This window comes from Streptomyces sp. XM83C (assembly GCF_023072675.1).
Taxonomy (GTDB): Bacteria; Actinomycetota; Actinomycetes; order Streptomycetales; family Streptomycetaceae; genus Streptomyces; species Streptomyces thermocoprophilus.
The window spans coordinates 1-54,769 of record NZ_JALLGL010000005.1 but is presented as its reverse complement, the minus strand read 5'-3'; the positions used below and the strand labels follow the sequence as shown (position 1 = coordinate 54,769).

Annotated in this window: 50 protein-coding genes and 1 riboswitch; of the genes, 37 read left to right on the top strand and 13 right to left on the bottom strand. The window is 71.5% G+C overall.

Going from position 1 to position 54,769, the window contains the following annotated elements:
• The first annotated feature begins 233 nt into the window (after positions 1-233).
• Positions 234-836: a glycoside hydrolase family 16 protein gene (locus MTQ10_RS01645; RefSeq protein ID WP_247461408.1), complete on the top strand. Its 603-nt coding sequence runs from the start codon at positions 234-236 to the stop codon at positions 834-836.
• 7 nt (positions 837-843) lie between these two features.
• Here MTQ10_RS01645 and MTQ10_RS01640 read toward each other — a convergent pair whose 3' ends face one another.
• The gene (locus MTQ10_RS01640; RefSeq protein ID WP_247461407.1) at positions 844-1,374 is read right to left on the bottom strand and encodes a winged helix-turn-helix transcriptional regulator; all 531 of its coding nucleotides are present in this window, start codon (positions 1,372-1,374) and stop codon (positions 844-846) included.
• Between the two features lie 69 nt (positions 1,375-1,443).
• Positions 1,444-1,779, bottom strand: coding sequence for a PLD nuclease N-terminal domain-containing protein (locus MTQ10_RS01635; protein ID WP_247461405.1), 336 nt, complete (start codon positions 1,777-1,779; stop codon positions 1,444-1,446).
• 92 nt (positions 1,780-1,871) lie between these two features.
• Between MTQ10_RS01635 and MTQ10_RS01630 the strand changes: the two genes are divergently transcribed.
• The 8 genes from MTQ10_RS01630 to MTQ10_RS01595 all read left to right on the top strand — a co-directional run bounded on the left by MTQ10_RS01630 (position 1,872) and on the right by MTQ10_RS01595 (position 8,532).
• A complete protein-coding gene (locus MTQ10_RS01630; RefSeq protein WP_247461403.1) occupies positions 1,872-3,323 on the top strand; it encodes a menaquinone biosynthesis decarboxylase in 1,452 nt (483 codons plus the stop codon).
• Positions 3,320-4,222, top strand: a complete 903-nt coding sequence (gene mqnP, locus MTQ10_RS01625) for a menaquinone biosynthesis prenyltransferase MqnP (RefSeq protein ID WP_247461400.1) — start codon at positions 3,320-3,322, stop codon at positions 4,220-4,222. The genes MTQ10_RS01630 and mqnP overlap by 4 nt, the downstream gene beginning before the upstream one ends.
• Positions 4,223-4,441: 219 nt before the next feature.
• Positions 4,442-5,113, top strand: a complete 672-nt coding sequence (locus MTQ10_RS01620; protein WP_247461398.1) for a UbiX family flavin prenyltransferase — start codon at positions 4,442-4,444, stop codon at positions 5,111-5,113.
• 91 nt (positions 5,114-5,204) lie between these two features.
• Positions 5,205-5,660 carry an Lrp/AsnC family transcriptional regulator gene (locus MTQ10_RS01615; protein WP_247461395.1) on the top strand — a complete coding sequence of 152 codons (456 nt, stop codon included), beginning with the start codon at positions 5,205-5,207 and terminating at the stop codon, positions 5,658-5,660.
• Positions 5,661-5,698: 38 nt separating this feature from the next.
• Entirely contained in the window at positions 5,699-6,862 is a 1,164-nt protein-coding gene (gene mqnE / locus MTQ10_RS01610; protein ID WP_247461393.1) for an aminofutalosine synthase MqnE, read from the top strand.
• Between the two features lie 75 nt (positions 6,863-6,937).
• Positions 6,938-7,462, top strand: coding sequence for a GNAT family N-acetyltransferase (locus tag MTQ10_RS01605; protein WP_247461391.1), 525 nt, complete (start codon positions 6,938-6,940; stop codon positions 7,460-7,462).
• A gap of 99 nt (positions 7,463-7,561) precedes the next feature.
• Positions 7,562-7,858 carry a DUF4229 domain-containing protein gene (locus MTQ10_RS01600; RefSeq protein ID WP_247461389.1) on the top strand — a complete coding sequence of 99 codons (297 nt, stop codon included), beginning with the start codon at positions 7,562-7,564 and terminating at the stop codon, positions 7,856-7,858.
• 29 nt (positions 7,859-7,887) lie between these two features.
• Positions 7,888-8,532: a TetR/AcrR family transcriptional regulator gene (locus MTQ10_RS01595; protein WP_247461387.1), complete on the top strand. Its 645-nt coding sequence runs from the start codon at positions 7,888-7,890 to the stop codon at positions 8,530-8,532.
• A gap of 48 nt (positions 8,533-8,580) precedes the next feature.
• On the opposite strand, the gene MTQ10_RS01590 is transcribed toward MTQ10_RS01595, so the two are convergent.
• Together MTQ10_RS01590 and MTQ10_RS01585 are read right to left on the bottom strand one after the other, a co-directional pair.
• Positions 8,581-9,492 (bottom strand): MaoC family dehydratase, encoded by a 912-nt coding sequence (locus MTQ10_RS01590; RefSeq protein ID WP_247461385.1) that lies wholly within the window; start codon positions 9,490-9,492, stop codon positions 8,581-8,583.
• On the bottom strand, positions 9,492-10,859 hold the full coding sequence (locus MTQ10_RS01585; RefSeq protein WP_247461383.1) for a 3-oxoacyl-ACP reductase: 1,368 nt from the start codon (positions 10,857-10,859) through the stop codon (positions 9,492-9,494). The genes MTQ10_RS01590 and MTQ10_RS01585 overlap by 1 nt, the downstream gene beginning before the upstream one ends.
• Positions 10,860-11,221: 362 nt before the next feature.
• Between MTQ10_RS01585 and MTQ10_RS01580 the strand changes: the two genes are divergently transcribed.
• The gene (locus MTQ10_RS01580; protein ID WP_247461381.1) at positions 11,222-13,162 is read left to right on the top strand and encodes an AMP-dependent synthetase/ligase; all 1,941 of its coding nucleotides are present in this window, start codon (positions 11,222-11,224) and stop codon (positions 13,160-13,162) included.
• Positions 13,163-13,184: 22 nt separating this feature from the next.
• Here the strand turns inward: MTQ10_RS01580 and MTQ10_RS01575 are convergent, their stop codons facing one another.
• The 3 genes from MTQ10_RS01575 to MTQ10_RS01565 form a co-directional block, all read right to left on the bottom strand.
• Positions 13,185-14,078 (bottom strand): LysR family transcriptional regulator, encoded by an 894-nt coding sequence (locus tag MTQ10_RS01575; RefSeq protein WP_247461380.1) that lies wholly within the window; start codon positions 14,076-14,078, stop codon positions 13,185-13,187.
• A gap of 208 nt (positions 14,079-14,286) precedes the next feature.
• Entirely contained in the window at positions 14,287-14,997 is a 711-nt protein-coding gene (locus tag MTQ10_RS01570) for a class I SAM-dependent methyltransferase (protein ID WP_247461379.1), read from the bottom strand.
• Positions 14,998-15,425: 428 nt separating this feature from the next.
• Positions 15,426-15,629: a cold-shock protein gene (locus MTQ10_RS01565; RefSeq protein ID WP_004984723.1), complete on the bottom strand. Its 204-nt coding sequence runs from the start codon at positions 15,627-15,629 to the stop codon at positions 15,426-15,428.
• A 285-nt stretch (positions 15,630-15,914) separates the two neighbouring features.
• Here MTQ10_RS01565 and MTQ10_RS01560 point away from each other — a divergent pair, with 285 nt between their 5' ends.
• The 7 genes from MTQ10_RS01560 to MTQ10_RS01535 all read left to right on the top strand — a co-directional run bounded on the left by MTQ10_RS01560 (position 15,915) and on the right by MTQ10_RS01535 (position 22,791).
• Complete coding sequence (locus tag MTQ10_RS01560) at positions 15,915-16,763, top strand: menaquinone biosynthetic enzyme MqnA/MqnD family protein (protein WP_247461378.1); 849 nt, start codon at positions 15,915-15,917, stop codon at positions 16,761-16,763.
• A 195-nt stretch (positions 16,764-16,958) separates the two neighbouring features.
• Positions 16,959-18,977 (top strand): serine/threonine-protein kinase, encoded by a 2,019-nt coding sequence (locus MTQ10_RS01555; protein WP_247461377.1) that lies wholly within the window; start codon positions 16,959-16,961, stop codon positions 18,975-18,977.
• Positions 18,974-19,762 (top strand): prepilin peptidase, encoded by a 789-nt coding sequence (locus MTQ10_RS01550; protein WP_247461376.1) that lies wholly within the window; start codon positions 18,974-18,976, stop codon positions 19,760-19,762. The genes MTQ10_RS01555 and MTQ10_RS01550 overlap by 4 nt, the downstream gene beginning before the upstream one ends.
• 302 nt (positions 19,763-20,064) lie before the next feature.
• Positions 20,065-21,261, top strand: a complete 1,197-nt coding sequence (mqnC, locus tag MTQ10_RS01545) for a cyclic dehypoxanthinyl futalosine synthase (RefSeq protein ID WP_247461374.1) — start codon at positions 20,065-20,067, stop codon at positions 21,259-21,261.
• Between the two features lie 15 nt (positions 21,262-21,276).
• Positions 21,277-21,729: an imidazolonepropionase-like domain-containing protein gene (locus tag MTQ10_RS01540; protein WP_247461372.1), complete on the top strand. Its 453-nt coding sequence runs from the start codon at positions 21,277-21,279 to the stop codon at positions 21,727-21,729.
• Positions 21,730-21,738: 9 nt separating this feature from the next.
• On the top strand, positions 21,739-21,861 hold the full coding sequence (locus MTQ10_RS31215) for a hypothetical protein (RefSeq protein ID WP_282611647.1): 123 nt from the start codon (positions 21,739-21,741) through the stop codon (positions 21,859-21,861).
• 237 nt (positions 21,862-22,098) lie between these two features.
• On the top strand, positions 22,099-22,791 hold the full coding sequence (locus MTQ10_RS01535) for a demethylmenaquinone methyltransferase (protein WP_247461370.1): 693 nt from the start codon (positions 22,099-22,101) through the stop codon (positions 22,789-22,791).
• 108 nt (positions 22,792-22,899) lie between these two features.
• On the opposite strand, the gene MTQ10_RS01530 is transcribed toward MTQ10_RS01535, so the two are convergent.
• Positions 22,900-23,406, bottom strand: coding sequence for a GNAT family N-acetyltransferase (locus tag MTQ10_RS01530; RefSeq protein ID WP_247461369.1), 507 nt, complete (start codon positions 23,404-23,406; stop codon positions 22,900-22,902).
• Positions 23,407-23,503: 97 nt separating this feature from the next.
• Here MTQ10_RS01530 and MTQ10_RS01525 point away from each other — a divergent pair, with 97 nt between their 5' ends.
• Positions 23,504-24,796: a geranylgeranyl reductase family protein gene (locus tag MTQ10_RS01525; RefSeq protein WP_247461367.1), complete on the top strand. Its 1,293-nt coding sequence runs from the start codon at positions 23,504-23,506 to the stop codon at positions 24,794-24,796.
• A 373-nt stretch (positions 24,797-25,169) separates the two neighbouring features.
• On the opposite strand, the gene MTQ10_RS01520 is transcribed toward MTQ10_RS01525, so the two are convergent.
• Positions 25,170-25,988, bottom strand: a complete 819-nt coding sequence (locus MTQ10_RS01520; protein WP_247461365.1) for a C40 family peptidase — start codon at positions 25,986-25,988, stop codon at positions 25,170-25,172.
• A 766-nt stretch (positions 25,989-26,754) separates the two neighbouring features.
• On the opposite strand from MTQ10_RS01520, the gene MTQ10_RS01515 reads away from it, so the two are divergent.
• Genes MTQ10_RS01515 through nuoN form a run of 14 tightly spaced genes read left to right on the top strand, consistent with a single transcriptional unit; the run spans position 26,755 to position 42,808 of the window.
• Positions 26,755-27,114: an NADH-quinone oxidoreductase subunit A gene (locus MTQ10_RS01515; RefSeq protein ID WP_007383963.1), complete on the top strand. Its 360-nt coding sequence runs from the start codon at positions 26,755-26,757 to the stop codon at positions 27,112-27,114.
• Positions 27,115-27,127: 13 nt separating this feature from the next.
• The gene (locus MTQ10_RS01510; RefSeq protein ID WP_030610600.1) at positions 27,128-27,682 is read left to right on the top strand and encodes a NuoB/complex I 20 kDa subunit family protein; all 555 of its coding nucleotides are present in this window, start codon (positions 27,128-27,130) and stop codon (positions 27,680-27,682) included.
• The gene (locus MTQ10_RS01505) at positions 27,679-28,425 is read left to right on the top strand and encodes an NADH-quinone oxidoreductase subunit C (protein WP_247461363.1); all 747 of its coding nucleotides are present in this window, start codon (positions 27,679-27,681) and stop codon (positions 28,423-28,425) included. The genes MTQ10_RS01510 and MTQ10_RS01505 overlap by 4 nt, the downstream gene beginning before the upstream one ends.
• Positions 28,422-29,768, top strand: a complete 1,347-nt coding sequence (locus tag MTQ10_RS01500) for an NADH-quinone oxidoreductase subunit D (RefSeq protein ID WP_247461361.1) — start codon at positions 28,422-28,424, stop codon at positions 29,766-29,768. Before MTQ10_RS01505 ends, MTQ10_RS01500 begins: the two co-directional genes overlap by 4 nt.
• Positions 29,765-30,637, top strand: a complete 873-nt coding sequence (gene nuoE, locus MTQ10_RS01495) for an NADH-quinone oxidoreductase subunit NuoE (protein ID WP_247461359.1) — start codon at positions 29,765-29,767, stop codon at positions 30,635-30,637. Before MTQ10_RS01500 ends, nuoE begins: the two co-directional genes overlap by 4 nt.
• Positions 30,637-31,986 carry an NADH-quinone oxidoreductase subunit NuoF gene (gene nuoF / locus MTQ10_RS01490; protein WP_247461357.1) on the top strand — a complete coding sequence of 450 codons (1,350 nt, stop codon included), beginning with the start codon at positions 30,637-30,639 and terminating at the stop codon, positions 31,984-31,986. Before nuoE ends, nuoF begins: the two co-directional genes overlap by 1 nt.
• Positions 31,983-34,487, top strand: a complete 2,505-nt coding sequence (locus MTQ10_RS01485) for an NADH-quinone oxidoreductase subunit G (protein ID WP_247461355.1) — start codon at positions 31,983-31,985, stop codon at positions 34,485-34,487. Before nuoF ends, MTQ10_RS01485 begins: the two co-directional genes overlap by 4 nt.
• On the top strand, positions 34,484-35,848 hold the full coding sequence (nuoH, locus tag MTQ10_RS01480; RefSeq protein ID WP_247461353.1) for an NADH-quinone oxidoreductase subunit NuoH: 1,365 nt from the start codon (positions 34,484-34,486) through the stop codon (positions 35,846-35,848). Before MTQ10_RS01485 ends, nuoH begins: the two co-directional genes overlap by 4 nt.
• Complete coding sequence (gene nuoI, locus MTQ10_RS01475; protein WP_247461351.1) at positions 35,841-36,482, top strand: NADH-quinone oxidoreductase subunit NuoI; 642 nt, start codon at positions 35,841-35,843, stop codon at positions 36,480-36,482. The genes nuoH and nuoI overlap by 8 nt, the downstream gene beginning before the upstream one ends.
• Positions 36,479-37,345, top strand: a complete 867-nt coding sequence (locus MTQ10_RS01470) for an NADH-quinone oxidoreductase subunit J (protein ID WP_247461349.1) — start codon at positions 36,479-36,481, stop codon at positions 37,343-37,345. The genes nuoI and MTQ10_RS01470 overlap by 4 nt, the downstream gene beginning before the upstream one ends.
• Positions 37,342-37,641, top strand: a complete 300-nt coding sequence (nuoK, locus tag MTQ10_RS01465) for an NADH-quinone oxidoreductase subunit NuoK (protein WP_247461348.1) — start codon at positions 37,342-37,344, stop codon at positions 37,639-37,641. Before MTQ10_RS01470 ends, nuoK begins: the two co-directional genes overlap by 4 nt.
• 15 nt (positions 37,642-37,656) lie before the next feature.
• Positions 37,657-39,585, top strand: coding sequence for an NADH-quinone oxidoreductase subunit L (gene nuoL, locus MTQ10_RS01460; RefSeq protein WP_247461346.1), 1,929 nt, complete (start codon positions 37,657-37,659; stop codon positions 39,583-39,585).
• 5 nt (positions 39,586-39,590) lie between these two features.
• On the top strand, positions 39,591-41,162 hold the full coding sequence (locus MTQ10_RS01455) for an NADH-quinone oxidoreductase subunit M (protein WP_247461344.1): 1,572 nt from the start codon (positions 39,591-39,593) through the stop codon (positions 41,160-41,162).
• On the top strand, positions 41,159-42,808 hold the full coding sequence (gene nuoN / locus MTQ10_RS01450) for an NADH-quinone oxidoreductase subunit NuoN (RefSeq protein WP_247461342.1): 1,650 nt from the start codon (positions 41,159-41,161) through the stop codon (positions 42,806-42,808). Before MTQ10_RS01455 ends, nuoN begins: the two co-directional genes overlap by 4 nt.
• A 135-nt stretch (positions 42,809-42,943) precedes the next feature.
• Here the strand turns inward: nuoN and MTQ10_RS01445 are convergent, their stop codons facing one another.
• A complete protein-coding gene (locus MTQ10_RS01445; RefSeq protein ID WP_247461341.1) occupies positions 42,944-43,783 on the bottom strand; it encodes a hypothetical protein in 840 nt (279 codons plus the stop codon).
• 234 nt (positions 43,784-44,017) lie between these two features.
• On the opposite strand from MTQ10_RS01445, the gene recQ reads away from it, so the two are divergent.
• The gene (recQ, locus tag MTQ10_RS01440; protein WP_374117551.1) at positions 44,018-46,063 is read left to right on the top strand and encodes a DNA helicase RecQ; all 2,046 of its coding nucleotides are present in this window, start codon (positions 44,018-44,020) and stop codon (positions 46,061-46,063) included.
• Positions 46,064-46,254: 191 nt separating this feature from the next.
• Here recQ and MTQ10_RS01435 read toward each other — a convergent pair whose 3' ends face one another.
• Together MTQ10_RS01435 and fahA are read right to left on the bottom strand one after the other, a co-directional pair.
• Positions 46,255-47,193: a M56 family metallopeptidase gene (locus MTQ10_RS01435; RefSeq protein ID WP_247461337.1), complete on the bottom strand. Its 939-nt coding sequence runs from the start codon at positions 47,191-47,193 to the stop codon at positions 46,255-46,257.
• Positions 47,194-47,354: 161 nt separating this feature from the next.
• Positions 47,355-48,569 carry a fumarylacetoacetase gene (gene fahA, locus MTQ10_RS01430; RefSeq protein WP_247461336.1) on the bottom strand — a complete coding sequence of 405 codons (1,215 nt, stop codon included), beginning with the start codon at positions 48,567-48,569 and terminating at the stop codon, positions 47,355-47,357.
• A gap of 247 nt (positions 48,570-48,816) precedes the next feature.
• Between fahA and MTQ10_RS01425 the strand changes: the two genes are divergently transcribed.
• From MTQ10_RS01425 to MTQ10_RS01415, 3 genes are all read left to right on the top strand, one after another.
• Positions 48,817-50,064: a carboxylate--amine ligase gene (locus tag MTQ10_RS01425; protein ID WP_247461334.1), complete on the top strand. Its 1,248-nt coding sequence runs from the start codon at positions 48,817-48,819 to the stop codon at positions 50,062-50,064.
• 78 nt (positions 50,065-50,142) lie between these two features.
• On the top strand, positions 50,143-51,351 hold the full coding sequence (locus MTQ10_RS01420) for an FAD-dependent oxidoreductase (RefSeq protein ID WP_247461333.1): 1,209 nt from the start codon (positions 50,143-50,145) through the stop codon (positions 51,349-51,351).
• Between the two features lie 83 nt (positions 51,352-51,434).
• Positions 51,435-52,241, top strand: coding sequence for an HAD family hydrolase (locus MTQ10_RS01415; RefSeq protein WP_247461331.1), 807 nt, complete (start codon positions 51,435-51,437; stop codon positions 52,239-52,241).
• A gap of 108 nt (positions 52,242-52,349) precedes the next feature.
• Here the strand turns inward: MTQ10_RS01415 and MTQ10_RS01410 are convergent, their stop codons facing one another.
• Positions 52,350-52,865, bottom strand: coding sequence for a transglycosylase SLT domain-containing protein (locus MTQ10_RS01410; protein ID WP_374117550.1), 516 nt, complete (start codon positions 52,863-52,865; stop codon positions 52,350-52,352).
• A gap of 3 nt (positions 52,866-52,868) precedes the next feature.
• Positions 52,869-53,014, bottom strand: a riboswitch (cyclic di-AMP (ydaO/yuaA leader).
• 563 nt (positions 53,015-53,577) lie between these two features.
• Between MTQ10_RS01410 and MTQ10_RS01405 the strand changes: the two genes are divergently transcribed.
• The gene (locus tag MTQ10_RS01405; RefSeq protein ID WP_247461329.1) at positions 53,578-54,588 is read left to right on the top strand and encodes a polyprenyl synthetase family protein; all 1,011 of its coding nucleotides are present in this window, start codon (positions 53,578-53,580) and stop codon (positions 54,586-54,588) included.
• The last annotated feature ends 181 nt before the right edge of the window (positions 54,589-54,769 follow it).

Genomic DNA, 54,769 nt, shown 5'->3' with positions numbered 1-54,769 from the left:
CCAAGGCCCGACTCCACCCGATCGAGTCAGAAACCGACGGCACCACCCTGCCCACCGAACTCACCGCATAGCCTCAAAGACGAGATCACCGAGTGGCCGTCGATACACCACTCCAGCGGACGTGACCCCGCGAAGCGGCGGCTGCGCGGTACGCGATCGGCGGCGGCCTGCTGAGCCTGCGGATCGAGGAGGGACAGCCGCCCTGGTGCCCGGAGTACGACGGGCAGGTCCGGGTGTCGTCGCTACAGACCGGCGCGTTCTCGGGTCCCGCCGGCAGCCCCGTCGGACAGCACCGCTTCGACAGGCGTGCCGTGGTCTGCGAGGCCCAGCCCGATGTCCGGCTCTACACACCCCAGTACGGGCTGTTCGAGATGCGGGCCCGAGCGGTCGCCGACCCGGACGCCATGGTGGCGCTGTGGATGATCGGGTACGAGGACGAGCCCGACCGCTCGGCCGAGATCTGCGTCTTCGAGATCTTCGGACGGGACGTCGAACCCGGCCGGGCCAAGATCGGCATGGGCGTGCACCCGTTCGGGGACCCGCGGATCACCGATGACTTCGAGGCCGTCGAACTCCCCGTCGACGTATGCGACTTCCATGTGTACGCGGCCGAGTGGACGCCGGATCGTGTCCTGTTCTACGTGGACGGCCGGCTGGTCAGGACCGTCGAACAGTCGCCGTGCTATCCCATGCAGTTCATGCTCGGGATCTACGAGTTCCCCGACGCGCGCAGGGCCGGGGCGCCGACGGGGACGTACCCCAAGGAGTTCGCGGTCGACTGGTTCAGGGCCTACCGGCCCGTCCTGTCCGGGGCGCTGATGGACGGACTCATGTGAAGGGCGCTCATGCCGTGCCGCTTGCCGCCGCGGAGTGCCGGCGCAGGGCCCCAGGTCCGGGCCGGCCGGTGACCTCACGCGCCTCGTGGATCTCATGGCCGTCGGCGCACCGCACGGTCAGGGTGACCGGGGCGCCGCAGTCGCGGTGGACGTGCTCCAGGGGCGGTCCCTCCGGGTCGGCCACATAGCGGTCTCCCCACTCGCGCAGCGCGATGAGGATGCGGTAGGTGTCCAGACCCTTCTCGGTGAGCCGGTACTCGGGCCTGGGGCGTGAGCCCGGCTCCTGGTAGGTGTCCCGCCGGAGAATGCCCTCGTCGACGAGGACGGACAGCCGGTTGGTGAGGACCTGCCGGGGAACGCCGGAGTGTTCGACGAGGTCGTTGAACCGGCGGATGCCGCCGAAGACGTCCCGCAGGACGACCAGCGTCCACTTCTCCCCGAGGATGCCGAGAGTCCGGGCGATCGAACAGTTCTCCGGCGACCAGTCCATCAGGTCGGTCCGCCGGCGCTTCGCCGTGACTCCTCGCTGGTTGTCCATGGCAACCAGGCTAGGTTCTCTTCGCAGACTCAACAAGGGTGCGCCCGGAACCGTCAACGGCGGTCCGGTTCACTCGCTCCTGGGGTCCGTGCCCGGGTCCGTGTCCCGCTCGCGCGGTTTGTCCACGTCGAGGGAGTTCAAGAACTCCGGGTTGTCGTCCGGGGCCACCCACCGGGTGCCGCGCCCGGAGCGGTCGCGCAGCCCGGACCAGCCGTCGGCGGCGGGGGCGCGCTTCTTGCCCGCGATCAGCCACGAGATCGAACCGACCAGCGGGAACAGCAGCACGAGCACCGCCCACAGCGGCTTCGGCATATGGCGTACGTCCTCGTCCTTGGTGCTGATGCAGTCGATGAACGCGTACACGCTCAGCGCCAGCGGCACGAGGAACATGAGCACCCGGAGCATGGGCCCTCTCCAAGGAAACGGTCGGCGGGCGGGTCCAGGGGCGCGACCCCCGAGTCACAGCTCAGGGTAGCGGCTCGGGGATACTGGACCCCATGGCTTACGACGATCTTCGTTCCCTGCTCAGGGCACTGGAACGCGAAGGCGACCTCAAGCGCGTCAAGGCGGAGGTCGATCCGTACCTGGAGGTCGGGGAGATCGTCGACCGGGTGCAGAAGTCCGGCGGCCCGGCGCTGCTCTTCGAGAACGTCCGCGGGTCGGCGATGCCGCTCGCGATGAACGTCTTCGGCACCGACCGACGCCTGCTGAAGGCGCTCGGCCTGAAATCGTACGCGGAGATCTCCGACAAGATCGGCGGACTGCTCAAGCCGGAGCTGCCGCACGGCTTCGTCGGCGTGCGGGAGGCGTTCGGCAAGCTCGGCGCGATGGCGCACGTACCGCCGAAGAAGGTCAAGGACGCGCCGGTGCAGGAGGTCGTCCTCACCGGTGACGACGTCGACCTGGAGCAGTTGCCCGCGCTGTTCACATGGCCGAAGGACGGCGGCTCCTTCTTCAATCTGGGCCTCACCCACACCAAGGACCCCGAGAGCGGCATCCGCAATCTGGGCCTGTACCGGTTGCAGCGCCACGACAAGCGCACCATCGGCATGCACTGGCAGATCCACAAGGACAGCCGCAACCACTACCAGGTCGCCGCCCGGCGCGGCGAGCGGCTGCCCGTCGCCATCGCCTTCGGCTGCCCGCCCGCCGTGACGTACGCGTCCACGGCGCCGCTGCCCGGCGACATCGACGAGTACCTGTTCGCCGGGTTCATCGCGGGCAAGCGGATCGAGATGGTCGACTGCAAGACCGTGCCGCTCCAGGTGCCCGCCAACGCCGAGGTCGTGCTGGAGGGCTGGCTGGAGCCCGGCGAGATGCTGCCCGAGGGGCCCTTCGGCGACCACACCGGCTTCTACACACCGCAGGAACCGTTCCCCGCGCTGACCATCGACTGCGTGACGATGCGGAAGCGTCCGCTGCTCCAGTCGATCGTCGTCGGCCGCCCCCCGACGGAGGACGGCCCGCTGGGCCGGGCCACGGAACGCTTCTTCCTGCCCCTGCTGAAGATCATCGTCCCGGACATCGTGGACTACCACCTGCCCGAGGCGGGCGGCTTCCACAACTGCGCGATCGTCTCGATCGACAAGAAGTATCCGAAGCACGCGCAGAAGGTCATGCACGCCATCTGGGGCGCGCACATGATGTCGTTGACCAAGCTGATCGTCGTCGTCGACTCCGACTGCGACGTGCACGATCTGCACGAGGTCGCCTGGCGGGCCCTCGGCAACACCGACTACTCCCGTGACCTCACCGTCGTCGAAGGCCCGGTCGACCACCTCGACCACGCCTCCTACCAGCAGTTCTGGGGCGGCAAGGCAGGCATCGACGCCACGAAGAAGTGGCCCGAGGAGGGGTACACGCGAGACGGAGGGTGGCCGGACATGGTGGAGTCAGACCCGAAGACGGCGGCCCTGGTCGACCGCCGGTGGAAGGAGTACGGGCTGTGAGCAGCGCTTCCGCGGCCATCCCCCAGCCGGGGCGCACGAAAGCCTTCCTGCGCCTGGTGATGATCGAGCACTCCGTGTTCGCGCTGCCCTTCGCGTACATCGCCTCCCTCACGGCGATGTACGAGTGGGACCGGAACATCCACTGGGGCCGGCTGCTCCTCGTCACGATCTGCATGGTGGGCCTGCGCACCTTCGCGATGGCCGTCAACCGGATCATCGACCGCGAGATCGACGCCCGTAACCCGCGCACCGCCCACCGCGAGCTGGTCACCGGCGCGATGTCGGTGAGGCACGCCTGGACGGGCGCGCTCATCGCCCTGGTCGTCTTCCTCGGCGCCGCGGCCCTGCTGAACCCGCTGTGCCTGGCGCTCGCGCCGGTCGCGGTGATCCCGATGGTGGTCTACCCGTACGGCAAGAGGTTCACGAACTTCCCGCAGGCCATCCTCGGCCTCGCCCAGGCCATGGGCCCCGTCGGCGGCTGGCTGGCGATCACCGGCGAGTGGTCGTGGACGGCGGTCGTCCTCGGGCTCGCCGTCGGCATCTGGATCGGCGGCTTCGACCTGATCTACGCCTGCCAGGACGTGGAGACCGACCGCGAGATCGGCGTGAAGTCCGTCCCGGCCCGCTTCGGCATCCCCGCCGCGATCTGGGGCGCCCGCGCCTGCCACACGTTCACGACGGCCCTGTTCGTCTGGTACGCCGTCCTCACCGGCGCCGGCGCCTTCTTCTGGCTGGGCCTTGTCATCGTCGCGGGCGCGTTCGTCTACGAGCACCGCATCGTCCGCCCCCACGACCTGACCCGCCTCAACAGGGCGTTCTTCAGCGTCAACGGCTTCATCGGCATCGCCCTGTTCGTATGCGCGCTGCTGGACCTGCTGGTGCGGGGGCTGACCGTCTGACGTCCTCTGCCACGTCAACGCCCTTCCCCGGCATCGCGCGCTCCGGGGGGTGCGCCGCCGGCTCCCGGAGTGTGGGGTCTGACCTCCGGCGTACGGTGCGGGAACTCCGCGTCGGGACGAAGCTCGGCGTCCGCACGATCGACACCGGCCGCCTCCCCGTCGGTCCCGAGGCGCCCTCCCGGTCCTGAAGCACGGCTTGTGCGCCGGTACGCTCAAGATGTGAACGCAGGGGAAACGCAGCGCACGCCTTGGATCGTGGGGGTGTCCGGAGCTTCCGGGACGCCCTACGCCGCCGCGGTGCTGCGGGCGCTGCTCGCCGCCGGTGAGAGCGTCGACCTGGTCGTCAGCCGGGCCTCGCGGCTCACCCTGCTCGACGAGACCGGCATCTCCTTCAGGGACGCCCACTGGGCGGACGACCTGCGAGAATGGCTGGCGCGCGGAGCCGACGGCAAGCCGGACACCTTCACGGTGGACGTCGGCGCGGTGCGGTACTGGAGCGCCGGGGACCTGGCGGCGGGGCCGTCCTCGGGGTCGTACCCCACCAAAGGCATGATCATCGTGCCCGCCTCGACCGCGTCCGTCGCCGGAGTCGCCCTCGGGCTGTCCAAGGACCTGCTCCAGCGGGCGGCGAGCGTCACGCTCAAGGAGCGCCGACGGCTGGTCGTCGCCGTACGGGAGACCCCCCTCGACGGGCGGACGCTGCGCCACCTGGTCACGCTGGACGACGCGGGCGTGACGGTGGTGCCGTGCTCCCCGGCGTTCTACGCGGGCGCCACGCACATCCAGGACCTGGTGGACTTCGTCGCCGGACGTGTCCTCGATGCCGCGGGCGTCCCCCACGGGCTGTACCGGCGGTGGAAGGGCGAGCTGGGCGGCGGCGCGGAACGGTAGACGGCAGCCGCCGGGCCGGCAGGGCGGGCGGGGTCGCGGAACCTCATCAACTTTTCGTTCGGGAAATCTTCAGCGGAAGGCTTCGAATCGCATGGACGCGGTGGACAGGCAGCTCATCCAGGCCCTGAGGGAGAACGGCCGGGCCTCCTACGCGGAGCTGGGCCGCCTCGTCGGTCTGTCGGGACCCAGCGTCACCGACCGCATCAACCGGCTGGAGGCGGCCGGTGTCATCACCGGCTACCGCGCCACCGTGGACGCGGCGTCGCTGGGCCTCGGCGTGACCGCGCTGATCGGCATCTCGCTCTCCGACGCCGCCGACCACGAGGACGTGGCGCGCCGGCTGAAGGACTTCACCGAGATCGAGGACTGCTGGTTCATCGCCGGCGACGACTCGTTCATGCTCAAGGTGCGGGCCACGGACGTGGACGGTCTGGAGCGGATCATCCGCCGGCTCAGCGGCACGAAGGGCGTCTCCCGGACCCGTACCACCATCGTGCTGTCCACGAAGTGGGAGAACCGGGTCGGAGAGCTGCCCGAGGAGGTCTAGGGATACGGTGGGCGGTGCTGTCGGAGAAAGGTGTTGGCATGGACGTCGGGCTCAAGCGCGAGCTGGAGGAGAAGGTCCGCTCCGGTGAGCGGCTGACCCGTGAGGACGGCATCGCGCTGTACGAGTCGGACGACCTGGCCTGGCTCGGCGGCCTCGCGCACGAGGTGCGGACGCGGAAGAACGGCGACGTCGTCCACTTCAACGTCAACCGTCACCTGAACATGACCAACGTGTGCACGGCGTCCTGCGCCTACTGCTCCTTCCAGCGCAAGCCGGGGGAGAAGGACGCGTACACGATGCGCATCGAGGAGGCCGTGAAGCTGGCCAAGGCGATGGAGTCGGAGAACCTCACCGAACTGCACATCGTCAACGGCCTCCACCCCAACCTGCCGTGGCGCTACTACCCGCGCTCGCTGCGCGAGCTGAAGGCCGCGCTGCCGGACGTGTCGCTGAAGGCGTTCACCGCGACGGAGATCCACCACTTCGAGAAGATCTCCGGCCTGTCCGCGTCCGAGATCCTCGACGAGCTGATCGACGCCGGTCTGGAGTCGCTGACCGGCGGCGGCGCCGAGATCTTCGACTGGGAGGTGCGGCAGCACATCGTGGACCACGACACCCACTGGGAGGACTGGTCCCGTATCCACCGGCTCGCGCACGAGAAGGGCCTCAAGACGCCGTGCACGATGCTGTACGGGCACATCGAGGAGCCCCGGCACCGGGTGGACCATGTGCTGCGGCTGCGTGAACTCCAGGACGAGACCGGCGGTTTCCAGGTCTTCATCCCGCTGCGCTACCAGCACGACTTCGTCGACATGAAGGACGGCAAGGTCCGCAACCGGCTCCAGGCGCGCACCAGGATGGCGTCCGGCGCGGAGGCGCTGAAGACGTTCGCGGTGTCGCGGCTGCTGTTCGACAACGTCCCGCACGTGAAGGTGTTCTGGGTGATGCACGGTGTGCAGACCGCCCAGCTCGCCCTTCAGCACGGCGCCGACGACATGGACGGCTCCGTCGTCGAGTACAAGATCACGCATGACGCGGACAACTTCGGCACCCCGAACAAGCTGACCCGCGAGGACCTGCTGGAGCTGATCCGCGACGCCGGCTTCCGGCCGGTGGAGCGGAACACCCGCTACGAGATCATCCGCGAGTACGACGGCCCCGACCCGCTGCGCCGGGAGTCGCCGCAGCCGATGCGGGTCTGAGCGAGGACGGCCGGTCGCGTCGTACGGACCGGAAATCCCTGGCATCCACCTGTGCGTAATACCTACGATGGGTGGATGCCCCTTACCTTCACTCTGGATCCGGCCGTCACACCCGAGCTGCGGGACGGCATCCTCCAGCTCTGGGCCGACGTCACCGACGCGGGCGGCGCCGTCGGCTTCGTACCGCCTGTGACGCCCGAGGACATCCGGCCCGAACTGGTAAGGCACCTCGTCGCCATGGCGGAGGGGCGAGCCCGGCTGCTCGTCGGGCACGACGAGGACGGCCGGGTCGCCGCGACCGCGTTCCTCGCCTTCAACACGCACCGGCTGATGACCCACTGGGTGTGGCTCTACACGGTGATGGTGCACCCCCGTCACCAGGGCAAGGGCTACGGCCGTGATCTCCTCGCCGCCGCCGAGCGCGCCGCCCGCGGCCTCGACGGCATCGAGGCGATCCGGCTGACCTGCCGCGGCGGGCTCGGCCTGGAGCGGTTCTACGGCTCCTGCGGCTACAAGGAGGTCGGCCGCGTCCCCGGCGCCATCCGCGTCGCCCCCGGCGACGACCGCGACGACGTGATCATGCTGCTGCCGCTGCTCTGAGACCGCTCCCGCACCCCCGCGCAAGATCCGCCCACCGACGTGCTTCACTGGGTGCTGACCCTTTTGTGCCGCCTTAGATGATCGGAAGAGTGGATTGCGATGCTCCGCTACACACTGATGCGCCTCGGGATCTTCGTGGGCTGCTTCGTGGTCGTCTGGGGCCTCGTCTACTCCGGCGTCGTCCCGCGCGGCCTGGGCGACTCCAACGGCATGTGGGTGCTGCTGCTGTCCCTCGTGATCTCCGCGCCGATCAGCTTCGTCGTGCTGCGCAAGGAGCGTGACCGCGCCTCCGAGCAGATCGTGCAGAAGGTGGACCGGGTCAAGGCCAACCTGGACGCCAACCGCAGCCAGGAGGACGTCGCCGACGACGCCGCCCGCACCCAGGGCGCCTCGTAACCGCCCCTGGCGTAACTACGCTTGCACCCATGGGTGCCGTGAAGACCAGACGGATGCCGCGTGCCGTCCGTGAACAGCAGATGCTGGACGCCGCCGTACGGATCTTCGGGCAGCGCGGCTACACCGCCGCGTCGATGGACGACATCGCCGAACTCGCCGGTGTCTCCAAGCCGTTGGTGTATCTGTACCTGAACTCCAAGGAAGACCTCTTCCTCGCCGTCATCCGCCGCGAGGCCGCCGCCCTCACCGAGGCCGTACGCGCCGGAGTACGGCCCGACCAGCCCGCCGACCGGCGGCTGTGGCACGGGCTGCTCGCGTTCTTCGAGCACACCGCACGCCACCCCGACGCCTGGTCCGTGCTGCACCTCCAGGCCCGCACCCACGGCGAGCCGTTCGCCGGCGAGGCCGCCGCGATGCGCGCGGCCATCGTCACGTTCGTCACACAGCTCATCGCCGTCGCCGCCCGCGACGCCCACCGCGACCCCGACCTGCCCGACCACGAGGTCGCCGGACTCGCCGAGGCCCTCGTCGGGGCCGCCGAGTCCCTCGCCGCCTGGGCCAACACCGCCGACGGCATCGGCGCCCGGCAGGCCGCGGGCACGCTGATGAACTTCGCGTGGGCCGGACTCGGCTCCCTCATGGCGGGGCGGCGCTGGTCGCCGCCGGGGGAGTGAGCGCGGGGCGGCAGCCGGGGGCGAGGCCCTGTGCGGCGCCGGGCCGCGTCACGCCGGGACCGTCACCGTGCCCGTCAGATGCGTACGGCCGTCCGGTGCGCGCAGCTCGAAGCGGCCGGAGGCGTCCGCCGCGTACACCACCGTCCCCGGCAGCAGCACCGGCGCCCTGAACTCCGCCCGCACGAGGGCCGCCTCGGGTGCGCCGTGCGCGGCCAGGCAGCGCGCCACCGTCCACATGCCGTGCGCGATGGCCCGGGGGAAGCCGAACAGGCGGGCGGTCAGCGGATGCAGATGGATCGGGTTGCGGTCACCGGAGACGGCACCGTAGCGGCGGCCCAGACCGGCGTCCGGCCGCCACTCGGCCACGGCGGGCAACGCCGACGGGGGCCGCGGGGCCGGGGGCTGCTCGCCAGGTGTCCCACAGCCGGCGCCGGGCGCGGCGCCGCCCGATGCACCGGAGCGGGCGCCCGGCGTCCGGTGCCGCGCCAGATACCTGCTCGTCGACTCCCACACCGGCCCCGACTCCGCCCCCGCCTCCCGCAGCTCGGTCACCACGACGGCCTCCGTGCCGCGCCGGTGCGGCACCAACCGGTCCACGTGGACGGAGAGTTCGTACGACCCCGTCGCGGGGAGGGTGCCGTGGCGGATGATCTCGATCGACGTGTGGACCAGCCCCAGCAGCGGCAGCGGAAAGTCCCGCCCGCTCATCAGCCGCATCGCCAGCGGGAAGCCCAGCACATGCGGATACGTCAGCGGCAGCGCGTCGTCCCCGGTGGGGAAGCCGCACACCCGCTCGTACGCCGCGAGCCGGGCGAGGTCCACCCGCAGCCCGGGCAGGACCATGCGCGTGGCGGGGAAGCCGGCGTCGGGGCGGGGCCGTTTGAACGGCGACAGCAGCGCCCCGCGCGCCAGCAGCGGCGCGAGCGCGGGTGGTGCGGTGAGGACGGTGCGGGTCGTCATCACGCCCCCAGCAGGCTCTGCCCGCACACCCGGACGACCTGCCCGTTGACCGCGCCGGACGCCGGGTGGGCCAGCCAGGCGGTGGTCTCGGCGACATCGGCCGGCAGCCCGCCCTGGGCGAGGGAGTTCATCCGGCGGCCGGCCTCGCGGATCAGGAACGGCACCGCCGCCGTCATCCTCGTCTCGATGAACCCCGGCGCGACCGCGTTCACCGTCACCCCGTGCCCGTCGAGCGCGTGCGGCGCGAGCGCGCGGACCAGCCCGGCGACGCCCGCCTTGCTCGCCGCGTAGTTGGTCTGCCCGGCATTGCCCGCGAGGCCCGCGATGGACGCGGTGGCGACGATCCGGCCGCCCTCCCGCAGCGTGCCCCGCGCGAGCAGCGCGTCCGTGGTCCGCAGCACGCTCGCCAGGTTCACCTCCAGCACCGAACTCCAGCGCTCGGCGGGCATGTTGACGAGCCGCCGGTCGCGGGTGACACCCGCGTTGTGCACCAGCACGTCGAGCCCGTCCGGCAGCGCGCCGGCGATCCGCTCGCCCGCGTCGGCCGCCGTGATGTCCAGCGCGAGCGCGCTGCCGCCCAGCCGTGCCGCGAGCCGCTCGGCGTCCTTGCGCGCGGACGGCACATCGAGTACGACGACCCGGGCGCCGTCCCTGGCCAGCGTCTCGGCGACGGCCGCGCCGATGCCCCGCGCCGCCCCCGTCACCAGCGCCGTACGGCCCGCGAGCGGGCGCGCCCAGTCGTCCGGTGCGATGACGGGGCCGTCGCCGACGTGGACGACCTGGCCGCTGACGTAGGCCGACTTGGAGGAGAGCAGGAAACGCAGGGTGGACTCGGCGGCGTCCGCGTCCGTCAGCCGGAGCAGGTTCACCGTCCTGCCGCGCCCGATCTCCTTGCCGAGGGAGCGGGTGAAACCCTCCAACGCCTGCTGGGCGGCGACCTGATGGTGGTCGGCGGGGTCCGGCGGGGCACCCAGCACGACCACCCGGCCGCTCGTCGCGACCGACCCGACGACCGGGTGCAGGGCGGCGTGCACCTCCGCCAGCGTCTCCACATCGCGTACGGCGGTGGCGTCGAGGACGACGGCGGAGGGCACCGCATCGGACGCGGCGGGCACCGCGCCGGACGCGGCGGGGTCCGCGCCGGAGACGGCGGCGCCCGAGTCGAGCACGGGCAGGCCGGTGCGGGCGAGGACCTCTTCCAGGCCCGGCAGCCCCTTGCCGCCCGCCGTCAGATGCAGCAACCCGCCCTCGAAGGACGGCCGTTCGGCCGACCAGCGGACCAGAGCGGCGGGCCGGGGCAGCCCGAGCCGGCGGGTCAGGAAACGCCCCGGCGCGGTCCCCGTGAACGTCAGATAGCGGTCGGCCATGCCGGGCGCCCTCCCTGGTCTGCCCCGGACGGTCACTGTGACGCGTCCCACGGCGCGCTCCACGAGGAGCGACCGTATGCTTACTCTGGAGTAAGGTTACCGCCGGTAATGCTACGTCACGGGGGAGGCGGACGGCCAATGTGAACGTCCCTCACGTCTCGTCCCGGACCCGTACGAGGCTGCACATCCCCGGCCCCGTACCCGACCGGAACCCGCACAGCGCCCTCACAGCGGAGCCGTACCATCCGGTACGCAACCGGCTGCAACCCCCTGTGCGGGCCGCCGCCGGTGAACGCCCCGCACCGCGAGGCCCGTACGTCATGCAGCAGGCAGACCCACGCTGCACGCCCCAGGAGCCGCCCGTGTCCACCCCCTACCCGACCTCCGCCTTCGAGGATCTCGACCGCCCCCGGGGACCCGTCCTCGTCGAACCCGAGACGAAGCGGCTGGACGGAGCGGTCAGGGAGGCGTACGTGCCGCCCCTCGCCCGGCCCGTGCGGCACGGCTCCCTCGCCGACCTGCCCTTCGACAACGCCGCAGCGGCCCCCGCCTCCGTCGTCCTGAGCCGGCGCCGCCCCGACGGCCGGTGGACGGACGTGACCGCCGAGCGGTTCGCCGAGGAGGTGCTCGCCGTCGCGAAGGGGCTGATCGCAGAGGGACTCGCGCCGGGCGACCGGATCGCCGTGATGGCCCGCACCACGTACGAGTGGACGCTGCTGGACTTCGCCGCCTGGGCCGCCGGGCTGGTCACCGTCCCGATCTACCCCACCTCGTCCGTCTACCAGGCCCGCTGGATCCTTCAGGACTCCGGCGCCGTCGCCCTCGTCACCGAGACCACCGCGCAGGCCGCCGCACTCCACCCCGAACGACCCCATCTGCACGACCTGCGGCATCTGTGGGTCATGGAGCAGGGGCACGTGGACCGCCTCGGCGAACTGGGCGCCGCCACGGTCCCCGATCAGGAGGTCGGCGTACGGCGCGGCATGCTCGGCCCGGACACCGTGGCGACGCTGATCTACACCTCCGGCACCACCGGCCGCCCCAAGGGCTGCGTCCTGTCCCACGGCAACTTCTTCGCCGAGGTCGACAACGCGATCGAGCTGCTCTACCCCGTCTTCCGCGCGGAGACCGACGAGGAGCCGTCCGTGCTGCTCTTCCTGCCGATGTCCCATGTGTTCGGCAGGATGGTCGCCGTCGCCTGCGTCCGTGCCCGCGTCCGCCTCGGTCACGCGCCCAGCCTCAAGGCCGAGGACCTGCTGCCCGACCTCGCCGCCTTCAAGCCGACCTGTCTGCTGGCCATCCCGTACATGCTGGAGAAGGTCTTCAACTCGGCCCGCGCCAAGGCCGAGGCGGGCGGCCGGGCCGCCGTCTTCGACCGCGCCGCCACCGTCGCCCGCCGCTACGGCACCGCCCTGGAGGCCCGGCAGGCGGGCACCGGCAACGGCCCGACCCGCGCCCTGAAGGCCTCCCGCGCCTTCTACGACCCGCTGGTCTACCGGCGGCTGCGCGCCGCGATGGGCGGCCACGTCAAGTACGCCATCTGCGGCGGCTCCCCCCTGGGCCGTGACCTCGCCGCCTTCTACGCGGGCGCCGGCATCCAGATCTTCGAGGGGTACGGCCTCACCGAGACCACCGGCGCCACCACCGTCACCCCGCCGCTCAAACCCCGCCTCGGCACGGTCGGCTGGCCGATGCCCGGCACCCGCGTCCGAATCGCCACCGACGGCGAGATCCTCGTCGCCGGTGACCATGTGCTGCGCGGCTACTGGGACCCGCAGGCAGGCGGTGTCGTCCCCGCCACCCGCGACGGCTGGTTCCCCACCGGGGACCTCGGCGAACTCGACGGCGAGGGCTATCTGACCATCACCGGCCGCAAGAAAGAGATCATGATCACGGCGGGCGGCAAGACCATCGCGCCCGCCCCGCTGGAGAACTGGCTGCGCCAGCACCCGCTGATCTCCCAGGTGATGCTCGTCGGCGACGGCCGCCCCTACGTCGCCGCGCTCATCACCCTCGACGTGGACGGCGTCTCCCACTGGCGCCGCATGATCGGCAAGCATCCCGTCCCGGCGGAACTCCTCATCGGCGACCCCGAACTGACGGCCGTCATGCAGCGGGCCGTGGACGAGGCCAACCGGCTTGTCTCCCGACCCGAGACCATCCGCCGCTTCACCGTCCTGCCCGTCGACTTCACGGAGACCGACGGCCACCTCACCCCGTCCATGAAGCTGCGCCGCGCCGCGATCCTGCGGGACTTCGCGGCGGAGGTGGAGGGGCTGTACGACACGCGGGGCGGGCGGTAGGCCGCGAAGCCGGCCGCCCCCGTCAGCGCGGTGCCCGGCGCTGCCGTATCACCGTGTCCGCGAACGCGCGTGCCGCCGGGCTGAGGGCGTCCCAGCGGCGGACGGCCCAGCCGACCGTCAGCGGGCGCAGGGCGGGCAGCGGCAGCAGCCGCAACGCCCCGTCGGCCGACCGCTCCAGCCCCGGGAACGCGGGCACCACGGCCCGGCCCACGCCCAGCTCGGCGAGGAGCAGCGCGGTGTCCCAGTCGGCGACGCTCGTGTCGTACGCGAACCGCACCCCCGCCTCCGCGCACGCGGCCTCCAGCTGGGCGGCGGACGCCGAGTTCGGCGGCAGACGTATCACCCGCAGCCCGGCCAGGTCGTCCGGCGCCACCCGGTCCCGCCCGGCGAGGGGATCGTCCCGGCGTACGGCGAGCATCCACGGCAGCTCCACCACCGCCCGCTGTTCGATGCCGCGCACCGGCGGGCCCAGCGTGATCCACGCCAGGTCGAGCGTGCCGTCGGCGAGCGCGTCGAAGCTGCCCCGGCCCGAACTGACCGTACGGAACTCCAGGCTGACCCTGGGATGGCGGCGGCGGAACTCCACCACCGCGTCCGACATGAAGTGCCGCACCGTGGTCGCGCCCGTCGCCACGCGGACGTGGCCCTCCTCGCCGCTGACCAGGTCCCGCAGCCGCCGCACCGCCAGGTCCAGGCCCGCGATGCCCTCGGCGGCGGCCTGCTCCAGCACCCGCCCCGCCTGGGTGGGGGAGACCCCGCGCGGCTGCCGCTCCAGCAGCGCGACCCCGGTCTCCCGCTCCAGCCGCTTCACATGCTGGCTCACCGCCGACTGGGTGCAGCCCAGCTCCCTGGCCACCGCGCTGAGACTGCCCGCCCGGCACACGGCCACGAACACCCGCAGATCGTCGAGGGTCATGACCCCCAAGCTACAACTTGGGTCAAGCGACAAATCCCAAGGATTGACTGGAATCCGGCGCGGTACGACGATCTCCGCAGGGCCCAAGGGCGGCAACCCGCTCCCCCGGAGAGGGCCCCCGGGGGAGCGGGTGCCGACCCGCCCGTCGTACCGGTGCGCCGTGAACCCGGCTTCCGGCTCCGCTGCGGCCGTGACCTCCTCGCCCTTTTCACCCGTCCGCGGAATCCTGCTCAGCGGGCCCGCATGGACGGGCTGCGTCTCGGTGCTCGCCGAGACCTGGCCGGGCGGGCCGGCGGGCGGCGACGAAGGCCTGGGGCGCGGTCTCGCCCCGGTCGGTGTCCTGGGCGCGCAGGGTCCGCCAGAGGAGGGCGAAGCCGGCCCGCTCCAGCAGGCGCGTCATGCGCTCCGGGGTGCGGCGGCGGAAATCCAGGGCCACCGGGTGGCCCCACGGCCGGTCGAGGCGCAGGGGTTCCTCGCCCGACTGGAAGCCGAGGAGGAGCGGGGCGCCGGGGGCGAGGACGCGGTACAGCTCCGCGAACAGGGCGGGCAGCTCCTCGTCCGGCGTGTGGATCGTGGAGTACCAGCACACCGCGCCCGCGAGGTCGCCGTCCGCCAGGTCCAGCCGGGTCATCGAGCCCTGCTCGAAGCGCAGCCCCGGATGCTCCCTGCGGGCGATCGCCAGCATCGACTCCGACAGGTCCAGCCCGTACACCGACAGCCCCAGCGAGGCCAGATACGCCGTGATCCGGCCCGGCCCGCAGCCGAGGTCGGCCACCGTGCCCTCACCGGTCAGCTCGGCGAACGCGGTGAGCTGCGCCCGGTCCAGGGGGCGTCCGGCGAGGGTGTCACCGAAGTGTGCCTCGTAGTCCTTAGCGATCGTGTCGTAGAAGCGGCGGGTGGCGGTGAGGGAGTCGGTCATGCCCGGGAGCGTAGGCGGGGGCAGCGACAGCGGGGGGTCCTACCGGTGACGGGACATCCGTCACATTCGCGAGGGACCGGACGTCGGGGGTGTCGATCGAAGACGCTGTGGCCGTCCGGTGATCGGCGGGAAAATGTGAAGATCCGGCCGCCGGGAGAAGACGCTCGACTGAATCCCGGGGGATTACGCGACCCGGTACGGAGATCATTCCGGTGGCGTGAACCGGATTGCCGTACGGGCGCCGTTTCGCGGCCGATCACGCGCGCTGTACAGGCCGTACAGACTCCTTACCGACCCCGTACCGGCTTCTGCAAGGAGTGTGCGCCTGCCGCGGTCCGCTGCCACGGAAAGCGGAAAGGGCAGGAGCCCCGTCGCCTGACGGCGCGGGGCTCCTTGGGTACTGCTACTCGATCCGGATCAGAATTGGATCAGACCGGGGTGACGTTCTCCGCCTGCGGGCCCTTCGGGCCCTGGGTGACGTCGAAGGACACCTGCTGGTTCTCCTCGAGCGACCGGAAACCGGTCGCGTTGATCGCGGAGTAGTGGACGAAGACGTCGGGGCCGCCGCCTTCCTGGGCGATGAAGCCAAAGCCCTTTTCGGCGTTGAACCACTTAACGGTTCCGGTAGCCATAAGCCCTCCTTGGGCTCAAAGGGTTGCCCTGCTCCAGAACCAGCAAGTGTGAAGACGAGTTCTGCACAACTGCATCCGCCTGAAAACGACGAGAGCCCGCGGTCACATGCTCCGCAGGCTCTGCACTGCAAGGGAAACCAAACTGCAACTTGTGGCGAGCCTAGCACGGTGCGACCCAAAAGCAATAGAGGTCAAGATCACGTCACTCGGATGTTTGAGTCCGCTCACCCGTTTGACCGCAGGGGTGCCCGGCGGGCCGCGACCCCGCGGGTCTAGTCTCGCGATGTGGACAATTCTCGCACCCGGCCGCGCGTCGGCCACATCCAGTTCCTGAACTGCCTGCCCCTGTACTGGGGGCTCGCGAGAACCGGCACGCTCCTCGACTTCGAGCTGACCAAGGACACCCCGGAGAAGCTCAGCGAGCAGCTCGTGCGCGGCGACCTCGACATCGGGCCGATCACCCTGGTCGAGTTCCTGAAGAACGCCGACGACCTCGTCGCCTTTCCCGACATCGCCGTCGGCTGCGACGGCCCCGTGATGTCCTGCGTGATCGTCTCGCAGGTCCCGCTGGACCGCCTCGACGGCGCCCGCGTCGCCCTCGGCTCGACCTCCCGCACCTCCGTCCGCCTCGCCCAGCTGCTGCTGGCGGAACGGTTCGGCGTGCGGCCCGACTACTACACCTGCCCGCCCGACCTGAGCCTGATGATGCGGGAGGCCGAGGCCGCCGTCCTCATCGGTGACGCGGCGCTGCGCGCCAACCTCCACGACGGCCCGCGCTACGGCCTCGCCGTGCACGACCTGGGTGCGCTGTGGAAGGAGTGGACCGGCCTGCCGTTCGTCTTCGCCGTGTGGGCCGCCCGCCGCGACTACCTGGAACGCGAGCCCGTCATCACCCGGCAGGTCCACGAGGCGTTCCTCGCCTCGCGCAACCTCTCCCTGGAGGAGGTGGGCAAGGTCGCCGAACAGGCCGCCCGCTGGGAGGCCTTCGACGAGGACACCCTCGCCCAGTACTTCACCACCCTCGACTTCAGCTTCGGCCCCGCACAGCTCGAAGCCGTCGCCGAGTTCGCCCGCCGCGTCGGCCCGACGACCGGCTTCCCGGCAAACGTGAAGGTGGAGCTGCTCGGGCTCTGACACGGCCGGTCGGACCGCCGCCTCCGGACGGGCCCTGTTCCGCACCCGTGAGTCCCCGGCCCGGCGGCACTACCCTGCTGGGGACGCCGCCGGGGCGGCCGACGGCCGGCCCCACGGGCGCGGGACCCGGCGTCCCGCGCCGGGCGTGGGGGTACGGCGGTGTGTGCCGCCGGTGTACGGGGGAGGGAAGACGCCATGCAGCCGCTCGCAGCCGACGAACCCACCACGGTCGGCCCCTACCGGCTGCTCGGCCGGCTGGGCTCCGGCGGGATGGGCCGGGTCTATCTGGGCCGCAGCGCCGGAGGGCGCACGGTCGCCGTGAAGGTCGTGCACCCGCATTTCGCGCTGGACGAGGAGTTCCGCGCCCGTTTCCGCCGCGAGGTCGAGGCGGCCCGCCGGGTCGGCGGCGCCTGGACCGCGCCCGTCCTCGACGCCGACCCCGACGCCCCCGTGCCGTGGGCCGCTACCGCGTACGCCGCCGGACCCTCCCTCGCCGCCGCCACCGCCGAGCACGGCCCGCTGCCCGTCGCCTCCGTACGGGCCCTCGCCGCGGGGCTCGCCGAGGCGCTCGCCGCCGTGCACGCGCTCGGCCTGGTCCACCGGGACGTGAAGCCCTCCAACGTGCTGCTCACCCTCGACGGGCCGCTGCTGATCGACTTCGGTATCGCCCGTGCCACCGACGGCACCGCCTCCCTCACCTCCACCGGCGTCTCCATCGGCTCGCCCGGCTACATGTCCCCAGAGCAGATCCTCGGCAAGGGCGTCACCGGCGCGGCCGACGTGTTCTCCCTCGGCGCGGTCCTGGCCTACGCCGCGAACGGCGAGCCGCCCTTCGCCGGGGACTCCTCGGCCGCGCTGCTCTACAAGGTCGTGCACGAGGAGCCCGACCTCGGCGGACTCGACGGGGAGCTGCGCGAGCTGGCGGCCCGCTGCCTCGCCAAGGACCCGGCGGCACGGCCCGCCCCGGACGAGGTGGCCCGCCGGCTCGCCCCGCAGGGCGCCGCCCGGCTCGTCGCCGGCGGCTGGCTCCCGGGCGCGCTGGTGGAACAGGTCAGCCGCAGCGCCGTACAGCTGCTGAACCTGGAGGCGGAGGGGGCCGGTCCGGTGCCCGCGCCGGGGGCCGGGGCGGACGCGGTGTCCGGGCCCGTGGGGTTCGGCGGGGTCGTGGCGGAGACGGGAGGGCAGCGGACCGCACCGCCGCCGACCTCGGCGCCGGCCTCGGCGACACCGACACCGACCGCGGCTCCGGCGACACCGACCGCGGCTCCGGCGGCATCGACCGCGGCTCCGGCGGCATCGACCGCGGCTCCGGCGGCGACGGCGCCCGGCGCGTCCTCCGCACCGGCCGCCGAAGGCACCCCGGGCGCGGGCGTGTTCGGGCCGCCGCCTGTCATGCCGCCGGTGCCGTCCGTGCCCCCGCAGGCGACGGCCGGGACCGCCGTTCCGCAGGACGCGCGGCCGGACACCCCCGTACCGCCGCACGACGCGTCGGGCAGCACCGTCGTGCCGCCGCAGGACGCGCCCGGCACCGGGCGGGCGCGGCCCGGGCGGCTCTCGGTCACCGTGGCCGCCGACGCCACGCCCACCGAGGGCGGCCGGGGGCGGCGGCTGAGCTGCACCGTCGCCCTGGCCGTCGCCGTGGCGCTCGCCGCCGTCACGCTCGGTTCGGCGTTCGTCCTCGACCTGCTGCCCGGGCAGGGCGGCGGCCAGGACACCACCAGCAGGCCCCCGGCCTCCCCGCCGGCGGTCTCCTCCCTCCCCTCGGGCGGCGCGTCGGACGCGCCGACCCCGACCCCGTCGGCGAGTTCACCGGACGCGGACGGCGAGCAGACCCCGTCCGGCGGCGCCACCCCGGCGACCGGGCCCGTCCCCGCCCGCTACCTCGGCACCTGGGAGGGGCAGGGCACCGCGCTGGGCGGCGCGCTCCCCATGGGCACCTTCCGGGTGACGGTCCGTCAGGCGGAGCCCGGACAGCAGGTCGGCGAGGTCCGCAACACCGACCAGCTCGGCGGGGTCTGCACCGACGTGCTGACGCTGAAACAAGTCACGAAGACCGAGCTGGTGGCGTCCTCGCAGGGGGCGGAGGACAACCACGCCGGGTGCGCCCAGGGCCGCCACACCGTACGGCTCGTGCCGGAGGGCGACGACCTCGTCTACCGGTCGGACAGCTCCGAGTCGGGCAACCCCGTCGCCCGGCTCTCCAAGACCGGATGACACCCGCCCCGCACCCGGCGGCCCTGGACCCGGCGCAGGTCACGGGCCCGTACCTCGACGTGCTGCTCGTCGCCGTCGCCGCGCTCTGGGGCGCGCTCGCCGGGAGCGCGCTGCCGCGTGCCGTCCACCGCTTCGCCGTACCCGCCGGCGAGCCCTGGCGGTCCGCATGCCCCGCCGGGCATCCGCTGCCGCGCCTGCTGGGCCGGGCCCGCTGCGGGGTCTGCCCGGCGGACAGCGCACGGTACGGCCCCGCCGCACCCGCGCTGTCCCTCGCCACCGCCCTGGCCTGTGCCGCGCTCGCCCTCGCCACGGGGACCCGGCCCGAACTGGCGGTGTGGCTGCTGCTCACGCCGGGCGCGGTGCTGCTCACCGTGGTGGACCTGCGGGTACGGCGGCTGCCGGACGTCCTGACCCTGCCGCTCGCCGCCGCCGCCCTCGCCCTGCTCGGCCTCGCCGCGCTCGCCCCGGAACACGCCGGACACTGGCCGACCGCCCTGTACGGCGCGCTCGCGCTCGGCGCCGGTTATCTGCTGCTGTTCATCGTCAACCCGGACGGCATGGGCTTCGGCGATGTGAAGCTCGCGCTCGGCGCGGGGGCCGTCCTCGGCTGGTACGGCTGGGGGACGCTGCTGCTCGGCACCTTCGCCGGGTTCGCGTGCGGCGCGCTGTACGGCGGCGCGCTGGTCGTCCTGGGCCGCGCGGGGCGGCGTACGGCGATCCCGTTCGGGCCGTTCATGCTGGCCGGGGTGCTGCTGGGCGTGCTGGCCGGGGCGTACAGCGCCTGAGGCCGGGCACACGGACCGCGCACGGAGCCCGCTGACCGTGCCCGGCGCCAGCTGACCGCGCACGGCGCCCGAAGCCCGCGCCCCGAGCCCGCGCCCGGCGCCCCGGCTCGTTCACGCTCGCCCGGAGTCCCGCCCGGAGCCCGCGCCCGCCCGCGCGCCCGCGTCCCGCCCGCCCGCCGTATCGCACCCGGCGGCACCCCCGCCGGGCCAGCGCCGATGGCGGGAAACGGCTGGCGTAGGCTGGTTCGGTCCGCGCGCACCCGCACGACTGCTTGACGAACCTTGACGAAAGGGACGCCCCGGTGACCGAGAAGGCCGACCTCCAGTCCGTCCTCGACCGTGCCGCTGCGGGCGGACGCATCACGCCCGAGGAGGCGCTCGACCTCTACCGCGACGCCCCGCTGCACGCGCTCGGCGCCGCCGCCGACGCGGTGCGCCGCCGCCGGTACGCGGGCACGGAGCACATCGCGACGTACATCATCGAGCGGAACATCAACTACACCAACGTGTGCGTCACGGCGTGCAAGTTCTGCGCCTTCTACGCCCCGCCGAAGAGCGACAAGGGCTGGACCCGCGACCTCGACGACATCCTGCGCCGGTGCGCGGAGACCGTCGAGCTGGGCGGCACGCAGATCATGTTCCAGGGCGGCCACCACCCGGACTACGGCGTCGAGTACTACGAGACGCACTTCCGGGCCATCAAGGAGGCGTTCCCGCAGCTCGTCATCCACAGCCTGGGGGCGAGCGAGGTCGAGCACATGGCCCGGATCTCCGGGGTCTCCGTCGAGGAGGCCATCACCCGCATCCACGCCGCCGGTCTCGACTCCTTCGCGGGCGCCGGAGCCGAGCTGCTGCCCGAGCGGCCCCGCAAGGCGATCGCCCCGCTGAAGGAGTCCGGCGAACGCTGGCTGGAGATCATGGAGACCGCGCACCGGCTGGGCGTGGAGTCCACCTCCACGATGCTCATGGGCACCGGCGAGACCAACGCCGAACGCATCGAACACCTGCGGATGATCCGTGACGTGCAGGACCGCACCGGCGGCTTCCGCGCCTTCATCCCGTACCTGTACCAGCCGCAGAACAACCACCTGAAGGGCCGCACCCAGGCCACCATCTTCGAGTACCTGCGGATGATCGCCATCGCCCGCCTGTTCCTCGACAACGTCGCCCACATCCAGGGCTCCTGGCTGACCACCGGCCAGGACGCCGGCCAGCTGACCCTGCACTACGGCGCCGACGACCTGGGCTCGGTGATGCTGGAGGAGAACGTCGTCTCGGCGGCCGGTGCCAAGCACCGCTCCAACCTCCAGGAGATGATCGACATGATCCGCGCCGCGGGCCGTGTCCCCGCGCAGCGCTCCACCACGTACGAGCACCTCGTGGTGCACGACGACCCGGCGAACGACCCGGTCGACCCGCGCGTCCAGTCGCACATCTCCTCCACCGCGCTGGAAGGCGGCACCGCGCACCCCGAGCTGAAGATCCTCGCCTCCAACTAGCCCGTACTCCCGCCCATGCTGACGATCCACGCCGCCGACGAGGTGCGTCACGTCCCGAACGCCGACGCGGAGGCGGTCAAGGACGGCGCCGTCGTCGTCGACGGCGGCCGGGTCGTCGCCGTAGGGCCGACCGCCGAGCTGGTCGAGCGGTATCCGGCGGCGCGCGTACGGCACTGGCCCGGCGTGCTCGGTCCCGCCCTCGTCCACCGGGGCCCGCTGCCTGACGCGCCGTCGCCGCGGGAACGCGTCCACGCCGTGCTGAAGTCGGGCGCCACCGCCGTACTGGAGGAGCACGCGGACACGCCCGAACTGCGGGCCGCCGCCGCCCGCAACGACGTCCTCGTCCTCGCCGCACCCCGCACCGCCGCCCTCGCCCCGGGCAGCCGCGCCGACCTCGCCGTGTTCGACGCCTCCGGCGCCTGCCTCGCCACGGTCTGCGCGGGGCGGCTGGTGCACCGGCGGCGCTAGCAGGAGCCGTTGTCGATCAGGATGCGCTCCACGGTGATACCGCAGGAGGCGCAGAACGCCTGCGCCCGGCTCCAGAAGGAGCACCCGGTGCACGGTGGAGGGCGCCGGACGGAGCAGATCCGCGATCCGTGAGGGACACGGCACGATGACCGCGGGGGACTGGCTCCGCGTCATCGTCCGGCTGCCGGTCCCCTGTGGCAGGTGGGCGGGGCCCACTGTCGGCAAAAGGTGATCGTGAGCGTGAACACGGCTGTGCGGCGGAGGAGCGCAGGTGCCGGACAGCCGCCCGGCCAGGGGAAGCGCCGGCACCGGCCGACGGCACCCCGCCCTGCGGCCGGGGCGTGGGCGTCGTACTGCAACAATGGCGGCGTGACCCGCGCATCCCTGGACAAGCAGCCGCACGAAGTCGCCTCGATGTTCGACGACGTGGCGGAACGGTACGACCTGACCAACGACGTGCTGTCCCTGGGCCAGACCCGGCTGTGGCGCAAGGAGGTGGCGAAGGCCGTCGACGCCCGCCCGGCGCAGAAGGTCCTCGACCTCGCCGCCGGTACGGCCACCTCCTCGCTGCCCTTCGCCCGCACCGGCGCGTACGTCGTCCCCTGCGACTTCTCGCTCGGCATGCTCCAGGTCGGCAAGAAGCGGCACGGGTGGCTGCCGTTCACCGCGGGCGACGCGACCCGGCTGCCGTTCAAGGACGACACCTTCGACGCGGTGTCGATCTCCTTCGGGCTGCGCAACGTGCAGGACTACGACGCCGCCCTGCGCGAGATGCACCGCGTGACCCGGCCCGGCGGGCGGCTCGTGATCTGCGAGTTCTCCCATCCGACGTGGGCGCCGTTCCGCACCGTGTACACCGAGTACCTGATGCGCGCCCTGCCGCCCATCGCCCGCGCCGTCTCCTCCAACCCGGACGCGTACGTCTATCTCGCCGAGTCCATCCGCGCCTGGCCCGACCAGGCCGCCCTCGCCGGGCATCTGCGGAAGGCGGGCTGGTCGAAGGTGGCCTGGCGGAACCTGACCGGCGGGATCGTCACCCTGCACCGGGGGTTCAAGGCGTAGAGGCCCTGGGGCCGGGCGCCGGCTCCCGGGGGCCGCGGGCGCGGAGCTTCGCTCGGGGCGCGGGCGCCCGCACCGGGGCGACGGGACCAGCGGCCTACGGGCGTGATGTCACAGCTCCAGGCGGTAGCAGTGCCCCTGCCGTTCGGAGCGCGGGGTCGTGTACGTCGTCTCGTGCCGCATCCCCAGCCGCTGCGTCACCGCGATCGAGCGCCGGTTGCGGGCGTCGACCATCGCCACCACACTGCGCACGCCCGCCGCGCGCACCCGCTCCAGCGTCATCCGCGCCGCCGCGGTGACGTACCCGCGGCCCCAGTGGTCGCGGCCGAGCCGCCAGCCGATCTCGATCTCCCCGGCCGGACCCCAGGCGTGCGGCCACGGCTGGGCGCCGGTGAAGCCGATGACCCGGTCCTCCTCGTCCAGCATCGTCCACAGGCAGAAGCCCAGCTCGGCGTCGTGCCGGCGCTGCCGCGCGGTCAGCTCCTCGTACACCGACAGCTCGGCGGACCTCCCGCCGTGGAACTCCATGACGTCCGGGTGGTCGAAGACCCGGTGCCAGGCGACGGCGTCCTCGTCGGTGGGGACACGCAGCCGTACCACGGGGAGAGTTCGGTTCACGGGGCAGCCCTTCAGCCGGTCGGTCGTTGCCGCTGAATAGACTGCCCATGTCCAGTGCCCGTCGGCACACAGATTTCTGACTTGGGGAGATCCCGCCGTGACCGTCGTGACCGAGCCCCTCTCCGAGAACACCGCCGATGTGATCGTCGTGGGCGCGGGGCCGGCCGGCTCCTCGACGGCGTACCACCTCGCCAAGGCCGGGCTCGATGTCCTGCTGCTGGAGAAGACGCAGTTCCCGCGCGAGAAGGTCTGCGGTGACGGGCTCACCCCGCGTGCCGTGAAGCAGCTCGTGGCGATGGGCATCGACATCTCCGAAGAGGCCGGCTGGCTGCGCAACAAGGGCCTGCGGATCATCGGCGGCGGTGTGCGCCTCCAGCTCGACTGGCCGGATCTCGCCTCCTTCCCCGACTACGGCCTCGTCCGCAAGCGCGACGACTTCGACGAGCAGCTCGCCCGTAACGCGCAGAAGGCCGGCGCCCGCCTCTACGAGCGCTGCAACGTCAGCGGGCCGATCGTCGACGACCGCACCGGCCGTATCACCGGCGTCACCGCCAAGCTCGGCGAGGACAAGCGGGAGGTCTCCTTCCACGCGCCGCTCGTCGTCGCCGCCGACGGCAACTCCACGCGGCTGTCCCTCGCGATGGGCCTGCACCGCCGCGAGGACCGGCCGATGGGCGTCGCCGTGCGCACCTACTTCACCTCGCCCCGCCACGACGACGACTACCTGGAGTCCTGGCTGGAGCTGTGGGACCGGCGCGGCCCCCAGGACCGGCTGCTGCCCGGCTACGGCTGGATCTTCGGCATGGGCGACGGCACCTCCAACGTCGGCCTCGGCGTCCTCAACACCTCCGACTCGTTCAAGGAGCTGGACTGGCGCGAGGTGCTGAAGGCCTGGTGCGCCTCCATGCCGGAGGACTGGGGGTACACCCCGGAGAACATGACCGGCCCCATCCGCGGCGCCGCCCTGCCCATGGCCTTCAACCGGCAGCCCCACTACACCAAGGGCCTGCTGCTCGTCGGCGACGCCGGCGGGCTCGTCAACCCGTTCAACGGTGAGGGCATCGCCTACGCCATGGAGTCCGGGCAGATCGCCGCCGACGTCATCGTGCAGGCCCACGCCCGCGCCACCCCCGGGCAGCGGGAACTCGCCCTGCGTCGCTACCCGCGCGTCCTGAAGGACACCTACGGCGGCTACTACACGCTGGGCCGCGCCTTCGTGAAGCTCATCGGCAACCCGAAGGTCATGCAGATCGCCACGCAGCGCGGGCTGACCCACCCGCTGCTGATGAAGTTCACGCTGAAGCTGCTCGCCAACCTCACCGACCCGACGGGCGGCGACGCCATGGACCGCATCATCAACGGCCTGAGCAAGGTGGCCCCGAAGGCCTGACGGCCGGCTGCGGGTCCGCAGGTCAGCTGTCCGCCGGGGTCTGTCCGGGCCTGCCTGACCTGCCGGTCCTGCCGTGTTTGCCTGATCCGACTGGTCCGACCGGTACGCAGGGTTCACCTGGTCCGCCGGGTCCGCCGGGTCTGCCGGGTTCACCTGGTCCGTCGGCCCCCGGTCCGTCGTCCGCGCGTGTGCCGGTACGGCGAAGGGCCGCAGCCCCCGAGCGGCTGCGGCCCTTGTTCGTACTGCTGTAGTTCTGCCCTGCTTGTCCGGATTCCCCTTCCGTGGGGGCCGGTTCAGGGCCGATGGGGAGCCCTGGTTCGCGCGACAGCTGTAGCGCCGGCCGTCGCGGGCGCGCTGTCGGCGCTGTCGGCGCTCAGAGCACGCGTACGGCGCCCGACGGCGGGTCGTAGGACAGCGGGCGCTCCACGACGCCCGTGGACGGGTTCTGCGCGCCGACGAACATGCCGTCGCCGACGTACACCGCGACGTGGTACGCGCTGCCCGCGCCGCCCCAGTAGAGGATGTCGCCCGGCTGGAGGTTGCTCAGCGACACCTGCGTACCGGCCGTCGACTGGCTCTGCGAGACGCGCGGCAGGTCGATGCCGACCTGCTTGAACGCGGCCTGCACCAGGCCGGAGCAGTCCCACGAGCTGGGGCCGGTGCCGCCGGAGACATAGGCGTCGCCGACCTGTGCCTTGACGAAGGCCACGACCGCGGCGGCCGAACCGGTCGCCTGCGACACGGTGGTGGAGGCCGCGGAGGTGGTGGCGGCGGCGAGGCTGGGGCGCTCCGCGTTGCGCGTGGCGCGCTCGGCAGCCTCCCGGCGGGCCTCCTCCTGGGCCTTCTTCTTCGCGGCTTCCTCGGCGGCCTTCTTCTTGGCCTCCGCGAGGTTCTTCTTGGCCTGCTCGGCGGCCTTTGCGGCTGCCGCGTCACGCTCCGCCTGCAGCTGGTAGTCCGCGGCGGCCAGCTCCGTGGCCTGCGCGGTCTTCGCGACCTGTGCGGACAGGTCGGCCGTCAGGGTGGGCAGTTCCAGGGTCTGCGTCGTCTCCGACTCGGCGGCGTTCGCCGCGGCCGACGCACCGGCCACTGCCAGGGTGCTGAGGACGCCACCGGCAACTCCGGCCCGCATCGCGATTTTCGACGCGCTGCGGCGGGGCTTCCGGTGGCTGCGTATGTGAGCGGTGTGGGACATGGGTACAAGCGGTACCAGGGGCTGCTCCATACCTTCAAGAAACGTGTGGTGCGCCACAGTTGTTCAACGGGGGCGCCGAATCCCGGGCGTGTCGTTCTTTATTGACGCCGTAACGGACATTGCGGACGGGGTCCAACACGGCTTTGATCACGTACTTTCGTCATTACGCCCGAATTGCCCTCCGCCTACCATCCGTTGGGGTCGTTGGCCAAGCCCGCTTCTCGTCGGCCTCTCATGGGTGTGGCAGAGGTCACGGAACGATTACCGGAGCGGGTGCGTCCGCGACGGGCCCCGTCCCTTGATCACGGCCGGATCACGACCGCGGAGACTTCGTGAACGCGTGCACGCGTCCACACCCCGCCCTCCGGCTCCCTCTGATGTGTGAACGCGCCCCCTATCAAGACATCCGGTCCAACGCGAATTTGCATGCAGCGGAAAGCTCTTGATATTGAGACGACCCCTCTGATCAGGCCTGACGAGCGAAAATGTCACCTCTGGTGATCACTCGGACGCTTCCTGTGTGAAGATCACCGCTCATCCGACTTCATGATCCTTCGTCAGGTGGTGGAGATCACAAAGCTTGTGCAATACCCCGTGTCGCAGATCACAGAGCCACGGGCATAAGATGCACGCGGTTGGGCTTGTGACCTGCTTCACATGTTCTCGATCTTCGCCGGGGCGGGCGGGGTTCGAGGGGCAGTTGGGGCGGATGTGAGCCCGACGCAAACCGCCAGCAGTCAGTGCCGACTGAGAGGAGCGAGGAGCGGTGAACGCGTATGCGCCCATCCTCGTACTGGGAGCCCTCGGGGCAGGCTTTGCGATCTTCTCCGTGGTCATGGCCACGCTGATCGGTCCGAAGCGGTACAACCGCGCCAAACTCGAAGCCTACGAGTGCGGCATCGAGCCGACCCCCACGCCGGCCGGCGGCGGGCGCTTCCCCATCAAGTACTACCTGACGGCGATGCTCTTCATCGTCTTCGACATCGAGATCGTCTTCCTCTACCCGTGGGCCGTCACCTTCGACGCCCTGGGTGTGTTCGGGCTCGTGGAGATGCTGCTCTTCGTGCTCACCGTCTTCGTCGCCTACGCCTATGTGTGGCGGCGCGGCGGCCTGGAATGGGACTGAGGGGCCTAACGACATGGGACTCGAAGAAAAGCTGCCGAGCGGATTCCTGCTGACCACCGTCGAGCAGGCCGCGGGGTGGGTGCGCAAGGCGTCCGTCTTCCCCGCCACCTTCGGCCTGGCCTGCTGCGCCATCGAGATGATGACCACCGGCGCCGGCCGCTACGACCTGGCCCGCTTCGGCATGGAGGTCTTCCGCGGCTCGCCGCGCCAGGCCGACCTGATGATCGTCGCGGGCCGGGTCAGCCAGAAGATGGCGCCGGTCCTGCGGCAGGTCTACGACCAGATGCCCAACCCCAAGTGGGTCATCTCCATGGGCGTGTGCGCCTCCTCCGGCGGCATGTTCAACAACTACGCGATCGTCCAGGGCGTCGACCACATCGTCCCGGTCGACATCTATCTGCCCGGCTGCCCGCCGCGGCCCGAGATGCTGCTCGACGCGATCCTCAAGCTCCACCAGAAGATCCAGTCCTCCAAGCTCGGCGTGAACGCCGAGGAGGCGGCCCGCGAGGCGGAGGAAGCAGCGCTCAAGGCCCTGCCCACCATCGAGATGAAGGGGCTGCTGCGGTGAGCGACGCACCCAAGGACTCGAACGGGGTGAACCCCGACAAGCAGCTGTCCGCCGAGAACCTCCCCGGACAGCGCGGCCAGGGCGGCGAGGAGATCCGCGTCCAGCGCGGCATGTTCGGCGCCAGGAACGGCGGGGACACCTCCGGCTACGGCGGCCTCGTCCGCTCGGTCCGGCTCCCGGGACCGGCGAGCCGCCCCTACGGCGGCTGGTTCGACGAGGTCGCCGACGAACTGGAGGGCGCCCTGGAGGAACAGGGCCTGCTCCCCGAGAACGCCATCGAGAAGACCGTCGTCGACCGGGGCGAGATCACCTTCCACATCGAGCGCGAGCACCTGCTGCGCGTCGCCCGCACCCTGCGCGACGACCCCGCCCTCCGCTTCGAGCTGTGCACCGGCGTCAGCGGTGTGCACTACCCGAACGACAAGGGGCGCGAGCTGCACGCCGTCTACCACCTGCGCTCGATCACCCACAACCGGCTGATCCGGCTGGAGGTCAGCGCCCCCGACAGCGACCCGCGCATCCCCTCGCTCGTCTCCGTCTACCCGACGAACGACTGGCACGAGCGCGAGACGTACGACTTCTTCGGAATCGTCTTCGAGGGTCACCCGGCCCTGACACGGATCATGATGCCGGACGACTGGCAGGGCCATCCGCAGCGCAAGGACTACCCCCTCGGCGGCATCCCCGTCGAGTACAAGGGCGCCCAGATCCCGGCTCCGGACCAGCGGAGGTCGTACTCGTGAGCACGTTCCACGCATCCGACGCGCAGGCCTCCGAGGCCGCGGCGCGCGAGACCACCGAGGGCACCGTCTACACGGTCACGGGCGGCGACTGGGACGAGGTCGTCCAGTCCGCGGCCAAGGCCGACGACGAGCGCATCGTCGTCAACATGGGCCCCCAGCACCCGTCCACCCACGGCGTGCTCCGGCTCATCCTGGAGATCGAGGGCGAGACGGTCACCGAGGCCCGCTGCGGCATCGGCTACCTCCACACCGGCATCGAGAAGAACCTCGAGTACCGGACCTGGACGCAGGGCACCACGTTCGTGACGCGCATGGACTACCTGACGTCCTTCTTCAACGAGACCGCCTACTGTCTCGCCGTCGAGAAGCTCCTCGGCATCGAGGACCAGATCACCGAACGCGCCAAGATCATCCGCGTGCTCCTGATGGAGCTGAACCGGCTCTCCTCCCACCTGGTGTGCATCGCCACCGGCGGCATGGAGCTGGGCGCCACCACGATCATGATCTACGGCTTCCGCGACCGCGAGATGATCCTCGACATCTACGAGCTGGTCACCGGCCTGCGCATGAACCACGCGTACATCCGGCCCGGCGGACTCGCCCAGGACCTGCCGCCCGGCGCGGTCGACCACATCCGCGAGTTCGTCAAGAAGATGAAGAAGAACCTCCCGGAGTACGACAAGCTCGCCACCGGCAACCCCATCTTCAAGGCCCGTATGCAGGACGTCGGCTATCTCGACCTGGCCGGCTGCATGGCCCTCGGCGTCACCGGCCCGATGCTGCGCTCCACCGGCCTGCCGCACGACCTGCGCAAGACGCAGCCGTACTGCGGCTACGAGACGTACGAGTTCGACGTCCCGACCGCCGACACCTGCGACGCCTACGGCCGCTTCCTGATCCGCCTGGAGGAGATGCGCCAGTCGCTCAGGATCGTCGAGCAGTGCCTGGACCGGCTCCAGCCCGGCCCCGTCATGGTCGCCGACAAGAAGATCGCCTGGCCCGCGCAGCTCGCGCTCGGCCCGGACGGCCTCGGCAACTCCCTCGACCACATCAAGAACATCATGGGCACCTCCATGGAGGCCCTGATCCACCACTTCAAGCTGGTCACCGAGGGCTTCCGCGTCCCGCCGGGACAGGCGTACGCGGCCGTCGAGTCCCCCAAGGGCGAACTCGGCGTGCACGCCGTCTCCGACGGCGGCACCCGCCCCTACCGGGTCCACTTCCGCGACCCGTCCTTCACCAACCTTCAGGCCATGGCGGCGATGTGCGAGGGCGGCCAGGTCGCCGACGTCATCGTCGCCGTCGCGTCCATCGACCCCGTGATGGGAGGCGTCGACCGGTGACCACCTCATCTTCCGAGCGGGGCGTCAGCCTGGGCATGCCCGAGCTGCCCGCCCCCGCCTACCCGGACGACGTCCGGACCCGGCTGGAGGCGGACGCGCGCGAGATCATCTCCCGCTACCCCGACTCCCGGTCCGCGCTGCTGCCGATGCTGCACCTCGTGCAGTCCGAGGAAGGACACGTCACCCGCACCGGCGTGCGGTTCTGCGCGGACGTCCTCGGCCTGACCACCGCCGAGGTCACCGCCGTGGCCACCTTCTACACCATGTACCGGCGCAAGCCCTCCGGCGACTACCAGGTCGGGGTGTGCACCAACACGCTGTGCGCGGTGATGGGCGGCGACGCCATCTTCGAGGAACTCCAGGAACACCTCGGCGTGGGCAACGGCGAGACCACCGACGACGGCAAGGTCACCCTGGAGCACATCGAGTGCAACGCGGCCTGCGACTACGCGCCCGTCGTGATGGTCAACTGGGAGTTCTTCGACAACCAGACCCCCGACAGCGCCAAACGCCTCGTCGACGACCTCAGGGCGGGACGGCCCGTGTCGCCGACGCGCGGCGCCCGGCTGTGCACGTTCAAGGAGACCGCGCGGATCCTCGCCGGCTTCCCCGACGAGCGGCCCGGCGCCGTCGAGGAGAGCGGCAGCGCGGGACCCGCCTCCCTGGTCGGGCTCCGCCTCGCCAAGGGCGAGACCGCACCCGCGCGCGTGGTCCACCCCCGCGACGGCGGACCCCACGACGAGCCGCAGGACCGCACGGCACCGCAGTCGTCCCCGGCCGAACACACCAGTTCCCACGACGCGCCGCAGGACACCAGCGCATCCGACCCCTCCCACCCGGCGGGGCCCGTTGCCGAGGAGGGGGAGTGATGACCTTGGCACCCGAACTGAAGGAGAACAGCCCCGAGAAGCTGCTCGCACCCGTGCTGTCGGCCTTCTGGGACGAGGACAGGTCCTGGACGCTGGACGTGTACCGGCGGCACGACGGGTACGAGGGGCTCCGCAAGGCGCTCGCCATGTCACCGGACGACGTCATCGCGTACGTCAAGGACTCCGGTCTGCGCGGGCGCGGCGGCGCCGGCTTCCCCACGGGCATGAAGTGGCAGTTCATCCCCCAAGGGGACGGCAAGCCTCACTATCTTGTTGTCAACGCCGACGAATCGGAGCCCGGGACGTGCAAGGACATCCCGCTCCTGTTCGCGAACCCGCACAGCCTCATCGAGGGCATCGTCATCGCGTGCCACGCGATCAGGTCGTCGCACGCCTTCATCTATCTGCGGGGTGAAGTCGTCCCCGTACTGCGGCGGTTGCAGCACGCCGTGCGCGAGGCCTACGCGGCGGGCTACCTCGGCAAGAACATCCTCGGCAGCGGACTCGACCTCGACCTCACCGTGCACGCCGGCGCCGGGGCGTACATCTGCGGTGAGGAGACGGCACTGCTGGACTCGCTCGAAGGCCGCCGTGGGCAGCCGCGACTGCGTCCTCCTTTCCCTGCGGTGGCGGGCCTGTACGCCTGCCCCACTGTGGTGAACAACGTCGAATCCATCGCGTCGGTTCCCGCGATCATCCACCGGGGCAAGGAATGGTTCCGGTCGATGGGCAGCGAGAAGTCCCCCGGCTTCACGCTGTACTCGCTCTCCGGGCACGTCGCCAACCCCGGCCAGTACGAGGCCCCGCTCGGCATCACCCTGCGCCAGCTGCTCGACATGAGCGGCGGCATGCGGCCCGGCCACCGCCTCAAGTTCTGGACGCCGGGCGGCTCCTCCACCCCGATGTTCACCGACGAACACCTCGACGTGCCCCTCGACTACGAAGGCGTCGGCGCCGCCGGCTCCATGCTCGGCACCAAGGCGTTGCAGTGCTTCGACGAGACGACCTGCGTCGTCCGCGCCGTCACCCGCTGGACCGAGTTCTACGCCCACGAGTCCTGCGGCAAGTGCACGCCCTGCCGTGAAGGCACCTACTGGCTCGTGCAGTTGCTGCGGGACATCGAGGCCGGCAAGGGCGCGATGAGCGACCTCGACAAGCTCGCCGACATCGCCGACAACATCAACGGCAAGTCCTTCTGCGCCCTCGGCGACGGCGCCGCCTCGCCGATCTTCTCCTCGCTCAAGTACTTCCGCGACGAGTACGAGCAGCACATCACGGGCCGCGGCTGCCCCTTCGACCCGGCCAGGTCCACCGCCTGGGCGGATCAGCACCTGGAGGTGAACGCATGACGGTGACCACGAGCGCTCCCTCCTCGGGCGGGCAGGCGCCGGTCCCGCCGGAGGACCTCGTGACGCTGACGATCGACGGCATCGAGATCAGCGTGCCCAAGGGCACCCTGGTCATCCGGGCCGCCGAACAGCTCGGCATCGAGATCCCCCGCTTCTGCGACCACCCCTCCCTCGACCCGGCCGGCGCCTGCCGGCAGTGCATCGTCGAGGTCGAGGGCCAGCGCAAGCCGATGGCGTCCTGCACCATCACCTGCACCGACGGCATGGTCGTCAAGACACAGCTGACATCGCCGGTCGCGGAGAAGGCGCAGAAGGGTGTGATGGAGCTGCTGCTCATCAACCACCCGCTGGACTGCCCCGTCTGCGACAAGGGCGGCGAGTGCCCGCTGCAGAACCAGGCCATGTCCCACGGGCAGGCCGAGTCCCGCTTCGAGGGCCGCAAGCGCACCTACGAGAAGCCGGTGCCGATCTCCACACAGGTGCTGCTCGACCGTGAGCGGTGCGTGCTGTGCGCGCGCTGCACCCGCTTCTCCAACCAGATCGCCGGCGACCCGATGATCGAGCTGATCGAGCGGGGCGCGCTCCAGCAGGTCGGCACCGGCGAGGGCGACCCGTTCGAGTCGTACTTCTCCGGCAACACCATCCAGATCTGCCCGGTCGGCGCGCTCACCTCCGCCGCCTACCGGTTCCGCTCCCGCCCCTTCGACCTGGTCTCCTCGCCCAGTGTGTGCGAGCACTGCTCCGGCGGCTGCGCCACCCGCACCGACCACCGGCGCGGCAAGGTCATGCGGCGGCTCGCCGCGAACGACCCCGAGGTCAACGAGGAGTGGATCTGCGACAAGGGACGCTTCGCGTTCCGGTACGCGCAGCAGAGGGACCGGCTCACCACGCCGCTGGTGCGCAACGCGGAGGGCGAGCTGGAGCCGGCGTCGTGGCCCGAGGCGCTTCAGATCGCCGCGCAGGGACTGCTCGCCTCCCGCGGTCGCACCGGTGTCCTCACCGGCGGCCGGCTCACCGTCGAGGACGCCTACGCGTACAGCAAGTTCGCGCGGGTGGCGCTCGACACCAACGACATCGACTTCCGCGCGCGCGTGCACAGCAGCGAGGAGGCCGACTTCCTCGCCTCCCGGGTCGCCGGCCGCGGTGTCGACCTCGACGGCACGGGCGTCACGTACACCCTGCTGGAGAAGGCCCCGGCGGTGCTGCTCATCGGGTTCGAGTCCGAGGAGGAGGCACCCGGCGTCTTCCTGCGGCTGCGCAAGGCGTGGCGCAAGCACGGGCAGAAGGTGTACGCGCTGGCCACGCACGCCACGCGCGGCCTGACCAAGGCGGGTGGCACACTGCTGCCGGCCGCGCCCGGCACCGAGACCGAGTGGCTGGACGCGCTGGTGAGCGGCGTCGGCCTGGACGGGCCGGGCGCCGAGGCCGCGCAGGCGCTGCGCGCCGACGGCGCGGTGATCGTCGTCGGTGAGCGGCTGGCCGGTGTGGCGGGCGGGCTGACCGCCGCCGTGCGCGGTGCCGCCGCGACCGGCGCCCGCCTGGTGTGGATCCCGCGTCGGGCCGGTGAGCGCGGCGCCGTCGAGGCGGGCGCGCTGCCGACGCTGCTGCCGGGCGGACGCCCCGCCACCGATCCGCGTGCGCGTGAGGAGGTCGCCGCCGTGTGGGGCGTGGCGGAACTCCCGCACCGCTACGGCCGTGACACCGGCCGGATCGTCGAGGCCGCCGCCTCCGGTGAACTCCAGGCGCTGCTGGTCGCCGGTGTGGAGGTCGCCGATCTGCCCGACCCGGCACGCGCGCGTGCCGCGCTCGACGAGGTCGGTTTCCTGGTCTCGCTGGAGCTGCGGCCCAGCGAGGTCACCGAACGCGCCGATGTGGTCCTGCCGGTCGCGGCCGTCGTGGAGAAGGCGGGCACCTTCCTCAACTGGGAGGGCAGGGTGCGTTTCTTCGAGGCCGCGCTCAAGCCGGACCAGATGACCCGCCGCCTCGCCCCGACGGACGCGCGTGTGCTCCAGATGCTCGCCGACGCCATGGACATCCACCTTGGACTGCCCGATCTGCGCACCACGCGCGCGGAGATCGACCGGCTCGGCGCCTGGGACGGCCCCCGCGCCGACGACCCGTCCGAGTCCGCGGGTGTGCTGCCCCGGCCCGCCGCCGGCGAGGCCGTCCTCGCCGGGCACCGGCTCCTGCTCGACCGGGGCGTCCTCCAGGAGGGCGACGAGGCTCTGGCCGGGACCCGGCACGCGGCACGCGCGCGTCTGTCCGCCGCGACGGCCGCCGAGGCCGGGGTGAAGGACGGCGACGTCCTCGCCGTCACCGGTCCCGCCGGGACCATCGAACTGCCTTTGCAGATCACGGAGATGCCCGACCGTGTGGTGTGGCTCCCGCTGAACTCCGCAGGCGGAGGCGTCGCCTCCGACACCGGGGCGCGGCCCGGCTCCCTCGTCCGTATCGGCCCGGCGACCGCCGACGCCGCCGCCCCGCAGGAGGTGGAGGCATGAGCCCGTACTTCCTCGCCGCCGAGGATCTCTCCCTGTTCGGCCGCGACCCCTGGTGGCTGGTCGTCGTCAAGGCGGTGTTCTGCTTCGCGTTCCTGATGGTGACCGTGCTGTTCTCCATCGTCTGGGAACGCAAGGTCGTCGCCTGGATGCAGCTGCGCATCGGCCCCAACCGGCACGGCCCCTGGGGCATGCTCCAGTCCCTCGCCGACGGCATCAAGCTGATGCTGAAGGAGGACATCGTCGTCCGCCGCGCGGACAAGGTGGTGTACGTCCTCGCGCCGATCGTCGCCGCCATCCCCGCGTTCATGGCGATCGCGGTGATCCCGTTCGGGCCCGCGGGCAACGAGATCTCGATCTTCGGCCACCGTACGACCATGCAGCTCACCGATCTGCCGATCGCGATGCTGTACATCCTCGCGGTCGCCTCGGTCGGCATCTACGGCATCGTCCTCGCGGGCTGGAGCTCCGGCTCGACGTACCCGCTGCTCGGCGGTCTCCGCTCGTGCGCGCAGATGATCTCGTACGAGATCGCCATGGGTGCCGCGTTCGCTTCGGTGTTCCTCTACTCCGGGTCGATGTCCACGTCGACGATCGTCGAACAGCAGCAGGACCGCTGGTACATCCTGCTGCTGCCGGTCTCCTTCATCCTCTACATCGTCACGATGGTCGGTGAGACCAACCGGGCCCCGTTCGACATGCCGGAGTCCGAGGGCGACCTGGTCGGCGGCTTCAACACCGAGTACTCGTCCATCAAGTTCGCGATGTTCATGCTCGCCGAGTACGTGAACATGGTGACGGTGTCCGCGGTGGCGACCACCCTCTTCCTGGGCGGCTGGCGGGCCCCGTGGCCCATCAGCACCTTCTGGGAGGGCGCGAACCACGGCTGGTGGCCGATGCTCTGGTTCGTCGTCAAGGTGCAGCTGCTGCTGTTCTTCTTCATCTGGCTGCGCGGCACCCTGCCCCGCGTCCGCTACGACCAGCTGATGAAGCTCGGCTGGAAGGTCCTCATCCCGGTCTCCGTGGTGTGGCTGATGCTCGTCGCCACCATGCGGGCCCTGCGCAACGAGAACTACGGCTTCACCGACATCGCCCTGTACGTGGGCGGCGCCGTCCTCGCCCTGCTGCTTCTGTCCTTCATCGCCGACATGTTCCGGCAGAAGAAGGAGCCGGAGCGGCCCGCGCCCGAACGGGCCGGCTTCGACCCGATGGCCGGCGGGTTCCCCGTGCCGCCGCTGCCCGGACAGGAGCTGCCGCCCGTGCCGCGGCGCCGCCCGCGCCGTGAGCGGGAGCTGATTGTCAGTGGTGGGCCGGATACTCACAGTGACGGATCTCTGGATGGAAAGGAGGCGTCCGATGGCTGAGGAGCCCAAGGAGACCAAGCCCGGTTTCCTCAACCCGGTGGCCGGCTTCGGCGTGACCTTCAAGGCCATGTTCAAGAAGCGGCTGACGGAGCAGTACCCGGAGCAGAAGAAGACCACGGCTCCGCGGTTCCACGGACGGCACCAGCTCAACCGCCATCCGGACGGCCTGGAGAAGTGCGTCGGCTGCGAGCTGTGCGCCTGGGCCTGCCCCGCCGACGCCATCTATGTGGAGGGCGCCGACAACACCGACGAGGAACGCTACTCGCCGGGCGAGCGGTACGGCCGCGTCTACCAGATCAACTACGCCCGCTGCATCCTGTGCGGCCTGTGCATCGAGGCCTGCCCCACGCGCGCGTTGACGATGACGAACGAGTTCGAGCTGGCCGACTCCAGCCGAGCCGACCTCATCTACACCAAGGAGCAGCTCCTCGCCGGCCTGGACGAGGGCATGGTCGACACACCGCACGCCATCTACCCGGGCATGGACGAGCAGGACTACTACCGGGGCCTGGTGACGGAGGCGGCGCCCGGCACGGAGCGGCAGGTCGCCGTCTCCAAGGGCGAGTCCCCGCAGGAGGCGGCGTCCACGTCCGGTCCCGAGGAGCCCGCCTCCGAGGAGGTGATCCGCCGATGAGCGCGTCCCTGGCCGCCGCGACGGGCGAGCAGCTCGCCGCGTACACCACCTCCACCGGGGAGGCCGTCCAGTTCTGGATCCTCGGCACGGTCGCGGTGATCGGCGCCCTGTGCACCGTCTTCCTGAAGAAGGCCGTGCACAGCGCCCTCTGCCTCGCCGGCACCATGATCGTGCTGGCGGTGTTCTACCTCGCCAACGGCGCCTACTTCCTCGGCATCGTGCAGGTCGTCGTCTACACCGGCGCGATCATGATGCTGTTCCTGTTCGTGGTGATGCTGGTCGGTGTCACCGCCGCGGACTCCCTGAAGGAGACCATCAAGGGGCAGCGCTGGCTGGCCCTGCTGTGCGGGCTCGGCTTCGGCATCCTGCTGTTCGCCGGTATCGCCAACGCCTCCCTGACGGAGTTCGACGGCACCGGCGGGGCCAACGCGGGCGGGAACGTGGAGGGGCTCGCGTCCCTCATCTTCACCAAGTACGTCTTCGCCTTCGAGATCACCGGCGCGCTGCTCATCACCGCCACCGTCGGCGCGATGGTGCTCACCCACCGGGAGCGCACCGAGCGCGCCAGGACCCAGCGCGAACTCGCCGAGCAGCGCGTCCGCGAGGGCACGTACATCCCGCCGCTGCCCGCCCCCGGCGTGTACGCCCGGCACAACGCGGTGGACATCGCCGGTCTGCTGCCCGACGGCACCCCGTCCGAGCTGACCGTGAGCAAGACGCTGCGCGAGCGCGGCCAGATCCGCGATGTGTCCGCGGAGGCGCTCAACGACCTCAGGGCGCTGGAGCAGCGCGCCGAGGAGCGTCTGGAGCGCAAGGCGATCGCGCCGGCGACCTTCAAGCGGACCGAGGAGGCGTCGAAGTGAACCCGGTCAACTATCTGTATCTGGCGGCCCTGCTGTTCACGATCGGCGCCACCGGGGTGCTGATCAGGCGCAACGCCATCGTGCTGTTCATGTGCGTCGAGCTGATGCTGAACGCCTGCAACCTCGCGCTCGTCACCTTCTCCCGGATGCACGGCAACCTCGACGGCCAGATCATCGCGTTCTTCACGATGGTCGTCGCGGCGGCGGAGGTCGTGGTCGGCCTCGCGATCATCGTGTCGCTGTTCCGTTCCCGCCACTCGGCCTCGGTCGACGACGCCAGCCTGATGAAGCTGTAAGGGGTCGGAAGAATCGTGGAGAACCTGATCGCGCTGCTCATCGCGGCGCCCCTGCTCGGAGCGGCCGTCCTGCTGGTCGGCGGCCGGCGCCTGGACGCCGTCGGCCACTGGTTCGGCGTCCTCATGTCGGCCGTGTCCTTCGTCCTCGGCCTCGTCCTCTTCTCCGATCTGCTCGGCAAGGACGCCGAGCACCGGACCCTGACCCAGCATCTGTTCAGCTGGATCCCCGTCGAGGGCTTCCAGGCGGACGTCGCGTTCCGCCTGGACCAGCTGTCGATGACGTTCGTCCTGCTGATCACGGGTGTCGGCTCGCTGATCCACCTGTACTCCGTGGGGTACATGGAGCACGACGAGCGCCGCCGCCGCTTCTTCGGCTATCTGAACCTGTTCCTCGCGGCGATGCTGCTGCTCGTCCTCGCCGACAACTACCTTCTGCTGTACGTCGGCTGGGAGGGCGTCGGTCTCGCCTCCTACCTGCTGATCGGTTTCTGGCAGCACAAGCCCAGCGCGGCCACCGCGGCGAAGAAGGCCTTCCTGGTCAACCGCGTCGGCGACATGGGCCTGTCGATCGCGATCATGCTGATGTTCACCACGTTCGGCACGTTCGCCTTCGGCCCGGTCCTCGGCACGCACACGGAGCCCGGTCTCGCCGCCGATGCCACCGAGGGCAAACTGACCGCGATCGCGTTGATGCTGCTGCTCGCGGCGTGCGGCAAGTCCGCGCAGGTGCCGTTGCAGTCCTGGCTCGGGGACGCGATGGAGGGCCCGACGCCGGTCTCCGCGCTGATCCACGCCGCGACCATGGTGACCGCGGGCGTGTACCTCATCGTCCGCTCCGCCAACATCTTCGACCTGGCGCCGGACGCGCAGCTCGTCGTCACCGTCGTCGGCGCGGTCACGCTGCTGTTCGGTGCGATCGTCGGTTGCGCGAAGGACGACATCAAGAAGGCGCTGGCCGGCTCGACCATGTCGCAGATCGGCTACATGGTCCTCGCCGCGGGCCTCGGCCCCATCGGCTACGTCTTCGCGATCATGCACCTGGTGACGCACGGATTCTTCAAGGCCGGGCTGTTCCTCGGCGCGGGCTCCGTGATGCACGGTATGAACGACGAGGTCGACATGCGGCGTTACGGCGGCCTGCGCAAGTACATGCCGGTCACCTTCGTCACCTTCGGCCTCGGCTATCTCGCCATCATCGGCTTCCCCGGCCTGTCCGGCTTCTTCTCCAAGGACAAGATCATCGAGGCGGCGTTCGCGAAGGGCGGCACCGAGGGGTGGATCCTCGGCGCGTGCGCCCTGCTCGGCGCGGCCATCACCGCGTTCTACATGACGCGCGTGATGCTGATGACGTTCTTCGGCGAGGAGCGCTGGCGCGAGGCGCCTCCCGGCACCGACGGCGAGTACAGCGTGCCTCACCCGCACGAGTCGCCGAGGAGCATGACGGTCCCGATGATCGTCCTCGCGGTCGGTTCGGTCGGTGCCGGCGCCTTCTTCAGCATCGGCGACCGCTTCCTGAACTGGCTGGAGCCCGTCACCGGGCACGAGCACGGCGACTCGCCGCTCAGCGCCGCCGCTGTCACCGGCGCCACGATGGTGTGCCTCGTCATCGGCGTCGCCATCGCCTGGGCGCAGTACGGCCGCAAGCCCGTCCCGGCGGTCGCCCCGCGCGGCTCGCTGCTCACCCGCGCCGCCCGCCGCGACCTGCTTCAGGACGACTTCAACCATGTCGTCCTCGTGCGGGGCGGCGAGCATCTGACGCGGTCCCTGGTCTACGTCGACCACACCCTGGTCGACGGAGTCGTCAACGGCACGGCGGCCTCGGTCGGCGGCCTGTCCGGGCGGCTGCGCAGGCTGCAGAACGGCTTCGCGCGGTCGTACGCGGTCTCCATGTTCGGCGGTGCGGCCCTGCTCATCGCCGCCACCCTGCTGATGAGGGCGGTCTGATACCGATGTCCTTTCCTCTGCTGACAGCGACGGCGGCGCTCCCGGCGGTCGGGGCGATCGCCACGGCGGCCGTACCGGCCGCGCAGCGCACCGCCGCCAAGTGGCTGGCGCTGCTGTTCTCCCTCGCCACGCTCGCGCTCGCCGTGACGGTCGCGGTCCGCTTCGACCCCGACGGCGCCCGCTACCAGCTCACCGAGTCCCACTCCTGGATCGCCGAGTTCGGGGTGCGGTACGAGCTGGGCGTGGACGGCATCGCGGTGGCGCTGGTCGCGCTGACCGCGCTGCTGATCCCGTTCATCGTGCTGGCGGGCTGGCACGACGCCGACCCGCTGGAGACCGGCAGTCGGCGCTGGCGGCCCACCCAGGGCTTCTTCGCGCTGATCCTCGCCGTCGAGGCGATGGTGATCCTCTCCTTCGAGGCCACCGACGTCTTTCTGTTCTACATCTTCTTCGAAGCCATGCTGATCCCGATGTACTTCCTCATCGGCGGCTTCGGGGACCGCGCCCACGAGCACGGCGAGCAGGCGGCGGCCACCCAGCGGTCGTACGCGGCGGTGAAGTTCCTCCTGTACAACCTGGTCGGCGGTCTGATCATGCTGGCCGCCGTGATCGGCCTGTACGTGGTCGCGGGGAACTTCTCCCTCACCGAGATCGCCCAGGCCCGCGCCGACGGCTCGCTGGACATGGCGACCGGCACGGAACGCTGGCTGTTCCTCGGTTTCTTCTTCGCGTTCGCGGTGAAGGCGCCGCTGTGGCCGCTGCACACCTGGCTGCCCAACGCCATGCAGGAGTCCACCGCGCCGGTCGCCGTCCTCATCACCGCGGTCGTCGACAAGGTCGGCACGTTCGCGATGCTCCGCTTCTGCCTCCAGCTGTTCCCGGAGGCCAGCAAGTGGGCGACGCCGGTGATCCTGGTCCTCGCGGTCATCAGCATCATCTACGGCGCGCTGCTGGCGGTGGGCCAGCGGGACATCAAGCGCCTGGTGGCGTACGCGTCGATCTCCCACTTCGGCTTCATCATCCTGGGCATCTTCGCGATGACCAGCCAGGGCCAGTCCGGCGCCACCCTCTACATGGTCAACCACGGCCTGTCGACGGCGGCGCTGATGCTGGTCGCCGGCTTCCTGATCTCCCGGCGCGGTTCGCGGCTCATCGCCGACTACGGCGGTGTGCAGAAGGTCGCCCCGGTCCTCGCCGGCACCTTCCTGATCGGCGGTCTGGCGACGCTGTCGCTGCCGGGCCTCGCGCCGTTCGTCAGTGAGTTCCTGGTCCTGGTCGGCGCGTTCGAGCGCTACCCGGCCATCGGCATCATCGCCACCTTCGGCATCGTCCTCGCCGCGCTGTACACCCTCGTCCTCTACCAGCGGACGATGACCGGCCCGGTGAAGCCCGAGGTGTCCGCGATGCCCGACCTGAGGGTGCGCGAGCTGGTCGTGGTCGCCCCGCTGGTCGTCCTGCTGATCTTCCTGGGCGTCTATCCGAAGCCCGTCACGGACATCGTCAACCCGGCGGTCAAGCAGACCATGTCGGACGTACAGAAGAAGGACCCCCGGCCCGAGGTGGAGGCGGCCAAGTGAGCACAGCAGCCGTCCACAGCCTGTGGACAACCGCGGCCGACCCGATCTCGAAGATCGACGCGCCGAAGATCGAATACGGGCAACTGTCGCCCACCCTGATCGTCGTGGGCGCCGCCGTCGTCGGGGTCCTCGTCGAGGCGTTCGTACCGCGCAAGGCGCGCTACTACGCGCAGATGTTCGTCTCCGTCGTCGCGCTGGCCGCCGCGTTCGCCGCGGTCGTCGCCCTCGCGGCCGACGGATACGGCACCACCAAGGCCCGTATCGCGGCGATGGGCGCCATCGCCGTGGACGGACCGGCGCTCTTCCTCCAGGGCACGATCCTGCTGGCCGCGCTGGTCGGCCTGTTCACCTTCGCCGAACGGCGCCTCGACCCCGAGGCGCACGGCAGGCCGGTCGACTCCTTCGCCGCGCAGGCCGCGTCCGTGCCCGGCAGCGACAGCGAGAAGGCCGCGATCAGGGCCGGGTTCACCACCACCGAGGTGTTCCCGCTGCTGCTGTTCGCCGTCGCCGGCATGCTGGTCTTCCCCTCGGCGAACGACCTGCTGACCCTGTTCGTCGCCCTGGAGGTCTTCTCCCTCCCGCTGTACCTGCTGTGCGCACTGGCCCGCCGCAAGCGGCTGATGTCGCAGGAGGCCGCGGTGAAGTACTTCCTCCTCGGCGCGTTCGCCTCCGCGTTCACCCTGTTCGGCATCGCCCTGCTCTACGGCTACGCGGGCTCCGTGTCGTACGCGACGATCGCCCATGTCGTAGACGGCACCGCCGCCGACATCGACCCGGCCCTCGCCGACACCATGGGCAACGACGCGCTGCTGCTCATCGGCACCGCGATGCTCGTGATGGGCCTGCTGTTCAAGGTGGGCGCCGTGCCGTTCCACATGTGGACCCCGGACGTCTATCAGGGCGCGCCCACCCCCGTCACCGGCTTCATGGCGGCGGCGACCAAGGTGGCCGCGTTCGGCGCGCTGCTGCGCGTGCTGTACGTCGTCCTGCCGGGCCTGCGCTGGGACTGGCGGCCCGTCATGTGGGGCGTCGCGATCGTCACCATGCTGGGCGGTGCGATCGTCGCGATCACGCAGACCGACATCAAGCGACTGCTGGCGTACTCGTCGATCGCGCACGCCGGGTTCATCCTCGCCGGTGTCATCGCCACCACGCCCGACGGTGTGTCGTCGGTGCTGTTCTACCTGGCGGCGTACTCCTTCGTGACGATCGGCGCGTTCGCCGTGGTCACCCTGGTGCGTGACGCGGGCGGCGAGGCCACGCACCTGTCCAAGTGGGCCGGGCTGGGCCGCCGTTCACCGCTGGTGGCGGCCGTGTTCGCGGTGTTCCTGCTGGCCTTCGCGGGCATTCCGCTCACCTCCGGCTTCGCCGGGAAGTTCGCCGTGTTCAAGGCGGCGGCGGAGGGCGGCGCGGCTCCGCTGGTCGTGGTCGGTGTGATCTCGTCGGCGGTCGCGGCGTTCTTCTACATCCGGGTGATCGTGCTGATGTTCTTCAGCGAGCCGCGGCCCGAGGGCCCGACGGTCGCCGTGCCGTCCCCGCTGACCATGACGGCCATCGCCGTCGGCGTCGCGGTCACGCTGGTGCTCGGTGTGGCGCCGCAGTACTTCCTCGATCTGGCGAGCCAGGCGGGGGTCTTCGTGCGCTGACCGGCCGGTGCGGGCGACGGGACGTCTCCGCCGCCCGCTCGCGCTCCGCGCGCGAGCCACGGACCCGGCTCCCTCGGGGGAGCCGGGTCCGTGGTGTGTTCGGGGGCCTCGTCCGCTACGGGCTGTCGCGGGCGGTCAGACCATGGAATCGAGGACGGTGCCCGTGCCCGCCGTGGTAGCGGAGCCGGTGAGGGTGCCGGGGGCAGTCAGGCCGGTGAGTCCGGTGAGCTCCGAGAGACCAAAGAGGCTTTCCGCGAGACCCGTCAGGGCGCTCAGGTCGACCAGGCCGTTCAGATCGCCGAGGCCGGAGAGGTCGCCGAGGCCGGTCAGATCGTCCGCGGTGGTGGTGCTGTTCACGGTGCTCGTGCCCGTGTCAGTGCCGGCGGCGGCCGTGGTGGCGTCGTCGCCTGTGTCCGTCGGGTTCGTGCGGGCCGCGGTGGCCGTGCCGGGGAGCGACGGCGCCGCCGACACGGCCGTGGCCGACGCACAGGACAGCGTGGTGTTCCACGGGGCGAGCGCCCCGGACGGGTTCTTCCGGAAGATCCACGCCACCAGCGTGTAGTGGCCGGGCATCACGTCCCCGCTGAACGTCTCGCCGAACAGCTTCGGCGCGGCCTGACCGGTGTCCTCGACCACCCACTCCACCGCGGCGAGTTCACGCGCCCCGTTCTCGTCCGCCGTGTACACGAGGCCCGCCGGCTTCGCCGGGTCCAGCGAACCCACGTTCGCGGCCTTGATGTAGTGGTAGCCCAGGCCGCCTTTCCCCGTGTCGGCGACACAGGTGTCGGACCGCGTGAACCCGGCCGAGACGGCGAGCGGCTCGTAGGCGAACCGGGACGTCGCCGCGTAGGTCTTGGCCAGCTCGGTCCAGCCGAGGACGTCGGGGTCGGGCGCGGCGTGGGCGGGCGCCGCGGAGAGGCAGAGGGCTGCGGATGCCGCCAGCGTGGCGGCGGCCTTGAGCGGCCGAGGGGACATGCGAACTCCTTGCAGAGGGGGACGGCGCGGGCGGGTTCCGGCCGTGCGTGTGCCGGTCTGCCCAGGGCCCGCCCGAGCAGGATGGCCACGCCGCCGCTACGGCCGCCACGCGACGCGGGCCATTCGAATGACCACCGAACGTGACGAACGGGCCTGTGGACAACTCCGGGGGTGTCGGTGCGGGCCCCTATCGTGGAGGCAGTGGTCGAGGGACGACGTACGGGGGACACGACGATGGGCGGGACGGGCGGGAGCGGTGTGATGCCAGGCACGGGCCGGCGGGCCGAGGACAGCGCGGCGACGGGCACGGCCGTCAGCGAGGCACTGGCCACGCTGCACCGGGTCTTCGGATACGAGGCCTTCCGCGGCGAACAGGACGCCGTGATCGAGCATGTGGTGGCCGGCGGCGACGCCGTGGTGCTCATGCCGACCGGCGGCGGCAAGTCGCTCTGCTACCAGATCCCCGCCCTGGTCAGACCGGGCACGGGCGTCGTCGTCTCGCCGCTGATCGCGCTCATGCAGGACCAGGTGGACGCGCTGCGGGCGCTCGGCGTGCGGGCCGGGTTCATGAACTCGACGCAGGACTTCGACGAGCGCCGCATGGTCGAGGCCGAGTTCCTCGCCGGTGAGCTGGACCTGCTCTATCTGGCGCCGGAGCGGCTGCGGCTCGACGCCACGCTGGAGCTGCTCTCCCGGGGCAAGATCTCGGTCTTCGCCATCGACGAGGCGCACTGCGTGTCCCAGTGGGGCCATGACTTCCGGCCCGACTATCTCGCTCTGTCGCTGCTCGGCGAGCGCTGGCCGGATGTGCCGCGTATCGCCCTGACCGCGACCGCGACGCGTGCCACGCACCGGGAGATCACCGAGCGGCTGAACATGCCGGCCGCCCGCCACTTCGTCGCCAGCTTCGACCGACCGAACATCCAGTACCGGATCGTGCCGAAGGCGGACCCGAAGAAGCAGCTGCTGCGCTTTCTGCGGGAGGAGCACGCGGGCGACGCGGGCATCGTGTACTGCCTCTCCCGCAACTCGGTCGAGAAGACGGCGGAGTTTTTGAGCGCCAACGGCATCGAGGCGGTCCCGTACCACGCCGGCCTGGACGCGGGCACGCGCGCGGCGCACCAGGCCCGGTTCCTGCGGGAGGACGGACTGGTGGTCGTGGCGACCATCGCCTTCGGCATGGGCATCGACAAACCGGACGTCCGTTTCGTCGCCCACCTCGACCTGCCGAAGTCCGTGGAGGGCTACTACCAGGAGACGGGCCGCGCCGGACGTGACGGACTGCCCTCGACAGCCTGGATGGCCTACGGCCTCAACGATGTGATCCAGCAGCGCAAGCTGATCCAGACCGGTGACGGCGACGAGGCGTTCCGGCGCCGCGCCCAGGCCCATCTGGACGCGATGCTCGCGCTGTGCGAGACCGCGCAGTGCCGCCGAGGGCAGCTCCTGGCCTACTTCGGGCAGGAGCCGGACCCGGCGGGCTGCGGCAACTGCGACACCTGCCTGACCCCGCCGGAGACCTGGGACGGCACCATCGCCGCGCAGAAGGTGCTGTCGACGGTGGTGCGGTTGCAGCGGGAGCGCGGGCAGAAGTTCGGCGCCGTGCAGATCGTGGACATCCTCCTCGGCAAGCGCACCGGCAAGGTCATCCAGTTCGACCACGACCGGCTGTCGGTGTTCGGCATCGGGCAGGAACTGACCGAGGGCGAGTGGCGGGGTGTGATCCGCCAGCTGCTGGCGCAGGGCCTGCTCGCCGTCGAGGGGGAGTACGGCACGCTCGTGCTGACCGACGCCAGCGCCGCGGTGCTCCGCCGGGAGCGGGAGGTGCCGCTGCGCAAGGAGCCGAAGCGGGAGCCCGCGTCCCGCTCGGGGTCCGGCGGCTCGTCGGGCTCCGGACGCAAGGGCAGATCCGCCGCGGCGGCCGAGCTGCCGGAGCATCTGCTCCCCGCCTTCGAGGCGCTGCGTGCCTGGCGGGCCGAGCAGGCCAGGGAACAGGGCGTTCCGGCCTACGTCATCTTCCATGACGCCACGCTGCGGGAGATCGCGACGGCGTGGCCCACTTCGGTGCGGGAACTGGGCGGCGTCAGCGGGGTGGGCGAGAAGAAGCTCGCGACGTACGGGGAGGGTGTCCTCAAGGTCCTGTCGGACCTGGGCGGCCCGCCCGGCGCGGAGGCGGCGGCCCCGGAGGGCGGCGGGGCCGGGACCGGGGGAGACGAGGCCCTCGGCCCGGTCGACTGGCCGGAGACGGACGCCGAACCGGAGTCGGACCACTGGGAGTAGGCCCACCACCGGCCCGCACCACACACCCTCGGCTGCGGGCTGCCGACCGTCGGCCGGATCGCGGACGGCCGGACCACGGGCCGTCGGCCGGCCTGCGGGTCGGCCGGGCGCCGCGTGGGACCGGAGCGGTGGGCGCGGGCAAGCCCTCCGGCAGGGCGCCGCGCGGCACCGCGCGGGCGGGCCCGGCCCGGTCAGCTCAGGGCCGTGAGGCCCGGAGCGAAGGTGATCAGCAGCGGCAGCAGCGGTACGAGCGCCGCCAGTGCTGTCGTCAGGGCGCGGTGCCGCCTGCCCAGCCGGGGCGGGGGTTCGAGCAGGCGGTCCACACGTTCGCCGAGGAGGCGGCGACTGGAGTCGCAGGACAGGACGCCGCGGTGCTGGTTCAGCTCGATCAGCGCGAGCGCCGTGGTGAGGTGGCCGCAGCGGCGGGACGCCGTGTCGTCGGCGGCCAGCTCGACCAGGCGGTGCGTCTGGTCGCGGAAGTGCGCGAAGAGGGGGACACGGGGGAAGCCGGTGGCCAGTGCGGTGGAGAGGTGCAGCAGCCAGTCGTGGTGGGCGCGGGCGTGGCCGCGCTCATGGGTGAGGACCGCGTCGAGCTGGTGGGCGGACAGACGGCGCAGGGCGCCCGTGGTGACGATCAGCCGGGACGGATGCCCGGGGAACCAGCGGGCGTCGGGATACTCGTCCTCCAGCACCAGCAGGGGGCCGGGCTCGGCCGGCAGCCCGGCGGGCAGGTCGGGGGCGCGTTCCCGCAGATGGGCGCGGGCCTGGCCGCGCCGCCTGCGCTCCTCGACGAGTTCCCGCACGAGCATCGCGCCGGTCCAGGCCGCACCGCACGCCAGCAGCGGTGTGAGCACGGCCGCCCAGCCCCGCGCGGCGGACAGGTCGTACGCCTCGGTGACGGCCTGCGGGGCGGGCGCGAACACCTGGGCGCGGACCGCGTGGAAGACGGCGGCGGCCCCCAGGACCAGTGCGGCCAGACAGCACAGCAGGACGGTGGCGACCAGGCACTGCCACACCCACAGCGCGACGACCGGCTCCCGCTCCGGCCAGGCGGCCCGGCACAGCGCGCGCGGCGCCGGGACCGCCGCGGTCAGGGCGACGGCGCTCAGCAGGAGCAGGCAGACGGTCATGCCACAGGCTCCGGATCCTGATCGGAAGGAGGCGGTACGGGGCGTGCGTGGGGCGCGGTGCGCGCCGACGGCGCGCGGGCCGTGCGGTGCGGCGACCGCCGGCGACGGGTGCGGGGTGCCGAGGGCACCCGCCGCCAGTATGACGGTCCGCGGCCCGGTCGTCAGCCCGTCACGATGCGCCCGGTCACCTCGCCGAGGCCCACACGGGCGCCGCCCGGTCCGGGCGCCCACGCCGACAGGGTGACCACGTCGCCGTCCTCCAGGAACGTCCGCTTGCCGTCGGGCAGTTCGAGCGGGTCCCGGCCGTTCCAGGTCAGCTCCAGCAGGGAGCCGCGCTGGTTCTGTTCGGGGCCGCTGACCGTGCCGGAGCCGTAGAGGTCGCCGGTGCGCAGGGAGGCGCCGTTCACGGTCATGTGCGCGAGCTGCTGGGCGGCCGTCCAGTACATGGTGGAGAACGGCGGATCGGACACGACATGCCCGTTGATCGCGACGGAGATCCGCAGGTCGTAGCCGGCCGGCTCCTCGGCGGAGTCGTCCAGGTAGGGCAGCAGCGGGTGGGTGCGCTCCGGGGGCGCCACCCGGGCGTCCTCCAGCGCCTCCAGCGGGGTGATCCACGCCGACACCGACGTGGCGAAGGACTTGCCGAGGAACGGGCCGAGGGGGACGTACTCCCAGGCCTGGATGTCGCGTGCCGACCAGTCGTTGAGCAGGCACAGGCCGAAGACGTGCTCGCGGAAGTCGCCGAGCGGCACGGGCGTGCCCAGCTCGGTGGGTACGCCGACGACGAAACCGACCTCGGCCTCGATGTCCAGCCGGACCGACGGGCCGAAGACCGGCGCCGGGTCGGTGGGCGCCTTGCGCTGGCCCGAGGGCCGTACGACGTCCGTGCCGGAGACGACGACGGTGCCGGAGCGGCCGTGGTAGCCGATCGGCAGATGCTTCCAGTTGGGGGTGAGGGAGTCCGCCGCGTCCGGGCGGAAGATCTGGCCGACGTTCCGGGCGTGGTTCTCGGAGGCGTAGAAGTCGACGTAGTCCGCCACCTCGAAAGGCAGATGGAGGGTGACGGAGGACAGGGGGTGGAAGAGGGGTTCGACGACCTCCCGGTGGGAGGGCACCGTCACCCACGCGGTCAGGGCGCGCCGGACGTCCGACCAGGCGGTGCGGCCCGCGGCCAGCAGCGGGTTCAGGGTGGGCTGTGCGAGCAGGGCGGCGTAGGGGGAGTCGAGCGCCAGGGCCGCCGCGCCGGCGTCGAGCACGTGGTCGCCGAGCCGTACGCCGACCCTCCGCTCGGTGGGCGCCTCCGCCGTGGAGAAGACGCCGTAGGGAAGGTTGTGCACACCGAAGGGGTCGCCCTCGGGGACATCGAAGGGGGGCATGCGGTGCAGCCTCGCTTTCGTGCACGTCGACACGGCGGGACGCCGTGTGGTCCAAGTGGTTCGGGCACACGTTACGGCCGGGCCACCCCTCTTGTGCAGTGTCTAAAGAGTTTGCAATGTCGGTTATGCCCTTGTCGGAGGTGTCAGTTCCGGCTTAGCGTCCTTTGCGGGGAAGTCGGAACGGCCACATCCGTTCCGGCCGGGGGAAACACCTGTGGGGGGTGCCGTGACGAGGCGTGCCGGAAGTGTGCCCATCGAAGCGGACCGGGATGTGCCGGGGCTGATCGTGAAGTTCGGCGACTACCCGTTGCACCACGGCGGCGTCGGCGCGATCCGCAGCCTGGGGCGCCTGGGTGTGCCCATGTACGCGGTCACCGAGGACCGGTACACCCCGGCCGCCGCCTCCCGCTATCTCACCCGCGCCTTCCCGTGGCGCACGACCGGCACGGAGGAGCCGGAGCGTCTGGTGGAGGGGCTGCTGCGGATCGGCCGCAGGATAGGCCGGCCCGCGGTGCTGATCCCCACCGACGAGGAGGCCGCCGTGCTGATCGCCGAGCATCAGGAGGCGCTCGACGGCCACTTCCTCTTCCCGCGCGTCGACCCGGGCCTGCCGCGCCGCCTGGCCAGCAAGCAGGGCCTGCACGACCTGTGCGCGGAGCACGGCATCGCCAGCCCCCCGGCGGCGTTCCCGGAGTCGTACGCCGACATCGTCGCGTACGCCGGATCGGCCCGTTTCCCGGTGGTGGCCAAGAACCGGGAGGCGTTCGTACGGCGTGCCCGGCCCGCGGTCAACGGCACCACCCGTATCGACACCCGCGAGGGCCTGCTCGCCCTGGCCCGCGACTGGGGCGAGCCGCCCGGGGTGATCCTCCAGGAGTATCTGCCGCGGGAGGACGCCGAGGACTGGATCGTGCACGCCTGCTTCGACGCGCACTCGGCCCCGCTGGCGATGTTCACCGGGGTGAAGGTGCGCTCCTGGCCACCGCACGCGGGCATGACCGCCAACGCCTACGCCGTCGACAACCCGGAACTCGCGGACCTCGCCGCACGTTTCATCAAACAGATCGGCTTCAGCGGCATCATCGACCTCGACCTGCGCTTCGACCGGCGCGACGGGCAGTACAAGCTCCTCGACTTCAACCCGCGCATGGGCGCCCAGTTCCGGCTCTTCGAGACCGAGTCGGGGGTGGACGTCGTCCGCGCCCTGCACCTCGACCTGACGGGGCGCACCGTGCCGGAGGGCGAACAGCGGGCGGGCCGCCGCTACATCGTGGAGAACATCGACCTGCCCGCCCTGCTCGCCTACCGCCGCAGCGGCTACACCACCCCGCACGCCCCGGCCCGGCCCAGCGGCACGGAACTGGCCTGGCTGGCGGGCGACGACCCGCTGCCGTTCCTCACGATGCTCGCGCGCTTCGTACGGCCGGGCGCCAGGCATCTCCACCAGCTGTGGCGGACCAGCCGCCGCGGCGGCACCACCCGTCCCGCCGGCTGAGGCCGGCGGGGAAGCGGGCCCGACGGGGGCCCGGCACAGCCGCGAAGTGACGGTGTGACGTCTCTGGGGAGGGACTTCGTGATCCAACCGGCAGCAGTCATCGGTGCGGGCCCGTTCGGCCTGTCCACCGCCGCCCATCTGCGCGCACGCGGTGTCCCGGTCCGTGTCTTCGGCGAGCCCATGGTGAGCTGGCGCGACCACATGCCCTCCGGGATGCTGCTCAAATCGACCCCGGCCGCCTCCACCCTCGACGCCCCCCAGCCCGGACACACCCTCGCCGACTACTGCGACGCCGCGGGGCTGCGGCGGCTCGTCACGGACGAGGACCTCATCCCCGTGGAGACCTTCACCGCGTACGGGGAGTGGTTCCAGCAGCGGCTCGTGCCCCGACTGGAACGGGTGCGGGTGGTCTCCGTCGACCGGGCGACCGCCGGCTCCGGCTTCGAACTGAAACTGGACTCCGGCGAGTTGTGCACCGCCAGGGCGGTCGTCGTGGCCACCGGCCTGTCCGGCCTCGCGCATCTGCCGGCCGAGCTGGCGTCCGCCGCCCCGGACGGGCCGAGCCCCGCCGGCCCCCTCTCGCACAGCAGCCAGCACCCCGACCTCACCCGGTTCGCCGGCCGTGAGCTGATCGTCGTCGGCGCCGGCCAGTCCGCGCTGGAGACCGCCGTGCTCGCCGCGGAGGCCGGGGCCCGCGTCCGGGTCGTCGCCCGCGGACGCGGCAGCGTCGCCTTCGGCGAACCCCCGTGGCGGCAGCCGAGGCTGCGCCCCGAATCGCCGTTCGGCCGCGCCTGGTCGCTGTGGGCGCTCAGCTACTACCCGCACCCCTACCGTCTGCTCCCGGCCGGACTGCGCCACTACCTGGTCCGCCGGGTCCTCGGCCCGCTCGGCGCCTGGTGGCTGCGGGCCCGCTTCGAGGGACAGGTGGAGGTCACCGAGGTCGACCGGATCGTACGGGCCGAGACCGACGCGGGCCGCACGGCACTGACGGTACGCACCCACGCCGGCGGCGTGCGGGAACTCGCCGCCGATCACGTCATCGCCGCGACCGGCTACCGCGTGGACATCTCCGCGATGGACTTCCTCGGCCCCGAGCTGCGCACCCGGCTGGCGGTCAGCCGTGGCGCCCCGAAACTCGGGGCGGGCTTTGTGTCCTCGGTGCCGGGCCTGTACTTCACGGGCCTGCCGGCGGCGGCGTCGTACGGGCCGGTGATGCGGTTCGTGTGCGGCACGGAGTTCGCCTCACCCCGGCTGGCCCGGCACCTGGAGGCGGCGCACCGGGAGTGAGGGCCGGCGCGTAGGGCCGGAGGGGCGTGCGCGGGCCCGCAGCGTGGTGAACGGGCGGTGTGTGGTGTCCGTATTCTCTGATCATGGCCGCACCCACCGCATATTCACTCGTCGCGACGGACCTGGACGGAACGCTGCTGCGCGGGGACGACACCCTCTCCCACCGGTCCCGTTCCGCGCTCGCGCGGGTGACGGCGGCGGGTGCCCGGCATCTGGTGGTGACAGGACGGCCGGCCCCTCGGGTACGGCCGCTGCTGCGGGACCTCGGCTGCACCGGGCTCGCGGTGTGCGGGCAGGGCGCGCAGGTGTACGACGCCGGGGCGGACCGGCTGCTGTGGTCGGTCACCTTGGACCGGGAGCTGGCAGAGACGGCGCTCGGCAAGATCGAGGCCGAGGTCGGCGAGGTGTACGCCGCCGTCGACCAGGACGGCGTCGACGGGCTCACCCTGATCGAGCCGGGCTATGTGATGCCGCACCCCACCCTGCCCGCGGTCCGGGTCGGACGGCGCGACGACCTGTGGGCTGAGCCGATCAGCAAGGTGCTGCTGCGCCATGCCGAGCTGTCCGACGACGAGTTGGCGGCGACGGCCCGCGCCGTGGTGGGCGATCTCGCCACGGTCACCATGTCGGGGCCGGGCACGGTGGAGTTGCAGCCGTGCGGGGTCACCAAGGCGACCGGGCTGGCGCTGGCCGCCGAGCATCTCGGGCTGCGGGCGGACCGGGCGGTGGCCTTCGGGGACATGCCCAACGACATCCCCATGTTCCGCTGGGCGGCACACGGGGTGGCCATGGCCAATGCCCATCCCGAGCTGAAGGCGGTGGCGGACGAGATCACCCTGTCCAACGAGGACGACGGCATCGCCGCCGTCCTCGACCGGCTGTTCCCGTGACGGGCACCGGGGTGAAGGCCCTGGCGACGGTCCGGGCCAGACCCCGGTGGTGGTCCGGGTGACGGCCCTGGGGGCACGGGCGGTGGCCCCGGGGGAGGGCCGCCGATGTCAGTAGGCGCCGAAGACGTTGTCGATGGATCCGTAGCGGTCGGCCGCGTAGTTGCAGGCGGCGGTGATGTTGGCGACCGGGTCGAACGGGTCGAAGGACGTGCCGGGCACGTGGTAAGCGGCGAAGGTCGGGTCGATCACCTGGAGCAGACCCTTGGACGGGGTGCCGGCGGCGGCGTTGGAGTCCCACAGGTTGATGGCGAGGGGGTTGCCGGACGACTCGCGCATGATGTTGCGGTAGATGCCGTCGTAGCTGCCCGGGATGCCGCGCTCGGCCATGATCGCGAGGGACTCGCGGATCCAGCCGTCGAGGTTGTTGGGGTACCCCGCGACGGTCGTCGCCGCGGTGGACGTGGCCGCCGGGGCCGCGGAGGCGGTGCCCGCGCCGAGGAGCGGCAGGGCGACGACGGCGGCCCCGGTGCCGGCGACGGCGAGGATGCGGGCGAGGCGGGACGTGCGCGGACGGCGGGTGCGGGCAGCGGGCATGGCGGCAGCGGGCATGGCGGCAGCGGGCATGGCTGTGTTCCTCTCCGTCGCCTGCGAGGTGAGCTGTCGGGTTCGGGCTGGGAGGTGCCCGGCCGGGCCGCTGATGGGTGTCCGGCTTCACCCCGAGCCGAGCCCCACGTCCGCGAGGACGCGGTCGTACGGATCGGCGCTTACCTGGGTCCCCCGCTCCTGCCGTGCGTGGATGCGTGCGTCGATGGTGGAACGGGCGGCGGCAGGATTCGGCGTCCGCCCGACAGGCCGGGAACGTATGCGAGAGCACACGCCAGGAACAAGTACCGGATTCACACATCTCCGCCGGTGAGCATGATCGATGAGGCCCGGCAAAGCCTGATCGTTTGCTGCTGCCAAGGCAAGAAAGGGCAGGTGGGCGCGGTGCGGCCGATGGGTCCCGGCCGGGCCGATCAGGGGGTTGACGGCCTTACGAGTGAGTCACCTCACCTTGATCGACAAACAGGGGTGAATCGGATGAACACCTCAAGTTGCCGCCGGGGTGTGCGGGTTGCTCGGAATGTGCCGATGGCTACCCTTGGGTAAGTCGATAAATATCCCTCCTTATCAGCTGATCGAGAACATAACGGGCGTGATCCGATACCGCCCGGCCTGTAACCGTGGGGGCTATCGGTGATCGAAACCCGACCGGATACGCTGACTTGAGTGATGGCAGCGACCTATCGACAAACCGTGTAATCGCCAGCAGACACCAGCAGACAGGAGACCCCTCGTGACCGTCGTCGGGCCGTTCGGGCTGAGCGTGCGGGACCAGGCTCTCGAAGCCGATGTCCAGGCCGGATTGGCGGCTGTCGAGGAAGGGCTGCTCGAGGCCACCAAGAGCGAGGTTCCCTTCATCACCGAGGCCGCGCAGCATCTGGTGCGGGCGGGCGGCAAGCGGTTCCGGCCGCTGCTCGTGATGCTCGCCGCCCAGTTCGGCGACCCGTACGCGCCGGGCGTCGTGCCGTCGGCCGTGGTCGTGGAGCTGACCCACCTCGCCACGCTGTACCACGACGACGTCATGGACGAGGCCGCCGTACGCCGCGGCGTGCCCAGCGCCAACACCCGCTGGGGCAACTCCGTCGCCGTCCTCACCGGAGACTTCCTCTTCGCGCGCGCCTCGCAGATCCTCGCGGACCTCGGCCCCGAGGCGGTGCGGGTGCAGGCCCTGGCGTTCGAGCGGTTGGTCACCGGCCAGATCCTGGAGACCGCCGGCCCGCAGGACGGGCGCGACCCGGTCGAGCACTACCTGGACGTGCTGAGCGGCAAGACCGGCTCGCTGGTGGCCGTCTCCTGCCGGTTCGGCGCGATGATGTCCGGCGCCGACGAGACGGTCGTGGACGTCCTCACGCAGTACGGCGAGCGGCTCGGCGTCGCCTTCCAGCTCGCCGACGACGTCCTCGACATCGCCAGCGACTCCCACGAGTCCGGCAAGACGCCCGGCACCGACCTCCGCGAGGGCATCCCCACCCTTCCGGTGCTGCGGCTGCGCGAGCGGGCGGCACGGCTCGGCCTGGCCGAGGACATCGCCCTGTGCGAGCTGCTGGACTCCGACCTCACCGATGACGCACGGCACGCCGAGGCCCTGGCCGCCCTGCGCGCGCATCCCGCGCTGGAGCAGGCCCGCCGGGACACCGTCCGATACGCCGAGGACGCGCGCGCCGCGCTCGGCCCGCTGGCCGACTGCGACGCCAAGCTCGCCCTGATGGAGCTGTGCGACGCGGTGGTGCACCGGGCGGGCTGATACACCCTCCCGAGGCGCCCTCCCGAGGCGCCCTCCCGGGCCCGTCCGCCGGAGGCCCGCGCCCAGGTGTCCGCCTGCGGCACCACGCCGACCAGGCCGGCATACGGCATTTCCTGTGCCGCGTACGGCATCGCGCTGCCCGGCGTCCCCGGGGTGCACCCGGTCCCGGCCCCTTCCGCGC

Coding starts and splice junctions, on each gene's coding strand:
- nuoF (WP_247461357.1), top strand. CDS start 30,637: ATGACCTTGGCACCCGAACTGAAGGAGAACAGCCCCGAGAAGCTGCTC.
- MTQ10_RS01520 (WP_247461365.1), bottom strand. CDS start 25,988: ATGTCCCACACCGCTCACATACGCAGCCACCGGAAGCCCCGCCGCAGC.
- MTQ10_RS01555 (WP_247461377.1), top strand. CDS start 16,959: ATGCAGCCGCTCGCAGCCGACGAACCCACCACGGTCGGCCCCTACCGG.
- nuoH (WP_247461353.1), top strand. CDS start 34,484: ATGAGCCCGTACTTCCTCGCCGCCGAGGATCTCTCCCTGTTCGGCCGC.
- fahA (WP_247461336.1), bottom strand. CDS start 48,569: ATGCCCCCCTTCGATGTCCCCGAGGGCGACCCCTTCGGTGTGCACAAC.
- MTQ10_RS01485 (WP_247461355.1), top strand. CDS start 31,983: ATGACGGTGACCACGAGCGCTCCCTCCTCGGGCGGGCAGGCGCCGGTC.
- MTQ10_RS01455 (WP_247461344.1), top strand. CDS start 39,591: ATGTCCTTTCCTCTGCTGACAGCGACGGCGGCGCTCCCGGCGGTCGGG.
- nuoI (WP_247461351.1), top strand. CDS start 35,841: ATGGCTGAGGAGCCCAAGGAGACCAAGCCCGGTTTCCTCAACCCGGTG.
- MTQ10_RS01595 (WP_247461387.1), top strand. CDS start 7,888: ATGGGTGCCGTGAAGACCAGACGGATGCCGCGTGCCGTCCGTGAACAG.
- MTQ10_RS01635 (WP_247461405.1), bottom strand. CDS start 1,779: ATGCTCCGGGTGCTCATGTTCCTCGTGCCGCTGGCGCTGAGCGTGTAC.
- recQ (WP_374117551.1), top strand. CDS start 44,018: ATGGGCGGGACGGGCGGGAGCGGTGTGATGCCAGGCACGGGCCGGCGG.
- MTQ10_RS01445 (WP_247461341.1), bottom strand. CDS start 43,783: ATGTCCCCTCGGCCGCTCAAGGCCGCCGCCACGCTGGCGGCATCCGCA.
- MTQ10_RS01630 (WP_247461403.1), top strand. CDS start 1,872: ATGGCTTACGACGATCTTCGTTCCCTGCTCAGGGCACTGGAACGCGAA.
- MTQ10_RS01415 (WP_247461331.1), top strand. CDS start 51,435: ATGGCCGCACCCACCGCATATTCACTCGTCGCGACGGACCTGGACGGA.
- mqnE (WP_247461393.1), top strand. CDS start 5,699: ATGGACGTCGGGCTCAAGCGCGAGCTGGAGGAGAAGGTCCGCTCCGGT.
- MTQ10_RS01615 (WP_247461395.1), top strand. CDS start 5,205: ATGGACGCGGTGGACAGGCAGCTCATCCAGGCCCTGAGGGAGAACGGC.
- MTQ10_RS01510 (WP_030610600.1), top strand. CDS start 27,128: ATGGGACTCGAAGAAAAGCTGCCGAGCGGATTCCTGCTGACCACCGTC.
- MTQ10_RS01600 (WP_247461389.1), top strand. CDS start 7,562: ATGCTCCGCTACACACTGATGCGCCTCGGGATCTTCGTGGGCTGCTTC.
- MTQ10_RS01585 (WP_247461383.1), bottom strand. CDS start 10,859: ATGGCCGACCGCTATCTGACGTTCACGGGGACCGCGCCGGGGCGTTTC.
- MTQ10_RS01470 (WP_247461349.1), top strand. CDS start 36,479: ATGAGCGCGTCCCTGGCCGCCGCGACGGGCGAGCAGCTCGCCGCGTAC.
- MTQ10_RS01640 (WP_247461407.1), bottom strand. CDS start 1,374: ATGGACAACCAGCGAGGAGTCACGGCGAAGCGCCGGCGGACCGACCTG.
- MTQ10_RS01590 (WP_247461385.1), bottom strand. CDS start 9,492: ATGACGACCCGCACCGTCCTCACCGCACCACCCGCGCTCGCGCCGCTG.
- MTQ10_RS01410 (WP_374117550.1), bottom strand. CDS start 52,865: ATGCCCGCTGCCGCCATGCCCGCTGCCGCCATGCCCGCTGCCCGCACC.
- MTQ10_RS01565 (WP_004984723.1), bottom strand. CDS start 15,629: ATGGCTACCGGAACCGTTAAGTGGTTCAACGCCGAAAAGGGCTTTGGC.
- MTQ10_RS01570 (WP_247461379.1), bottom strand. CDS start 14,997: ATGACCGACTCCCTCACCGCCACCCGCCGCTTCTACGACACGATCGCT.
- MTQ10_RS01550 (WP_247461376.1), top strand. CDS start 18,974: ATGACACCCGCCCCGCACCCGGCGGCCCTGGACCCGGCGCAGGTCACG.
- MTQ10_RS01435 (WP_247461337.1), bottom strand. CDS start 47,193: ATGACCGTCTGCCTGCTCCTGCTGAGCGCCGTCGCCCTGACCGCGGCG.
- MTQ10_RS01605 (WP_247461391.1), top strand. CDS start 6,938: ATGCCCCTTACCTTCACTCTGGATCCGGCCGTCACACCCGAGCTGCGG.
- MTQ10_RS01575 (WP_247461380.1), bottom strand. CDS start 14,078: ATGACCCTCGACGATCTGCGGGTGTTCGTGGCCGTGTGCCGGGCGGGC.
- MTQ10_RS01540 (WP_247461372.1), top strand. CDS start 21,277: ATGCTGACGATCCACGCCGCCGACGAGGTGCGTCACGTCCCGAACGCC.